This window comes from Anoxynatronum sibiricum (genome assembly GCF_039414295.1).
Taxonomy (GTDB): Bacteria; Bacillota; Clostridia; order Peptostreptococcales; family Tindalliaceae; genus Anoxynatronum; species Anoxynatronum sibiricum.
Genome location: NZ_JBCITM010000012.1, coordinates 1 through 57,671 on the forward strand (window position 1 = coordinate 1; position 57,671 = coordinate 57,671).

Genomic DNA, 57,671 nt, shown 5'->3' on the forward strand with positions numbered 1-57,671 from the left:
AGTGAGAAAAGCCATCAAAGAAGAAGATGCTGAACTGGTAAGCATAATGCATGACGTTGTGGAGAAGTTGGGATTTACTTTGGCAAATATATGTGTCTTGTTGGATATTGAGCAGATCATAATAGGTGGAAGAGTTGTGGATATCGGCTACGATATAAAAGGTCACTTGGAAGGAATGCTGGAATCGACAGTTCCGGTACAAACAAAAATAGCGTATGCTTCACTAAATAACGACGAAGTCATTTATGGTGGTTTTGCCCTCGCTGTTGACAGTCTTTTAAAAGATATTTCAATCTATGAGTAATTGACGAGTGATCAAGGCAAAAGAATGAATGAGACACTTAAAAACTCCCGTTTAATGGTGGGATGCTGCAGAAAAGAGGAACATGGAATGGAAATGAAGGTAGCGAGTCAAAAAGAATATGCCATTGGGGTGGATATTGGAGGAACAAAAATCCTGCTGATGGCTGCTGACAGACATGGCGTCGTCAGGCACAAGAAAAAAGTAAGTTCAACAGGAAATCTGGAGGAAATCTTCAGGCTGGTGGATATGTTTATTGAAGAAAGCAACCTTCAGCACCAAGACATTGCAGGCATGGGGATTGGCGTCCCTGGAGATATGAAAGGCACAGAGGGCATTGTAAGAGTATCTGTTCAGATGGGATGGAAAAACACTGACATTGGAGCGTTCATTAAAGGCAGGTATGCGTTTCCGGTGTTCATCAAGAATGACGTCAACTGCTCGGCCTTGGGAGAGCGCTGGTTCGGCAACGGTGATAACACAGATCATATGGTATACATATCCATTGGGACTGGGTTGGGAGGTGCCATCATTGCCAACGGCAGACTCGTGGAAGGCAACAATTATTCAGCAGGGGAGTTCGGATATATTGTGGACAAGGAAGACATTCGAGCAGGTGTTTTTAACAGTGCAGAAGGTTTTGGAAACCTGGAAAGGAAAATTGCTGGGCGCAGCCTAAGCCAAAAATCTGATGGGATCGGGTGCACTTCCAGGGAGCTGTTTAGAGAATACATCCAACAAAACAAGGCGGCTGTGGAAATTGTTGAACAGTATACCACAGATCTATCCATTCTAATTGCCAACCTGGTGAGCATCCTCAATCCGGAAATCGTGATCATCGGGGGCGGAGTCTCGGAATCAATGGGACTGATCAAAGGAATCATTACTGAGGCGGTCAACAAACTAACGATCTTCCCTGTAGACATCCGGTTATCAAAGCTGGGAGGGGAAGCAGGTGCTTATGGATGCATTTATTATGTTTTTTATGAAGGACTGCCCCAGTTGGAAAAAGTGCCGCAGGAAAAACAAAAGGCATGGCGTAAAGGCTTTGAAGCCATGTACCAGGATTGTCCGCAATAGTGGGCGAAACAGCCACTTAAGATAGCGGTGATGAGAAAAGGAGGAGGATTCAGCAATGAAAAAAATGTCAAAAAAGCTTGTATGGTTGCTCTTGTTAGTGATGGTGACAACCCTGTTTACCGCTTGTTCAGAACCAACAGCAACGTCAGCACCGGCGTCCAATGAGAGCACGGAAGTTGCAGCAGAAGTTGAAAAACCCATTAAAATTGGGATCTCGCTACCAACCCAGAGGGAAGAGAGATGGGTGTTAGACAAGGAGAATTTTGAAAGGGTTGCAGAAGAGCTGGGTGTTGAAGTGGCTGTTCAAATAGCTGATAATGATGCGGCAAGACAGCAGTCTCAGTGTGAAAACCTGATCTCACAGGGTGTGGACGTGTTGATCATCGCCCCCCATGATGGTGCGGCTGCAGCGAATATTGTGAATATGGCACATGAAGCGGGTATCAAAGTGATCTCCTATGACAGACTGATCATGAACTCGCCAGTCGATTTATACCTGACCTTTGACAGCCTCATTGTGGGAGAAATGCAGGCTGAGTGGGTTCTAAGTCAAGCACCCACAGGAAACATAGCACTTCTGGCAGGGGATCCTGGTGATTATGCAGCAGTGCTATACAGACAGGGTGCGCTGAATGTCCTTCAGCCCAAAATCGACAGTGGCGATATCACCTTGGTTTTGGATCAGGAATGCAAAGACTGGCAGCCTTCAGAAGCTCTCAGGCATATTGAGAATGTGCTGACGGTTCACAACAATGACATTCAGGGGATTGTAGCACCCAATGATGGTACTGCTGGTGCGGCTATTCAAGCCCTTGCAGCACAGGGGCTGGCAGGTAAGGTGCCTGTTTCAGGACAGGATGCAGAAGTGGATGCCATCAAAAGAATCATTGAGGGAACACAGGGAATCACCATCTTTAACGATATTCGAGATCTGGGAAGAGCAGCCATCGAATCTGCCATTAAATTTGCCAACAATGAACCAGTTGAAACAAAGAAATCTTACAACAATGGCACTCATGATATCCCCACCATCGAAGCCCCTCCTGCATTGGTGGATATCAATAACTACCTGGAGTTAGTCATTGAAAGTGGTTTTATGGACGAATCAGCACTGCAGTAAAACAGTTCAGTAATGGTGATTCAAGTCAACGGGAGATGAGAGTGGACTGGCATGGACGATCTCTGGGTCAGTCCACTCAAAAGGTGGGATCATAATGGGCCAACATATATTGGAAATGAAGCATATTACCAAAGAGTTCCCTGGGGTTCGAGCGCTGGACAATGTGAACTTTCAGGTAAAAAGAGGCGAAATACACTGTCTGGTTGGTGAAAATGGTGCAGGAAAGTCGACGCTGATGAAAATTTTGAGCGGTGTTTACCCCAGTGGAACATACGATGGGGAAATACGGATCGATGGAACATCTCAAGCGTTTCAACATGTGAAGGACAGCGAGAAAGCCGGTGTGGCCATTATTTATCAAGAACTGGCGCTGGTGAAGCAAATGAACATATGTGAAAACATTTATCTGGGCAATGAAATCACCAAAAGAGGCGTCATTGACTGGGAGCAAATGTATGTTGAAACAGAAAAAGTATTAAAGGAAGTCGGTTTAAGCATTAAACCGACTACAAAGGTACTCAGCCTGGGCATTGGAAAACAACAGTTGATAGAAATTGCTAAGGCGATTTCAAAAAAAGCGGAGTTACTGATCTTGGATGAACCCACTTCAGCATTGACTGAAAAAGAAGCAGAAAATTTATTACAACTCTTGATGGAACTGAAAAAAAAGGGTGTTACATGCATTTATATTTCTCATAAGCTTAATGAAATTTTTCAGATTGCAGACACGATAACAATCTTGAGAGACGGGCAGACCATCACCACTTGTGAGGCCCGTGAACTGGATGAAGAGAAGTTGATTGCGCTGATGGTGGGCAGAAAACTAACTCAGCGATTTCCAAAGCGAGAGCAAGTTTTGGGTGAAACGGTAATGGAAGTAAGAAACTGGACGGTTTATGATCCGGATATACCTGCAAAAAAGAAAATTAAGGATGTCAGTTTTTCTATTAAACAAGGGGAAATACTGGGATTTGCAGGGTTGATGGGCGCTGGAAGAACGGAGCTCTTTATGAGTATATTTGGGTGCTATGGTCATGCCATTACAGGTGAAATACTTGTCAACGGGAAAAAAACGAACATGACCAGTCCGCGCGATGTGATTCAGGAGGGTATCAGTTATCTCTCTGAAGACAGAAAAGGCAATGGGCTGGTGCTAACACAAAGTATCAGGGAAAATATAACAGCAGCCAGTCTCAGCGCTCTCTCAAAGTGGGGAGTTATTGATGGGAATCAAGAAGTGGTAGCGGTGGAAGGATACATAAAGGATCTTCGAATCAAAACGCCATCCATGGAGCAGAGGACAGGCAACCTTAGTGGCGGTAACCAGCAAAAAGTGGTTTTGGGAAAATGGCTGATGACAAAACCAAAGGTGCTGATATTGGATGAACCTACCAGGGGAATTGATATTGGAGCGAAATATGAAATATACAATATAATGAATGATTTAGTCAGTCAGGGAGTCTGTGTCATTATGATTTCTTCAGAACTGCCTGAAATTCTTGGAATGAGCGATCGGATCATTGTTATGTGTGAAGGCAGTATTGCAGGAGAGATTCCTGGAAAAGAAGCCGATCAAGAGAAAATCATCTATTATGCGACGGGAGGCGGTAGAAAATGAGCGAAAACATCGAGAACCTCTCTTTGCAAAAAGAGATGTCGGATAGAAAAGGCTATAAAGAAATAATGCTCACTTCAATCAGTCAGAATTTGAGGCAATATACCATGATTATTGCATTGTTCTCCATTTGGGTGATTTTTTCACTCTTGACAAACGGTATTTTTTTATCGTCCAGGAACTTGTCAAATCTGTTTCTCCAAATGGTGACCATTGGATTTCTGGCATGTGGCATGGTGTTGGTTATTGTGGCAACTCATATTGATCTCTCGGTTGGCTCGGTTGCGGGTACTTTAGGTGCGGTGGCAGCTGCGCTCATGTCAAGGCATGGCATGAATCCGTGGCTGGCGATTCTCATCACACTATGCTGCGGCATACTCGTAGGCAGCTGGCATGGCTACTGGATCTCCTACAAAGGGATCCCTGCATTTATTGTTACACTGGCCAGTATGACAGCATTCAAAGGATTAACCTTAGCCATTACGAAAGGTGCAACGATTGGTGAGTTTCCTGTGGCCTTTAAATCCATTGGTCAGGGGTACGTACCCACATTGTTTTTTGAAAACGCTGCCTATAATGACACGAGTATCATTCTAGGCATTATCTTTGTTGGTGCATTCATTTTAATAGATTTAAAGAAAAGAAACAATCGAACCAAGTATGGGTTGGAAGTGCTGCCAATGCCTTTACAAGTCATTCGAATGGTGGCATTATCTGTCACCATCATGGTTCCCTGCGTCATCATGAGCAGCTATCGCGGCATTCCCTATGCCATTCTCTTGCTAATAGCAGTCGTAGTAGTTCTGACCTTTGTCAGTCAGCACACTCGGTTTGGAAGATACATTTACGCGATTGGTGGCAATAAAGAAGCAGCAAAGCTCTCGGGCGTTAATATCAAACGAATCAACTTCTATATTTTTGTATTGATGGGACTGCTCACCGCAGTGGCATCCATTGTTTTCACGGGGAGATTAAATGCGGCCACCACTTCAGCAGGAACACTTTTTGAACTGGACGCCATTGCAGCGTGCTATATAGGGGGCACCAGCTCAACAGGCGGGGTGGGAACAATCTTTGGCGCAATCATTGGGGCATTGGTGATGGCAAGCATTGACAATGGAATGAGCTTGATGAATATACCTATTATGTACCAGTACATGATTAAGGGAGCGGTGCTGATCTTTGCAGTCTGGGTAGATTTCAGCACCAAGAAAAAAGTGGCATAGATGCCATGGATCATTGGTGGAGGACAAAAAAGCGCCACACGAGGTTGCGGAAGGGATTGCGATGATAAGTCGAACAGTGGGAAATATCAATTTGAAGATTGCGGATACTTATGAAGAAATGAGCCGGGAAGCAGCGAAGATTGTGATCACACAAGTGACCAACAAAGCGGATAGTGTATTGGGCTTAGCCACAGGCAGTACGCCCCTGGGTTTGTATGAGGAAATTGTTAAAACAAACAAGAAGAAGGAGATTGACTTTTCGAAAGTGAGAACCTTCAACTTAGATGAATATTATCCTATCCACCCCGAGGATCCTTATAGTTATGCCCATTACATGGATGTACACTTGTTTGATTATCTCAATCTTTCCCGCAAGCACATTCACCTTCCTGATGGTGCGACAACAAACGTTGAACAGGAATGCCGTGACTATGAAGCAAAAATCAAGTCGGTTGGAGGCATTGACTTACAAGTGTTGGGAATCGGAACCAATGGCCATATTGGCTTTAATGAGCCGAATCATTATTTCGAAAAGAGGACACACTTGGTCGACCTGAACCAGGAAACGATAGAGGCCAATGCACATTTTTTTGGATGCAGTTCAAAAGTGCCTTCACAAGCGATTAGTATGGGCATTGCCAGCATAATGGAAGCGAAACGAATCCTTTTATTGGCAAGTGGGAAGCAAAAGGCAGAGGTGATAGAAAAAGCGCTGTTTGGTAAAATTTCGCCCCAGTTGCCAGCATCTATCCTACAGCTTCATAAAGAAGTCTATTTGGTGTTGGATCAAGAAGCAGCAGCTAGTATTATCAATCAAGTCAAACCACCATCATGTTATTGGGGTAAAGTGCTCACGCAACAATCTTACTAAAGACACTTGTAATTCAGATACAAGACGCATCGCCTTGAATCAAGAGGCGCATGCGTCTTTCTTCGCTATTGAGAACACTGGCATACCATCGCAAATAAATGATTGGTTGACTTCAACGATCTATCAAGGTATAATTGCCTAATAAAGAATGGAGGGTCTCTAATGCAGGTTTTGAAAGAAGACGTGCGTGAAAAGATGCTGGCAGCGGCCAAAAAACTGTTTCTCAGCAAAGGGTTTGAAGGTGCCTCCATGAGTATGATTGCCAAAGAAGCAGGGGTCAGCAAAAGCAATCTGTATAACTACTTTCCTGCCAAAGAGTCCCTTTTTCAAGCTTTGGTGGGTGACGCTCTGGTTCAGATTATGGCGATGATGCACCGCATTTTTGACCATTCGCCAGAGGGGTTTGATCCCAAAGCTTTTTCCCAGCGAACTGCCAGCGCTCTGACCACCGTGCTGATGGCTTTTCGGGAAGAGATTCTGCTGCTGACAGATGCCTCTGTGGGAACCGCTTTTGAAAAAACAAAAGAAGGAATCATTCAACAAATCGAGGCTCACTCCCTCCAGGAGTTTCAGCATTTTCAAATTGAAACCAAGGGAGATCAGGCGTTCTTTATCCATTATGTGAATGCCAGCTTTGTGGAAGGGTTGCTGGAAGTGCTGCGCTGTTACAAAAGCGATGAATGGATGGCCCAAAACGTTGAAATGCTCACCGCTTACTATATCCATGGCTATTACTTTTTCTTTGCTGATGTGATCAGCTGATTTTTTTGGACTAATAAAGTCCGATCGGTCTTTATTGAACCAAATCCACTGTCAATAAGGAAGCGCCCGGTACAGTATCCAGCAATTGGCGGAAACAGCAGGCGCAGCAAGTGTGTAATCAGTTATTGCACGAAATCAAATAGTGACACGAAATCATTTATTGGAAGGAGTCAATGCAATGCAAACCAGAAAGTGTGCAATGCCCGCTGCCACAGGTAACCGGCTGGGAAGCGTGACATTCATGGTGCTGGCCGCTGCGCTGGCAATCAGTCTCATGGGGTGCCGCCTGACCGGAGCCGAAGAAATCACCGAAAGTCCCGGTATTCCTGTGGAAGTGATTCCCTTGGTCATCGCTGGGCAACAGATGGAAACACGCCATACAGGCATCATTGCGGCAGAGAAGGTGGTCACTCAGGGATTTACTTCCGGTGGAAAGGTGGAAACGCTTTTGGTTCAAGCCGGCGACCGGGTGAAAGCAGGAGATCCGCTGGCCAGCCTGGAACAGCAATCTTTTCAACATGCCCTGCATGCCGCCGAAGCACAGCTTTTGGCCGCGGAAGCCCAGTATCAGATGGCCTTGCAGGGAGGTCGGGAGGAAGCTGCTGCCATGACCCAGGCGGAGGTAACCATGGCAGAGGAGAAGCTGGCTTTTGTGAAGGAGCAAGCCCAGCGGGCAACAACCCTTTATCAGCAGGGTGCCCTTTCTCAGCAGGCATGGGAAGAAGCGGTTTTGCTGGAAATGCAGGCAGTACTTACCCTGGAACAGGCCCGTTGGAAACTGGTCATGACGCAACAGGGACTCCGGCCAGAGGAAGTTGAACAGCTGCGACAGCAGCATCTGGCAGCGGGTGCCGGCAAAGATGCACTGGCAAAGCAGTTGGAGGATGCCACGTTAACAGCTGGCTTTGACGGTTATGTGGCCAATGTGCATGTGGAGGCGGGAGAGGTGGCAGGAGCCGGTACTCCGGTGGTGACACTGGCCTCGGAAGCATTGCGGGGAATCGTTGGTCTTACCCGACAGGAGATGCAGCGAGTGAAGGTGGGGGATCTCGTGGCGGTGGAGGCAGACGGCAAGGTGTTTTCCGGCAGGGTGGAGGTGTTGCACCCCTTCCCCGACCCTCATACCCGCACCTATAAGGTGGAGATTTCCCCGGGTGAATTAACAGTTCCATCAACTTCTTCAATGGGTTCATCCACACCATCATTTGCGTGGCTGGCACCCGGTCAGGTGGTCACCGTGATTTTTCCCGGGGAAAGCCTCAGCGGCATTTGGGTGCCGGTGCAGTATGTGGCCAATGACGGCGAAGCCTATGTGTATCTGGTGGAAGACGGCCGGGCCCGGCGGCATGCTGTCACCATTGAGGTGATTCAGGAAGACCAGGTACTGATCACCGGCGTGACCCCAGGTGCACTGCTGATCACCGAAGGGGCCGCTGGCGTACGGGAAGGCGATGTTGTTGCCTGGTAAGAGCTTTAAAGTTCGAATTTCTCCCGGCAGATTTTTATTGATTCTCATAAATGTGAACGTAAATGGGTACAGGAGGCACAAAGATGCAACGATTGATAGAAACAGCGGTGAAACAGCGGCGGATCGTCTTGTTTCTGGCGGCGGCAGCGGCCCTCTTCGGGCTGTTCAGTTATCAAATGCTGCCCAAACAGGAAAATCCCATGATCAAAATCAACGCAGCCATGGTCACCACCCACTATCCGGGAGCCACCCCGGAAGAAGTGGAATCCCTGATTACCAGAGAAATAGAAGACGTTCTTTCAGAAATGGATGACTTAAAACAGCTTTTTTCTGACTCGGCGGCAGGCCTCTCAGTGGTGTTCGCCATTTATCAAGATGATGCAGATATCGACAAGGCCAATCAACAGGTGCGTGAAAAACTGGAAAATATGAAGGGCAGGCTTCCTGAGGGCAGCAGTCATCCGGCGATTGCCACCAATCTGGGAGAATCTGCCGGGTTTATGATCAGTTTATCCGGTGGCAGTTACAGCAATGAGCAGCTCACCGCATTTGGAGAAACAATGGAAGCCGCCCTGCGGGGAATCAACGGTCTTTACAAAACAACCCTGCTGGGAACTGTGGAAAAGCAAGTCGCAGTGGAAATTAAGCAGGCAGAACTGAACCAGGTGGGGCTCTCTCTCCGGGAACTCAATGAACTGCTCTGGGGGCAGCAACTGGAAATGCCGGCGGGCAGCCTTCCCTACGACGCAGGGCCCCTAACAGTGACCACCGAAACGGCCTATAGAACAGTGGCAGATGTGGCTGGTCAGGTAGTGGCAGTTTCCCCGGAGACGGGAAGCTTGTTGAAACTGAAAGACTTGGCCAGGGTGGAAATGGCATATGAGGAAGATGCGGCCAGCATCCTTCAGGGCGAGGCGCCGGCATTACTGCTGGCCGGCTATTTTCGGGAAGATCAAAATATGATTCCTGTGGGGAAAGAGGTGCGGCAACAACTGGCAGCAGTGGCAGAGCAGCTGCCGCCGGATCTGGTGATCACTGAAGTGACCTTTCAGCCCCGGGATGTGGAACGGAGCATGACCCACTTCATCGGAAGTCTGCTGATGGGCATGGGGCTGGTAGTAGTGATGATATTGATGGGCATGGGTTTGCGCAATGCCCTGGTGGTATCCGCAGGCATTCCCCTGGCGGTGCTGGGCACCTTTTCTCTTATGAGAGTTACAGCCATCACCTTTCAAAGCGTGTCCCTGGCAGGGTTGATGATTGCCCTGGGGATGATTGTGGATAACAACATTGTCATCAGCGATGCCATTCAGAACCGCTTTGATGAAGGGGTCGATAGAGAAACCGCCGCCATTGAAGCCGTTGGGGAGATTGCCATCCCCGTATTCACCTCCACCCTCACCACCATGGCAGCTTTCCTGCCTCTGATGTTCATCTCCGGCGATGTGGGCCAGTTCATGCACAGCCTGCCCCGGGTGGTGATGTTCGCGCTGATGGCATCTTTTCTCACCGCAATACTGGTAACGCCGGCATTCATGACCTTGACAATGACGCCCAGAAAGCAGCGTTTTAGTGATGAAGTGCTGGCAAAAGGCAGCCGCTTTTTTGTCCGGCTGCTGCAAAAATCCGCCCGGCAAAAAGGGTGGGTGCTGCTGGCCGTCGGCGGCTTCTTTCTTCTCACCATGGCAGGGGTGGTTCCCCGCCTGCCACTGGCCTTCTTTCCCAAAGCCGACAAAGAAGTGCTCTATGTGGAAACCTATGTGGAACGGGCGGGAGACATCGAGAAAACAGAAGTCATCGCCCGGCAGATCAATGCACTGCTGGAGGCAGAACCGGAAGTGGTGCAGGTAACCACCGGTGTGGGCACGCCTCTGCTGAAGTTCTACACCACCATGATGCCGGTGGCCCCACAGCCAGAACTAACCCGAGCCATTGTCACCTTTGATCTTGGCCGGAGTCAGCGGTTTACGACAAAAGACCAGTTGGCCATGCATCTGCAGGACCAGCTGGATGCCCAGGTGGCAGGTGCCAGGACAACGGTAAGGCTGTTGGAACTGTCTGATCCTGCCTCTCCGGTGACCATCCGCCTGAGGGGAGAAAGTTTAAACCAGTTGAAACACGTCGCCATGGAAGTGGAGCAGGCACTGAAAAACCTGCCGGGTACCATGAACGTGGCCAGTAATGCCAGTGACAGTGCCTACCAGTACCAGGTGACTGTGGCGGGAGATCAGGCGGCGCTGGCAGGGTTGATGCATGCCGATGTTCAACAGGAAGTGAGCCTGGCCCTCTTCGGCAGCCGTCGGGCGGTATTACGCCAGGAAGGCAAAGCCTATGGTATTCAGGTAAAAAGTGACATAGCCACCGTGGCAGATCTGGAGCAAATGGGCATCAAATCAAGCTTAACGGGAGAAAAAGTGCCTTTGGTACAGGTGGCTGAAGTGAAACTGGTGCCGCAAATAGAGCGCATCAGCCGCTTTAACCAGGAACGAAGCGTGGTCGTTACCAGTGATATCCGCCCTGGTTACAGCGCAGTGGCAGTGAGCAATGCCCTGGAAGAACAGATAAAAAACGGGTGGGATACCCAGGGCGTGACCGTCTCCTTTGAGGGAGAACGGGAAGATATCGATGACAACTTTTCCCATATGGGAATCTTGGGATTCTTTACCCTGTGCCTGATTTATGCTATTCTGCTCATGGAGTTCAAGTCCTTTCGAGATCCGCTGATGATCCTTTTCACAGTACCCCTTTCAATGACAGGTGCTCTGCTGGGTCTCTGGCTCTTCAGACAGCCCCTTTCTCTCACAGCGTTGCTGGGAATCATCAGCCTCATGGGAATCGTGGTGAACAACGCCATTCTGTTAGTGGACCATATCAAAGGGGGACGGCGCCAGGGAAAAACCGGCGAAAAAGCCTGCTATGATGCCGTGCAAATGCGATTTCGACCCATTGTTCTCAGCACTGTCACCACCATCATGGGTCTCATGCCCCTGGCCTTATCCACCAGTGAGCTGTTCAAACCTATGGCCATTGCCCTTATCTGCGGTTTGCTGTTGGCCACCTTACTGACACTGGTGATGATTCCCCTTCTGTACCAATGGATGGAAGAAGGGTTTACCGGAATGATGAAAGCCTCCGTTCATGAAACATTTGAGGAGTAATAACCGTCTAAGATAACGGAGGAGTTGTTACCATGAAAAAAACCATCCCCGTCAGCCTTTTACTGATGCTGATCATGGGAATACTGACAAGTCGTGCCCCAGCCCATGCAAACCCAATCCACTCAAACTCAGTAAATACAAACCCAGTCACAGCAGGCAGCCTCTGGGAAAACCAGGCCACTTTGCCGTTGACACCGGAAGAACAGAGGCGGTTGTTGTACGACATCCTTTACCATCTCCACGAACTGGAAGAAATGAGTGTTGGCATCATCCTGTCGCCGGAAATCATCATTCCCATTGATGAATGGCTTCCTCTGGAAAGTCAGGAAGAACGCTTACAAGCATTGGAAGGAAAGGAGATTCGTGTGATGCAACAACCCCCTGGCATTACCAAAAAACCGGAAAGAATCAACGTCATCGTGAACCAGGAACATCCCTTGCCGGCAGACTATGTGCCGGAGAACCTGGTCACGCCCAAGGTGCCTGTCATGTATTCCGGCGAAGCCAGTCTGTTGAGAAAAGAAGCCGCCGACGCACTGGAAACCATGGTGGCGGAAGCCCTTAGGGTAACGGGAGAAGAACTGATTCTGCGTTCAGGCTACCGCTCCTATGCCACCCAGCGCTACCTTTTTAATACCAGAGCCCAAGAGAGGGGCGAGGCTGTGGCCAACCGTTCCACCGCCCGGCCGGGCGAGAGCGAACATCAAACAGGGTTGGCCGCAGACATCACCTCTCCCGGTGTGAGGCGGCAGTTGACCACCCGCTTTGGCGAAACGCCTGAAGGCAAATGGCTCCAGGAAAACGCCCACCATTACGGCTTCATTCTCCGGTATCCGGCAGGCAAAGAAGCCATCACCGGGTACATCTATGAGCCCTGGCACTTTCGATATGTGGGTCCCGGCCTGGCTGCCCGTCTCTACGAGTCCGGCTTGACAATGGAAGAAGAGTTGGCTCTGTCACTTACCAACAACGAGATATAATAGACAACGACAATATATTAATTAAGCCTGAAACCCGCTGAAAAAAGTGGGGTTCAGGCTTTGTTGATGTGGTTGAAAATCGCGTGCTGTTCTCGGGTCTCTGCGCATACATCAACCTCGAGGCTGATGATTTCACTGCTTAATTCAAAGAGTCAGAATGAACAGGTAGGTGCAAAATAGACACAGGTGAAGCAGGCATTGCGAGAAGCACGTAAATATCATATACTATACTCAAAAAACGAACAACTGGTCGTACGCAAAGGAGAGATTTGGATGGACAAAAAGAATGAAATACTTCAAGCCATGTTTGTTCTTTTTTCGCAGAAGGGGTATCAGGCATCCATAGCTGACCTGGCCAAACAAGTTAATTTGAAGCCATCCTCAATTTATAGTCACTTTGGAAGTAAAGATGAAATCGTGTTCTTGACAGTCGAACAGGAAGTCAATGAGTTCTTCGGGTGTATGGAAACTGCCGGACAGAAAAGTGACAGTCCGGAAAAAACCTTGTACAATCTGCTGCAGGCAGTATTGGATTACTTTAAGGATCATAACAGACTTCGATTCTGGAAAAGCATTGTTTTGATTCAGCAAGTTGAATTGAGAAAGCAGTGTCAAATACTGATACGACAACGTGAACAAGCACATATTCATTTCGTGGAGGGCCTTTTCGAAACAATGATTTTGGAAGGCAACCTCAGTCAGAATTGCAAGAAAGGAGCGCTAAGCCTGTACCTTTGTTTGGGCAATGGTCTGTTGGATATCATGCTGGCAAATCAGGAAGAATCATTTGACTTTGAATCTTTTGCAGAAGACTCATGGCAGTTTTATCAGATGGCAATCCGCTAATGAAGTGGAGGAATGAGAGTTGAAACGATTCAAAGATAGTAGAGAGCAAACCCGCAAACGTCGAAGACGCCGTTATCAGGCGTTACCAGCTGAGAAGCTCATGACAGCGAAGGAAAATGCATTTCATGATGTGATGATGAAGATCCCTGCTTTGGCGGTGCAGGGCTATCGCATGGATGGCACAACTGTTTACTGGAATGAAGCCTCTGAAAAACTATACGGCTATACTCAGAAGGAAGCCCTGGGAAAGAGCCTGTTGAGTTTAATCATTCCACCCGAAATGCACAAACAAGTTAAAGAACACATCCGGGTCATGAGTCGAACCAAAATACCAGTACCGGCGGGAGAGTTAACCCTGAAGCATCGTGAGGGAACACCTGTGGAAGTGTTTTCCAGTCACAGTATCATCACTTTGAAAAATGGAGACACCTATTTGTATTGCTTTGACATTGACCTGTCAGAAAGAAATGCTATCCGGGAAACCATGAGAATGTCAGAAGAGAGGTACCGGTTGATCAATCAAGTATCCGGAACTGGTTCCTGGGAGTACAACGCTGAGACGAGGAAAGACTGGTACAGCCCTATGTATTTCAATATGCTGGGTTATGACGAAACAGAGTTCTTGTCACCAGAAGGTAGTGGCTTTGTGAATGCCTGGCAAATTCTCATTCATCCAGATGAACGGGTGAATGCTCAAGAACATCTTGATCGTTATCTTGCTGGAGGATCAAAAGGACTTTATGAAGCTACTTTTCGGATGAAACGGAAAGATGGCACATGGGCCTGGATCCTCTCCCGAGGAAAGACCCTGCAGGACGAAAATGGCCATCCAACCAGTCTGACGGTGGGAACGCATGTTGACATTACCCACAGTAAACAGATTCAACTTGAACTGGAAATCAAGAATCAGGAACTGACAGAAGCCAAGGCTGCTGCCGAAGTTGCCGATCGGGTCAAATCCCAGTTTTTGGCCAATATGAGCCATGAACTGCGCACCCCCTTAAATGGTCTCATGGGAATGACGCAGTTAATGCAACTGACCGAACTCACCGAAGAACAGGCAGAATACCTGAACTACACCATCCAGTCATGCAAATCCCTTGTGACAGTTGTCGAAGAGATCCTCAACTACACCAGCATGGAAATAATAATGCAAAAACGAAGAGAAGAGTCCTTTCATCTGGAAGATCTTCTAAAAGAAGTGGCAGAACTGCATCAACCCACTGCCATTAACAAAGGACTTGTTTTAAGCACCCATCGGGCACAAAGCCTGCCCAATGAACTGGTGGGGGACCGCTTTAAGCTGAAGCAGATATTGGGTAATCTGGTGGGGAACGCAGTGAAGTTTACAGAATCCGGCACTGTCCAACTGGTTGCAAGTCAAGAGGTCGGCAAAGCTGATCCGGGACGCATTCGAATCACTTTTCGGGTGAAAGACACAGGCATCGGTATTCCAAAAGAAAAACTGGACCACATCTTCCAACAGTTTAGCCAGGCAGATGAATCGGATACCCGAAAATATGGTGGACTGGGCCTGGGTCTGGCAGTGGCAAGGAAACTGGCGGCGATAATCGGATACTCCCTTACTGCAGAAAGCACACCGGGAAAAGGCAGTGTGTTTACCCTCACGGGTGAAATGCGCTGGGTGAGTAAAGCAGAGATGGAGGCCTTGAAATCGTTAAAAAAACACAAAAAGCAATAATGTCAATAAAAACATGTAAATCTTTAAAAGAAGTGATTATGGACCACAGAAATATGGTAATATAGTCATTAAAACAAGCGGAAGCGAAGTGCTCAGAAAGTTTTCTTGAAAGATAAAACGATGCAAATAATTAACGGACACGAAGAATCCAGGGTCTTATTTGGACGCTTTAACCCTGGAGGAGTGAGTAGCGTAACCGGCCGCTTTTTTAGTTTGGCCGGTTTTTGTGTGTGACAAAAGACAGTTCTTCGTATTGAAAGGATGAAAAAAATGGGAAAAGAGACCACGACAACGCTCTACCAAAAAATCCGGAAAATACTGGAATCTCATTTACCCGCCGGGGAACTGACTGTACAGGTTGTGGAGAAGTTGGTGGATGAAGTCAGCACGTATCATCAGGAACTGGAGCATCAAAATCAGCAGCTTGTGAAGCAGGAAGATAGTTTAAGAAAATTAATTGATGAATGCATAGAAGATGCCCATACTTTTCAAAACCTTTTTGAAGAAGCACCTGTTGCCTACATGGTACTGAATGAAACCTTCGAAATCAAACAAATTAACAGCCAAGGCCGCATGCTTGTGGAACTGCCTGATCAACCATTGAAAGGGCAGCAATTTCTGAGGTTGTTGACACAAGAAAGCCAAAATGAGTTGGAGCATTATCTCCGCGAGGTGGAGGATGGCCAAGAGCCCAGTCCCATTTTTGTGAAAATGCAGACGAAAACGGGTCGGCGGTGGATTCGTCTGGAAGCAGTCAAGACGAAAATTCATCATGAAGAACAATGGAGACTTGCCCTATTTGATGATACTGAGGAAGTTGAAAATAAAGAAAAGCTTAAACAAACACTGCATCAATACCAACATCAGATGAAGCTGTTGGCGGCGCTGGTGGAACACAGCGACAGTATCGCAGTTGTCAAAGACCTGAACCTTCGTGTAATGGCAACCAACACCGCATTTGCACAAATAGCCGGATATGAAAAACCGGAAGACTTGTTGGGAAAAACAGATGCAGAAATATTCGGCATTTCTCCAAATATCGAACCTATCCGAAGCTACATGGAAGATGAACAACAGGTACAACAGCTGAATCCGGGAGAGTATTTGATAAAAGAAGAACTGGTTTTCACAAATTCTGGCGAAAAAAAGACGGTGCTTACAAAGAAGTTCCCCATCTATGATGAAACAGGAAAACTACAGGGAACCGGCAATATCTCTCTGGATATCACAGACCGTAAACAACTGGAAGAAGATCTGGCCCAATATACCAGTATCTTGGAACAGAACAATGAAGCACTGAAGCTTGCCGCAAACAAAGCTGAAGCTGCAACCCAGGCCAAAAGCCAGTTTTTGGCCAACATGAGCCATGAAATCCGCACCCCAATGAACGGTATTTTAGGGTTTTTGCAGCTGTTGGAAGAAACACAACTGAGCCGACAGCAAATCCAGTACATCGCCTATATTAAAACATCCACAGAAACCCTTTTGACATTAATCAACGATATTTTAGACTTCAGCAAAATAGAATCCGGAAAAATGGAACTGGAAAACATCCCATTTGACCTCCGATCTGCCGTGGAAGATGCTGTTATGGGCCAAGCTCACCGAGGCCAGAGTAAAGGATTGGAAATGAATCTGCAGCTTCATCCGGGTTTGCCCCATCAGGTCAAAGGTGACCCTACCCGGTTTCGGCAGATCCTCACCAACCTCATCAGTAATGCTGTCAAGTTCACTGAAAAAGGTCATGTCACCATTGCCTGTCATGAAATTGAAAAAGCAGAAAACTACAGCACGGTTGAAATTGCAATCACCGACACTGGGATAGGGATCCCGCAAGAAGCTTTGGAAACCTTGTTCCAAACCTTCACCCAAGTTGACGCTTCCACAACCCGGGAATATGGCGGCAGTGGGCTGGGGCTGGCTATCACGCGGGATCTGGTAAAACTCATGGGCGGAAACATCAGCGTCAACAGCACCCTTGGTCAGGGCAGTACCTTTATCGTTACCCTGCCGCTGCCCATGGACGATACGCCGGTGCAAACCTTGACAGATCACCAGGTTCTAAAAGGAAAACACATCCACATTGTAGACGATGTGGCACTGAACCGGGAAATTTTGCGCAGTTACCTGGAAGAAGCCGGTTGTCAGGTCACAGAAAGCACTCGTGGAGTGGACGTCATCGACCGGTTGATCAAACAGGCTCGGCGGAATGAACCAGTCCACGCTGTTGTCATGGATCAACAGATGCCCGGCATGAGCGGAGATGACTTGGCTGCAGCCTTAAAGGTCATCTCTGATACCAAAGAGATACCCCTTTGCCTGGTCACTTCTGCGGGGCAATATGGAAAAGCTTCACATGCAACAAAGATGGGATTTGATGCATACCTGACAAAACCTATGCGGCGGCGGGACTTACTGGATACCATTGCCAGCCTGGTGATAAAGGACACGCAATTAGACGAAGCAGTGCCCCTCATTACCCGGCATACCCTGCGGGAAGCTCATCATCGGCAGAAGATCAGGGTATTGGTGGCAGAGGATCATGCCGTCAATCGCGACCTGATGGTTCAGCTGCTCCGAAATCGGGGCATGCGATGTGACGTGGTTCAAAATGGACAGGAAGCCCTGCAGGCATGCCAGCAGGAAATCTATGATCTCATCCTGATGGACGTCCAGATGCCAGTAATGGATGGACTGGAAGCCACCCGTCAAATTCGAAATCTCAAACTGGCACAACAGCCTAAAATTGTTGCAATGACTGCTCATGCCATGAAAGAAGACGAGGTTAGATGCCTAAAGGCCGGCATGGATGCATATATGTCTAAACCCATTAATATTGAGCAGGTAAACTCCCTTCTTCAGGAAGGCATCGTCCATTATGATGACCGATTGAAACAGGACTTGACAGAGACTGAAGGCATACAGATAAGCATGAGGACAGAAATGTTGAAGCAAATGGTGCAGCAAATAGGATTCGACGAAGAAACAGCGGAATCATTGCTGACAAAAGCCGTTGAGGATTGGCACAAGCTCATTGACGATACAGCCGCAGCCGCTGAGCAGGGTCGGTTTGAAGAGGCGACAAAATCCATGCACAAGCTGATCGGTTCTGCCGCTAACTTGCGGGCGAAAGCATTGGCCCAACTGGCAATCAAAGCAGAGGTTCAGACTGCTGCGGAAGACAAAGAAAGTCTGCGAAAAACACTGGCGAAAATCCAGACAATGCTGCAACAGATTGAATCAGACAAAAACTGAAAATAGAATGAACTGAAGCATCATAAATGAAGTGATTAAGCACTGAGTGGACGATCAATATAATAGGGCAACTGGAGGGGTCGATTGAGTGGAAAAATCCATTTTTGCTTCGGTTCATTCAATGGATCATGAGCAGCGGTAGTTTGATAAAATGAAACAAAGAACTAATAGTTTTAATTTTGAAAACGGCATAGCAACACGGTGGTGGACAATCAATTTTTCTGGTAAAATGAGAAAAAGGACCTATCTCAAGAGATTCATCCAAAGGGAAGGTCACCAGAAAAGTGGTTTCAAACGAGAGGGGAAAACCGGTGTGTCGCTATCCAGCCGACAGGCTCAGCACATGATACAGGAAGCACCCATAGCCATTGCGCACCACCGCTTGCTGGTGGATGACAATGGCTTGCCCTGCGATTATGAAATTTTGTCGGTCAACCAGGCTTTCGAAGAAATGATGAAACTGTCGGCAGGCAAAATAACGGGGCGCCGCATGAGCCAGTTGTTTCCGCAGATGGTCGGCAGTGCCTTTGATTGGATCGGCTTTGCTGGTGAGGTGGCCCTGAAGGGTGGCCGTCAGGTGACGGAGCAGCCCATGTTTTCCGATGAAATCTGGCACCGGGTGGTGGTGGAGTCCGTTGGTGACGGTTGTTTCACCTTCTATATATCTGAGATCACCATGGAAAAACGGCTGATTGCCATCTCTGAGAAGCTGCTGACAATGCCCCAGGGAGAGTTGGATGCCCAATGGGTGGCAGATGAGGTTCGTTTTATTTCTGGAGCCAAGTATGCCACCTTCGACCTTTACCGACCGGATGGCCGTTCTTCGGTGACGATGGCCGTAAGTGGTACCCATGGTCACGTGGAGAAGGCCTCTCGCATTCTCGGTTTTAATTTGGTGGGAAAAGTCTGGACCTACAACGAGTCCATGATTGAGCGAAGCAGGGGAGCCGTAGTGCGTGAAGGCCTGCGCATGAGAGATTTAATGGATGACAGCGTGCCTGCCGCTGTCATATACGTGATTGAAAAAACCTTTGGAATAGAAGAAATGGTGGCCGTCAGCATCGAAAAAGACGAGAAGCTCATCGGTGATTTTATATTGATCATGGCAAAGGGAAATAAACTGCAAAATCATAACCTGGTGGAAATTTTCGCCCGTCTGGCGGGCATGTCTCTGGAACGGAAACGGATTGAGCGGGTGCTGAAAGAAAGTGAAGAGAAGTTTCGTTCCTTCTTTGCCACGGCACCGGGGGGGCTGACCATTCGATCTGTGGAAACGGGTGAGCTGCTGGATGCCAACCCGGCAGCCCTGGCCATGAGCGGCTGTGATACGCTGGAAGAAATGAAGGCCATCAATGAATGGGCAGGCCCTCCCTATACCATGGAAAGAGGCGTTGAAATCTTTCGCCAGGCAGTGGAAGCGGGGGCACAGCGTTTTGAATGGCTTGCCCGGCGTGCCGACGGCACCACCTACTGGCAGGATGTGCTCCTCACCATTGTGGAGATTGACGGTGTGAAACGGGCACTGGCCAATTCGCTGGATATCACCCGCAACAAAGAAATGCAAAGGGAGATTGAATACCTGAGCTATCACGACCAGCTAACAGGAATGTACAACCGGCGCTATTATGAAGAAACTTTGAACCGGCTGGAAAAAGAGGGGATTCTTCCATTGTCGTTGGTAATGCTGGATGTGAATGGACTGAAAATGGCCAACGACGTGTATGGGCACCAAATCGGTGATGAGCTGCTGCGGCGGATGGCCCTGATACTGGAGAGTGTCTGCACCCAGAGTGAAATCTGTGCTCGCATCGGAGGCGATGAATTTATCATTCTGTTACCAGAAAAAGATGCTGCGGCTGCCAAAGTCCTGGAAGAAAAGGTCTTACAGGCAATGGCGATGGATGAAGAGTCGCCGATTCCCCTGTTGGCGGCAGTGGGATGTGCCACCAAAACCCATGAACGGCAGGATGTGCTGGAAGTGTTGCGACAGGCTGAAAAGCGGATGTATGAGCACAAGTTCAACCAGCGGCAGTTTATTTGAAGGGCAATCATTAAAAAAGGAAGCGGCCCTGAAAAAAGCCATCAATGAGAATGGCAGTCAGGGCCGTTTTCCTGTTGGGGAGACCAAGGAAATGCCATCACCGCAAAACCACTGAAGAGGCATTGCCTGTGGAGGACATGGACAGCACTTCGTCACTCATCCAGCGCACCACTTCGTGATCATGGGAGATAAATAAATAGGCCAGTTGCCGCTGCACCTGCAGATCTTTCAGCAGGTGCAGTATTTGTGCCTGCACCGATACATCCAGCATGGAGGTGGCTTCGTCGAGAATCAGCACCTGGGGCTGGGGCAGCAGGGCGCGGCACAGGGCCAGCCGCTGGAGCTCACCGCCGCTGAGTTGATGGGGATACCGGGCCAGCAGGGTGGGGCGCAGCTTCATGTGTTCCAGCAGGGGCTCCAGTGGCGGGTTCTGTCGTCGAAAAGTCGGGGAATCAGAGGTATCTCCCTGCATATCTCCCAGCAACCGAAGTGCTTCCAACAGGCTGTGTCTCATGGTGTATGCCGGGTTGAAGAAGGTGTGGGGGTGCTGGGACAAAAACTGGACCCGGCGGCGAAAAAACAGCAGGGATTTCCCGCTGAGGTGGGTGATCTCCCGACCATCAAACCAGAGACTTCCCTGATCAGGGGGAATCAGGCGCAGCAGTACCCGGGCCAGGGTGCTTTTCCCGCAGCCGCTGGGTCCAACCAGCCCCAGGGTTTTTCCCGGTACCAGATGCAGGCTCACATCGGAAAAGACGGGGGTGACAGAAGAACGCCAGAGGCCGGTGGCATAGCCTTTGGAAAGGGCGCGGGCTTCAAGCATAAAGAAAACACCTGACTTTCTGCCGGGGGGCGTCTTTGGGACGACTCTCCGGTGGTTTTTGTGTCTGGCATCTGGCCATGGCTGCGGGGCAACGGGATGAAAAGGCACAGCCGGTGAAGCGGGTGCCCAAAGCCGGGGGTTTTCCTGCCATGGGTTGAAAACCCTTCTCCGGCAAAGATGCCAGCAGCCCCCGGGTGTAGGGGTGACAGGGGGTGGTCAGGGTATGAGGCCCGGTTTCCAACATTTCACCGGCGTACATCACCGACACCTGGTCACAGAGAGCGGCGGCCATGGGCAGATCGTGGGTGATGACAATCAGTCCCCGGCGAGATTGGGCTGTCACGGTTTTCAGCAGCTGCACCGTCTGTTCTTTGGAGATCTGGTCCAGGCCCTTGGTGGGTTCATCTGCCAGAATCCAGGCCGGGTCTGCCGCCACTCCCATGGCTGCCAGTACCCGTTGCTGCATGCCGCCGCTCAACTGAAAGGCGTAAGCTTGCATGAGTGATGCCGGTGAAGAGAACCCCAGTTGATTCAAGAGTCGGCAGAGGAGGGATTGTTTTTCGCTGCGGGGAAGGGCATGATGCCAGAGAGCGTCCAGCAGCTGACGGCCCAGCGGCACCACAGGGTTGAGGGAATCCTGGGGCGACTGGGGGATGAGCCCGATAGATCGTCCCCGCAACCTTCTGAAATCTCTTTCGCGGCATTGCAGAAGATTTTGTCCGCGATAGTGGATACGCCCGGTGACGGCGGCGTAAGGGGGAAGCAGTCCCAGGAGGGAAAGCCCCAAAACTGATTTCCCGCACCCGCTTTCACCCACAATACCGTGAATGGTACCGTGATGAAAAGTAAGGCTGGCTCCGTTGACGGCTCGCACCGGGCCGGTGGCCAGGTGAAAATCCACTGCCAGTGCATCAAGGGTGAGGTGGGGGGGATCAGTAGCAGCTTCACCATGAGCATCAGTAGCCGCTTCAGGTGTCATCACAGGTTGAATCGGTTCTTTCGTATGAAAATGGGAACTTGCGGTCATTCTTTCCACACCTCCTGGCTGCGGCGGTCTGCCAGGTTTCGCAGGGCATCTCCCATCAGGTTGATGCTCAGCAGCAACATAAAAATGCAGACACCTGGCACGAGAATCAAATGGGGACTGCTGCGGTAATACATACGGGCATCGCTGATCATCACACTCCAGTCGGGTGCCGGCGGCTGAAGGCCCAATCCCAGAAAACTGAGAGCGGCGATGGCCTGCACGGTACGGCCCGCCCGGGTGGTGAAAAGCACCACAGTGTTGCCCAGTAGATGGGGAAGGATATGGCGAAATAAAATGTGGGCATGACTTGCCCCCAGGCAGCGTATTCCTTCGATGAAAGGTTCTTCTTTAAGATGCATTACCTCTGCCCGCACAATGCGGGTAAATCCCGCCCAGGAGGTGATCACCAGGCCCAATAGCAGGCTGTGAAACCCAGGGCCCATGATGCCGGCAATGGCCACCATGAAACTGGTACCGGGGAGTCCCTGAAAAATATTGGTGAGGGTGGTGATAAGCTGGTCCGGCCATCCGTTGAAATAACCGGCAAGGGAGCCCAGCACCAAGCCAAGGAGCATGGAAAGGAAGGTGGCGGCCAGGGCCAGCATCAAAGAAAGACGGCCGCCGTAGAGGGTTCGGCTGAAAAGATCCCGGCCCAGGGTATCGGTGCCCAGCCAGTGGGTGGCGGATGGTCCCTGCAGTCGTGCAGCCATGTGAATCTGGTTGGGGTCATAAGGGGCCAGCAGGGGTGCCGCCAGGCTGGCCAGCGCAATCCCCCCCAGCAGCAGGAGGGGCAGCACCAGGTCAGCGGGGGGCAGAGACGGTTGTTTATCCATGGGATGAAGCACCTCCCAACCGTACCCGGGGATTCAGCATTACAGACAACAAATCAACCAGCAGCATCACCAGTACATAAAAAGTGCCGGTGATGAGGACATAGCCCTGCAGGGCGGGGTAATCCCGGGTGAAAATGGCTTCGATGGCGTAGCTGCCAATGCCGGGCAGGGCAAAAATACTTTCAATAACCACAGAGCCTCCCAAAATACCTCCCAGGTAATTGCCCAGCAGGGCCATCACTGGTGGCAGGGCGTTGGGGAGGGCATTGGTGGCCACAAGGCGAAACCGGTGGAGGCCTTTGGCTCTGGCGGCCAGCATGTAGGGCTTGCCCATCTCCTGCAGCAGAGAAGCACGGGTGAGTCGAATGGCAATGGCTGAGGTGGCGGCAGAGAGGGTCAGGGTGGGCATGACAAAGTGAGCCAGGGTGCCGGTGCCGCTGGTGGGGAGCAGTGACCGGTTTTCTGCCAGCACTAAAATCAGCAGCAGCGCCAGCCAAAAACCGGGAAAGGATAACAACAGATTCACCATCAGATTGATGAGGCGGTCCGGCCATTCCCGGTGAAAGACTACGGCCAGGGTGCCAAAGAACAGGCCGCTGAAACAGGTGAGCATAAAAGCACTCCCTGCCAGCTGCAGGGTGAGGGGAAGGCGGCGCAGCAGTTCGCCGGCTACGGGACGACCATTGGTGTATGAGGTGCCCAGGTCGCCCCGCAGCAGATTTTGAAACCAGTGCCCGTACTGCACCACCAGGGGGCGGTCCAGGCCCAGTTCGCTGCGCACCTGGGCAATTTGCTCTGGCGTGGGGGTATAGAGACCGCTGCGGTTCAGGGCAATTTCTGCAGGGTCTCCCGGGGCCAGCACTCCCAGGGCAAAGGCGATGATGCTGATGCCCACCAAAACAGGCACAAGGGCCAGCAGTCGCCGCCATACATAAAGGCCCATGGTGTGTTTCATGGCTTATTCAGCCCAGCCGATGGCGGGCAGATCCAGGCCGTACACTTGGGCATCATAGTTGGCCAGCTTTTTATTGAACACCAGCAGGGTGACATCGTTAAAGAGGGGGATGATGGGCTGTTCTTCCGCTGAGATTTCCTGAATTTCCTGATAGATGGCATGGCGGCGGTCCAGGTTCAGTTCGCCATCGACGGCGGCCATGAGTTCATTCACCCGGGGATTATCGTAACCCAGGCGATAACCCACGTTCTGGTCACCGTCGGGAAGCATGAACCGGCGGAAGATGGTGGCGGCTTCGCTGTTGGACAAACCCTGTTGCGCCCGGGCCAAATGGTGGGTGCCTGCTTTCATTTCTTCCCGCACCGCGGTCCATTCCATCACCTGAATGGTGGCATCCAGACCGATTTCAGAAAACCAGACAGAAAGCAGTTCCGCCTCGGTTTTTTGAAGGGGTTCCCCGCCGTTGACATAGAAGGTGATGGGCACCCGCTGGTCTCCCAGTACTTCGGCAGCCAGGGTTTTGGCCTTTTCAGGGTCGTAGGTCACGGGGATGTCATGATAGAAAGGGGTGCTGTAGTTCAGAATGTTGGTGGTGGGGGTTCCAAAGCCGTGATGCAGTTCATTCACAAAAGTTTCCCGGTCGATGATCAGGCTGGCGGCCTGGCGCATGCGCACATCATCAAAGGGGAAGGTGGTGCCGTTGGGAATGAGAAAACGAATCATGGTGGATTTGGTGCTGGAAAGGCCAAACCGTTCATCTTTCACCAGCTCTTCCGCCAAAGCGGGTGTGATGGCACTTAAATCAAGTACGCCCATGATTTCTTCTGCCTTCATGGCGGCAAAGCGGGTGTCCACATCGGGAATCACTCGAATGCGAATGGTGTTGGCCACGGCTTTTTCGCCGTAATAATCTTCGTTTCGTTCCAGTACCAGGTATTCATCCAGCACATTTTCCACCAGGCGGAAAGGGCCGGTTCCCTGGGCAAGGCCGTTGAAATAACCATCTTCTGAGAAGTTGTGAGGGCTGTACATGGCACTGCCGAAGTTCACCATGTTGTAAAGCTGGGTGGGGGCAGGCTGGGAAAAGACCAGCTGAACCGTATGGTCATCCACTTTGAGCACTTCCTGCAGATTGGGGTAGTGGGTGTCGACATGAAGGGGATAGAAAGAAGACGTTTTGACTTCCCCGCCCATACGTTCAAAATTGGCCAGCACCGCATCGGCATCAAAGGGGGTGCCGTCATGGAAGGTAACACCCTGGCGCAGGTGGAAGGTCCACTGGTGGCCGTCTTCTGACATTTCCCAGTCTTCTGCCAGGCCGGGAATGGGAGAGGCGTTACTGTCCTGACTCACCAGGGGTTCCCAGACAAAGAGAATAGAGCTGCAGTAGTAGGCGTCCCGTTCGCCGGGGGCCAGGTTACGACGGCCGGCCAGTACAATTTCAGCGTCAGGGTCAACAGGGGTGTTGGCTTCTGCCACAGCGGGGGCGGTGCTTTCAGCTGCGGGGGTACCGGCGGGTTCGTTCGCTGCAGCGGGGGCAGCGGGGCTGCAACCAGTGATAAGAAGCATCATCGCCAACAGGAGGGTGAGCAGCAGTGTAAAAGGCTGTTTTCCATGAAAGACGTTGGTGGGGAGCTGATTCGTTTTGCGGAGAGGGACTAAAGATAACTGTTTCATTGATTGACCTTCTTTCAGGTGTGTTTTTTTCATGAAATCACAGACCGCTTGTGATGGACTCGTCGGTGGAAGAACCAGGCGACGCCTCCGAAAAGCACCCACATACCACCCACCACAGGCCATTTGTGAAGCCGGCGCTGGGTGGTGCCGACGATCCACTGGGCCCGGTGGCCCAAACCGTCATCCACCAGAATGGTGTGGGGGTTTTCCAGATGACCGAAAGCATAGATCCCTTCATCATCCAGCCGGCCTTCTTCCATCACGTGGCCGATGGGGTCCAGTACGGTGACCACCGTGCGGCGGGAAAAGCCGCCTCCGTCATAGGAAACCTGCACCCGGTCCCCTTCAAGGGGATCAATGTGCAGGGAGTGGGCCCAGACTGGCTGCCACAGGGCCATGAAGAGCATGGCGCTCATGATGACCATGGCTGAAATAGCAGGAAAAATCAGTCGATGGCGGCTGGAGAAAAACGGAAAAGACGGAAAAACCAGCATCAGGCAACCCCTCCTTCTTCAAGCCACTGGGGTTTGGCCCGGGCCATCAGCTGCAGGGCAAAGCCGGTGACGACGGCTTCGATGGCCACCAGGGGAAGGTGGCCGATGATCAGCAGGTTTACCACTGAGGCGGCACCCCGGGCAAAGAGGGGCTGGCTGGTTACCAGCAACAGCACCAGAATAGCCACGGTGAGCACGGTGGCCAGCGCGCCGGCGACCATTCCCTTCACTAAGGGACTCAGAGAGAGCCGCAGGTACACCTGGCGGGCGGTGAGGGCAGGAATGGCCAGCATGAGGGTGTTGGCCCCCAGACTGGTGAGACCGCCGTGCTGGAACAGGATGGCTTGCAGCAGCAAGCCGATGAAGAGGGCGACGGGTGCCCGGCGTCCCAGCATCACTCCCAGCAGCCCTGCAATGAGGGGATGAATGGAAGAGGGGCCCACGGGAATGCTGATGAGGGAGACGGCAAAAAAAGTGCCTGTCATCAGACTGATTTTAGGGATTTCTTCTTCCTGAATCTGTTTCAGACCATAGCCAACCAGGGCTGCGGTACCCGCATAGGTAATGGCGATGGTGGGGGCGTTCAACACACCGTCGGCTAAATGCATGGCTCATTGCCTCCTTTGATGGGTGTTCAAGAGTGGTTATCATCTCTTGGTGTACATTCGCTTAGTGGGTTATTTGATTTTCGGGGGTCAGGACTTCGCCGGTCTGGCCTAAAAACTGCAGGTTAAACTCTTCCGGCAGGTGTTCGGCAAAAAGCATGTACCGCCCCGCTTCTTCAATGGTAAAGTAAAAATGAGTACCCGCCGGGTTCAATTTCAGGGTGTATCCGTAATCCGGCAGGGCGGTGAAGGTGCCATCGGCGGCAATCACTTCTTTTTCTGCTTCCAGCACGTGTTGGCCGTGATGTTCCAGATCGGTGATGGAACCATCCATCAGTACAAAGGCCAGGTCCATGGATTCATCTTCACTTTCTTCAAAAGTGATTTCGTAAGTTCCGATTTCCAGATTCAGTTCGCCGCTCCATTCGTAGGGCAGGTCGCCATGCTCGTGGCCATGGTCATTTTCGGCAGTGCTGCCGGTACATCCATGGAACAGCAGGGCGGCCAGAAGCAGCAGGATGGTCAGGCTCAAAATGTTTTTTTTCATGATTGATTCCTCCCAAAAAGGTTGATGTGAACGTGGTGTATGTGAGCTGAATAGATGATCCTTTCAGGGAGGGACAGGACTGACAAAAAAAATCCCCTGGCCATTGGCCAAGGGTTTTTCCCATCAAAAATCCTCTGGTCGCCAAACAGGCATACATCCCATGCTTGCTGGCTGCTTTCAAGGCCGGTCTCCTGGCTCATGATTCCTCCGCCGCCCTTCCCTTCCCAGATCTTTTGATCCAGTGGTTTGACAGGGCATTGTCATCATCTACAGTGGTGGGTCCGCGCCGGCTTGCCCGGCTTCCCGATTCTCTTCTTTCGAAGCACCTTAAAAGGATTGTCCGATTCAGTTACCTTCAGTATAGGGGGAGAAAGCCTGTTTGTCAAATGTGTGTCATACGTCTGCAGGTCATACGTCTGTGGGTCATGCATCAGAAGTTGCTCGACCTCGATAGGCGTGACGCCACCTCGATCTTCTCTCAATAAGCGAATGAAGTTGAATCACTTTTGAGTTGAGGCTCAGTCCTTTATCAAGGCCAGGGCTTCTTCAACATTTCGGGGCTGACGGGGATGACCGGCAAAAAGCCGGGCCAGCAGGGGCATGGGGAGCTTGGCGGCTGTCAGCAAGGGAGCGTCGGTGAGCACCTCCAGAGGCGGGCCCTGGGCCAGCACTTCCCCTTCCCGCAGCAGAATGACTTCGTCTGCCCAGGCATAGGCCAGTTCCAGATCATGGGTGCTGAAAATCAGGGAACGTCCCTGGGCAATCCACTCATCCAATACCTGGCGAAACTGTTCCTGAGCATGGGGATCCAGGCCTGAAAAAGGTTCGTCACATACGATGAGTTGGGGGTCGGTGGCCAGCAGACCGGCAATGGCCGCCCGTTTTTTCTGCCCAAGGCTCAGCTGATAAGGCGGCTTTTCTCCCAGTGCGGCCAGGCCTACCTGATCAAGGGAACGGGTGACAGACTGGGCTGTTGCTGTCTTGGAGAATCCCAGATTCCGGGGGCCAAAGGCCACATCCCGGGCAACGGTGGTGGCAAAAAGCTGGTGGTCTGGGTAATCAAAGAGAAATCCCACCTGCCGCCGCAGCTGGGGGAGCGTCTGGCGGGTGACGGGAATGCCCAGCACTGTTACCTGGCCCTGCTGGGGCAGAAAAGTGCCGTTCAGGTGGTACAGCAACGTGGTTTTACCACTGCCATTGACGCCCAGCAGGGCGGTGCGTCGGCCGGGGGCAATTTGCAGGTGAATTTGCTTCAGGCCGGTGGTGCCGTCTCCATAGGTATAGAACAGGTTTTGGATGTGAACCATCATGGCAGCAACCCCCTTTCCAGAAAGATGAAACACAGAAATAACAGGATCAGCAGCAGGGTGACACCCTTCTCCACAAGCCCCATGGGGGGCGGTGTCTCTGAGGGAATGTGGCCATTGAAAGACCGGGCCTTCAGTGCCCGGTAAACCTGTTCGGAATGATCGGAAGCTTTCAGAAAAAAGCCGCCGATCCATTCTCCCCAGAAGGGAAGCTGCTCTCTAAGGGACAGTTTTTCCATGCCCCGGGACTGGAGGGCCCGGCGACCGCTGATGACATCCTGGCGCACCATGATGAAGTAGCGAAAGCTGAGGAGGAGAATGGTGGTCATCACCTCAGGCATTTTCAGAAGGGTGAGGCCTTCCAGCAATGCTTCGCGGCTGCGGCTGGTGCCCAGGTAGATCAGCACCAGGGTGGCGTTGAAGATCCGCAGGGCCAGGGTGGCGGCGATGAGACGGTTTTCATGGGGCGGCGGCCAGCCCTGGGCGATGAGCAGGGGCAGGGTGAGTACCAGCAGCATGGGCAGAACCATGAGAAGCCGCCACCAGGCGGCGGGAGTCATCCGGTTGCCGGTGAACAGAAAAAGCAACAGCACTGGCAGCAGCAGTGCCATTGTTTCCGGCCGCTCCAGCAGCACCATGCCCCACAGCACCACAAAGGCGTTGACAATGGCAAGGCCGGGGTGGGTCACCAGCAATGAGGTTGATCTCAGCATTGAAGCGTGGTTGGCTGCGGGCGGCGTGGGCATGAAGGCTTCCTGCTTTCTGATTCAGATTGATAGTCATCAGATTGATAGTCAATAGTCAAAAGATACTTCATACTGATGCGCTCATGGTTTCAATGCAAAAATCCCTGGCAGGCTGCGAGCCACCAGGGATTTTCCCATCTAAAATCCATGTCAAACCACCGCTGCGGCAGGCAGCAATGGTCATTGTTCAAGGCCGGTCTCCTGGCTCATGAGTCTTCCGCCGCCCTGCCTTCCCAGGGTCACCCAGTGGCCTGTCAGGGCATTGTCCTCATTCACAGTGGTGGGTCCGCGCCGGCATGTCCGGTCTTCCCGATTCTCTTTCCTGCGAAAGCACCTTAAACAAATCAATGTCATATAGTTTCTCAAGCTTCTTTAAGCTTCTTTTAATCTTCTCAAGTTTCTTAAGCTTCTTTAACCTTCTCAAGCTTCTTCACGTTCTTTAAGCCTCTTCAAGTTTCTTCTGACTTCAGTATAGGTGCTGGCGAAAGGCTTGTCAAATTGCAGTCGCCGGCAAAGGGAAAGTCGGCCTGCCGGGGAGGCAGCAATGCAAAAATCAAAAAGCCGGCGGTGTTAGGTGATGGATGCCATGTAAATATCCCGAATGGCATCTTTCAGCATGGCATTAAAGGCATTGTCTGTTTGCTGTGCGGTCAGCCCTTCCACCAGTGCGCGAGAGAAACTGGCGATGAGATGCGGGTTTCGGGACAGGCGTTCAACGGCTTCTTCCCGATTGTAACCGCCGGATAAAGCCACCACGCGCAGAACCCGGGGATGGGTGGTGAGATCCTGGTAAAAACCATCCCGATCTGGTATGGAGAGCTTCAGCATTACCAGTGCATCTTCAGGCAACTGGTCGAGATGGTTGAGAATTTCAATTTTCAACAGCCGTTCAGATTCGGCTTTGTCGGTGCTGTGAATATCCACTTCCGGCTCTAATATGGGAACCAGTCCGGCTGCAAGAATCTGCTTCCCGTAATCAAACTGCTGGTCGACAATTTTTCGAATCCCTTCGGGAACAGCGCTTTTGATCACAGAACGCATTTTTGTGCCAAATATGTGATGTTTTACAGCGCGCGCCAGCAGCTCATCCAAACCAGTCATGGGCTTCATCAGTTGGACGCCTTCTGAAACATCTGCCAGCCCCTGGTCAACTTTTAGGAAGGAAAGAATCCCTTTCTTTTCCCATAAGTAGGTTGCGGTGGGCATGCCGTCAACTAAACTGTCCATGGTTTGCTCGAACAGAATGACACCCAGGATATGACCAGAAGTGAAAGCGGGACTGGTCATGATTCGGGAGCGCATTTCATGGACGAGTTCAAACATTTTCTCCTTACCGGTGTACTGGTCTTCTGAGATGCCGTAGGCTGCCAATGCTTTGGGGGTGCTGCCGCCACTCTGGTCGAGTGCCGCAATGAAACCCTTGCCGTTGCCCATTTTTTTAAGCTGGTGCATGTTCATGCATTTACCCCATTTCCATATTTCGACAAGACGAGTCAACCTGCACATGCAGATCGATATACGGGTAAGCCTGTAACGTGATCCCGCAGTAAGATGATATCCGGATTCGATGGGTTTAAACGCTTCCCGGGAAAGGAATTATCAGGATTTGAAGGCCAGGGGTGAGAGTTGCTGGATAAAGCTAGTGAAAGTTGTTGAACGTTGTTGAACAAAAGGAGTATCTCATTTGAAGCAGCGAGGAGAAGTCGGTGTACGCATGGGTAATTTGGCTGACATCGATTGGCGGGGATAAGAAATATAAATATGGATTTAAAAATGTGGATAAAAAATGGATAAAAACAAAAAAAATGGGTAAAAATAATAAATTTGGGTGGATGCGATGAGTTTGGGTAGATATAAGATGATGGAATCAGAAAAATCTGAAAAGCAAACGACTTACCTGTACTTATTAAGTTAGGAGGCATCTTTTATGCCGGAAGAGAAAACAGAACACTCCTCAAAAAACCAGTTTCCCATTGTCGGTATTGGCGCTTCCGCAGGCGGCTTAGCAGCTTTCGAAGCTTTTTTTTCAGGAATGCCTGCTGACAAACAGCCTGACATGGCCTTTGTCCTGGTGCAGCATTTGGCACCCGATCATAAAAGCCTGCTGGCAGATTTGATCCGGCGGCTCACTGATATGCATATGAAAGTGTATGAAGTGGAGGATGGCATGGTTGTTTTACCCAACTGTGTGTACATTATTCCGCCTAACTATAACTTATCACTTTCGCAGGGTGCATTGCAACTTGAGAAACCGACGGCCCCCCGGGGGCAGCGGCTGCCCATTGATTTCTTTTTCCGTTCGCTGGCACAAGATCAGCATGAACGCGCCATCTGTATTGTGCTGTCTGGCACCGGCAGTGATGGCACCCTTGGCGTAAGAGCGGTAAAAGAAGAAGGCGGCATGGTCATGGCACAGGACCCGGATTCCTCTGATTATGACGGAATGCCAAGAAGTGTCATCGCGACAAACCTGGCGGACTACACGCTTTCTCCTGAAGAGATGCCGGCACAATTGATGGCTTATGCAGCCCACCATTATGGCAAATCGGTTCTGCCGGTTGAAGCGACGCAGGTCACTGAAGATGTGCAGAAGAAAATATTTTCGCTGCTGAGAAACCAGACAGGGCATGATTTTTCCCAATACAAGCCCAGTACCATTAACCGCCGCATTGAAAGACGCATGGCGGTGCATCAAACAGATACCCTTGAAGAATATGTGAAATACATGCAGCAGACTCCCCAGGAGGTGGAGGCACTTTTTCGCGATCTCCTCATTGGGGTTACCAGCTTTTTTCGAGACCCAGAAGCCTTTGAAGCCCTGGAAAAACATGTTGAAACCCTTTTTGCAAACAGACCCCCAGAGATCCCCCTGCGCATCTGGGTGCCTGGCTGTTCCACCGGTGAAGAAGCCTATTCCCTTGCCATTCTGATTTCCGAATATCAGGAGAAGATGAAACGAAATGACCAAATTCACATTTTTGCCACTGATATTGATCAGAGAGCCATTGCGACAGCGCGCGCCGGTATTTATCCTGCCGGTATCGCCACCGATATTTCAGAAGAGCGACTGGCCCGGCATTTTACACCTGAACCAAATGAGGCCCACGGTACCAATCGCACCAATGGCAGTCCGGGTTTTTATCGGGTGAGAAAAAACATTCGTGATCTGTTGATTTTTTCAGAGCAGAGCGTGGTGAAAGACCCGCCTTTTTCAAGGATTGATCTCATTAGCTGCCGAAACCTGCTGATCTATATGGGCAGTGACATGCAGAAAAAACTGATACCCCTGTTTCACTACGCATTAAACACAGGTGGAATTCTATTTTTAGGCACTTCAGAATCTGTGGGGGAGTTCAGCGAAATGTTTTCGCACATGGATCGCAAACACAAGATCTACCAGCGCAAAGAAAACAACCCGCTGACCAATAGAGACATCGTCAGGCAATACCTGCCCCCGGCGGCGGTCGCCGATGAGCGGACTTCTCATCCATCAAAGGGAAAAAGGGCCAACACCACAGAACCCACCTTGCGCTATCTGACCGATCAAGGGCTGTTGCAGCACATGAATTTGGCAGGGGCACTGGTCAATGAGAAAGGCGATTTGCTCTATCTCCATGGTCAAAGCGGCAAGTACCTGGAGCCGGCGCCGGGTGAATTTGACAGAAACATCATCAGAATGGCCAGAGAAGGATTAAAACGCCCCCTGACAACGGCGCTTCACAAGGTGGCGGCCTCCAAAGAAACCGCCCGGCATCAGGGGTTGAAGGTGAAGATCAATGGCGATTTCACCATGGTAAACATGACCATTCGATCCGTTTTCACCAAGACACTATCTTCAGAGAAAGAGTCCCTGTACCTCATCATTCTGGAAGAAGCTCCTGAGCCAATGCCTGTCATCGATCAGTGTACCGTGAAGGAAATGGCGCATGATCCTGAAAATGACCTGCGCAATGCACGTCTCAAACAGGAACTCCAAGAGATGGAAGAATACCTTCAGGCGACCAACGAAGAACTGGAAACTTCCAATGAAGAGCTTAAGTCATCCAATGAAGAAATGCAATCTGTGAACGAAGAGCTTCAGTCAACCAATGAAGAGCTGGAAACATCGAAGGAAGAATTGCAATCAATGGTTGAAGAATTGGCAACGGTGAATGCAGAGCTGCAGAATAAGGTGACCGACCTGTCAAGGGTCAACAGCGACATGAACAACTTGCTGGCAGGTACAGGGATCGCCACCGTGTTTGTGGATCATCAGCTGCGCATCATGCGGTTTACGCCCACCGCCACACAGATCATTAATCTGATTCTGAGTGATGTGGGGCGCCCGGTGGGGCATATCGTCAACAACCTGATGGGCTATGACAGCCTGGTAGAGGATACCCGGGCGGTCTTGGACACCCTTGTTCCAAAAGAGGTGGAAGTGCAGTCGATTGAAGGCAACCAGTACACCATGTACATTCAGCCCTATCGTACCCTCGAAAATGTGATCGAAGGAGCCGTACTGACCTTTGTGAACCGGAAATAATGGCGTGATATCACCTCCTTTAGCAATTGAGAAAGGAAGGAACCTGCATGACAACCGAAAACCAGAAAACAAATGAGAAAGACAAGGGTGTTGACCAGCGACTGCGGGAACAGGCTGAAGAGCTGATCAGAGGCAGACCGGTGGGGGTGGCTGCGGAGGATGCGTCACCACTTCCCAGGGAGATCAGCGAAACACTTCATGAGTTGCAGGTTCATCAAATTGAACTGGAAATTCAGAATGAAGAGCTGAGAACGATGCAGGCAGAGTTAATCACTTCCCGGGAGCGATATTTTGATCTGTACGATTTGGCACCGGTGGGGTACTGTACGTTAAGCGAAGAAGGACTGATACTTGAGACAAACCTCACGGCGGCTAATTTACTGGGAGCCTCGCGAAAAGAAATGGTCCAGCGACCATTCACCAGCTTCATTCTCAAAGAAGACCAGGATGTCTATTACTTTCATCGAAAAGAAGTGCTTGAGACCAACCAGTCTCAGGAATGTGAACTGAGACTGGTGTGTTCGGGAGAGTCACCTTTCTGGGCCCATCTGACCACGGCTGTTGCAGCTGATGTCGATGGGGTAACAGTTTGGCGGGTCATATTGGAAGAAATTACGGTGCGCAAGAAGGCTGAAATGGAAATGATCAAAGCGAAGGAAGAAGCTGAAGCTGCCAATGCAGTAAAAAGCCAGTTTCTTGTCAATATGTCCCATGAAATCAGAACGCCGCTGAATGGACTGACGGGCATGCTGCAGCTGCTTGAAATGACGCCCCTTTCAGATGAACAGAAGGAGTATGTCAAAATATCAAGAACCACGTCTGATGTGCTGATAAAAGTCATTACAGACATTCTTGATTATTCTCAAATAGAAGCCGGGAAAATCGAGCTGGAAACCATCGATTTCGAATTGAAAAGGGTGGTGCAGGAAGCGGCAGACGTCTTTCGGGTAGCTGCGGCGAAAAAGGATTTGCAGATTCATCTTCATGACGGGGGTGAACTGCCGCTTCTGAGAGGCGACCCTTTCCGAATCAGACAGGTGTTATCCAATCTCATTGGGAATGCCGTTAAATTTACACATGCCGGAACCATCACGGTGAGGGTGAAACCAATTGACATAAAGAACACACGCCAGATCAAACTTGAATTTGCTGTGAAAGATACAGGTATAGGAATTTCAAGCCATCAAAGACATGTTTTGTTCCAAAGCTTTAGCCAGGCCGATTTATCGACGACCCGTCAATATGGGGGGAGTGGGCTGGGGCTGTCCATCTGCCAGGGACTGGTGGAAAAAATGGGAGGTGCCATATGGTTTGAGAGTCAGGAAGGCGTCGGCAGCAGTTTCTATTTCACATGTATTCTGGAAAAATCAATGACAGACACTCTCCAATGCCCATCATTGCGCTGACGGCAGATGTGCTTGCCGATTCCAGGGAAAAGTGCCTCGAGGCCGGCGTGGATGAATGCCTGGCAAAGCCCTTTGGAGATACGAAACTGGAAATCTTGATTCATCAGTTGATGGGAAAAACAAACGAACGTTGACCCGCATCTTCAAAGGAGTGCTATCGATGAAAAAGAGTCAAAAGGTACAGGATATGATGGAGCGAATGACATCTGCCGGCTGCTTTATAAAGGATTATCAAACCAATCAGATCACCTGGTCCCATGAAATGTATTCTATTTTCGGAGTAACACCCGAGGCGTTTTCCCATACACATGAAGGATTCCTCGAAAGCGTTCATCCAGATGACCTGACAAGGGTGAGTCAAATGGTCGTGGATGAACAACACCAGGGGGGTGAATATGAACGGGAATATCGCATTATCCGAAAAAATGACGGTGCCGTTCGCTGTATCCTTGAAATAGGAGAGGTGGAAGTGGATGCTTCTGGTCGGATTCTCTGCGCCACGGGAGTTCTAAAGGATAACACGGAGCAAAAAGAAAAAGAAACAGGATTGGGCGACAGTGAAAATCGGTTTCGCAGGTTGGTTGACGGGATGCCAGCCCAGTTTAAGGAATTTTTGCCGGACAGCACCCTGACCTATGTGAACCAATATTACTGCAACGATTATGGAATGACGGAAGCGGAATTGATTGGCCGTCGCTTTTTAGAGCTTCTGCCAGAAGAAAAACGTGAAAGTGTGGCAAAAAGCTACCTGTCACTGACCCCAGAAAAACCTTTCTGCATTGGTACCTTCAGCCGGGTGAAAAAGGGGGAAACCAGATGGCGTCAATGGCGATACCGGGCCATTTTCGATGAAGCGGGAGTGGCGCTGCGCTATCAGGCCATGGGAATTGATGTGACCGAAAACAGGCAAACAAATGCGGCCCTGAGAAAAGCCAATGCGGAAATGAAAAAAGCCGTCAAAATTTCCGATGAGGCCCTGCAGGAAAAAAGCAGGTTTCTGGCCAGCATGAGCCATGAGATACGCACCCCCCTTAACGGTCTGGTGGGGATGATTCACTTAATGCAGCTGACCGAACTGACGGAAGAGCAGCAGGAACTGGCCATTCTTGCCCATACATCTTCTGATTTGCTGCTGAACCTGATTAATAATATTCTTGACTATGCAAAAATGGAAGACAGCGGCCACCAGATGGACAATCATGAGTTTGTGCTGGACGAAGTGCTGCACGCTGTTGAAATGGTTTTTGCTCCCATGATTAAAATGAAAGGGTTGGCGTTTAGAATCCACCGGGACAAAGAAATTCCCCACCTTTTGAAAAGTGATTCCATGAGGCTGAAACAGGTACTGATAAATTTGCTTGGTAACGCACTTAAATTCACCAAGGAAGGGAGCATTCAGTTATCTGTCGAGATGGTGAAGCGTCAGGACCAGCAGATGATGTTGCAATGGACGGTGAAGGATACCGGTGTAGGAATTCCCCTGGAAGATCAGGAAAGAATTTTCAACAGATTTGCTCAGGTGAAAAATGGCGCAAAGCAAGCATATGATGGTACGGGTCTTGGACTGGCCATCTGCAAGTCCATCGTTGGGATGATGAAGGGGCACCTATGGGTGGAAAGTCAGGAGGGGAAGGGCAGCCGTTTTTTCTTTACCACAGAGGTATCAGTGCCTGCTGCACAGACGGAATCACTGGAAGAAGAAAAGAAAGCTGACAGTGCAGGAACAGAGAACCTCATTCAGCTATTGGTGGCGGATGATGATGAAAACATGCGGTTTGTCATCGATCGAATTGGAGAAAAAAGAGGCTGGCAGGTGACTCAGGCTGAAAATGGACGGGTGGCCATTGCACTATGCCAGGAGAAACGATTTGACATGATTTTAATGGACATGCACATGCCCGTGCTGGATGGATCTGAGGCAACCCAAAAAGTGCGGAAAATGGATGAAAGAAAAGGGATTCATACACCCATTATCGCAGTGACAGCAAAAGCACTGCCGGGTGACCGGGAAGCGTGTCTGGCGGCAGGAGTGGATGAATACCTGGCAAAGCCTTTTCAAGCAGAAAACCTGATCGAAATGGTGGAAGTTCAGGTGCGCTCACAACGAGCCAAACAAAGAGATTCACAAAATGATTCTTGAAATCATGCCAGTCAAAAACCGCCTGTCTCTCAGTCAATCTGAGAGGCAGGCGGTTTTGTTCGACACTACTTCACCAGCATCAGTGAAAGCTGGGGCACAAAGGTGATAATCATCAGGTTGATAATCAGCACGGCTATAAAGGGCAGGGTTCCCCGCACCACATTGGGTATGGAGAGGCCTGAGATGCCCGAGGCCACAAAGAGGTTCAGGCCGAAGGGGGGCGTCAGCATGCCGATGGCCAGGTTGACAATCATAATCACCCCAAAGTGGATGGGATCAACCCCCAGATCCATGACAATGGGGAGAAACAGAGGTGTCAGAATCAGCACCGCCGCGCTGGAGTCCATGATCATGCCCACAAACAGGAGAATCACGTTGATGGCCAGTAAAATAACAATGGGATTGCTTTCCAGGCTCAGCACGCTTTCGGCCACTTTGCCGGGAATCTGCTGGAAGGTGAGGAACCAGCTAAAAATTTTTGAATTGGCAATGACAAACATGATCATAGCCGAGGTGATAACCGACTTTCGGGCGATGCCCATCACGTCAGCAGGTTTGATCTCCCGGTAAATCAGCAGAGAAATCACCAGGCTGTAGATGATGGCCACTGCCGCTGCTTCGGTGGGAGTGGCGAAGCCCAGGTAAATGCCTCCCAGAATGATCACCGGCATCATAATGCTGAAAAAAGCACTTTTGAAGGCGGTGAGCACTTCGCGAAAGGTGGGCACCGCTGATTTTTCGTGCTTCATGATGCGGGCGTAGATATAGCTGTACAGCACCAGGGTCATGCCAATAAAAATTCCGGGAACAATGGCCGCCATGAAAAGCCGGCTGATGGACTGCTCAGAAACCACGCCGTAGGTCATCATGGTAATGCTGGGAGGGATAATGATTCCCAGGGAACCGGCGGCGCACATGAGGCCCACGCTGAACTTCTTTGGATACTTTTTTTCCACCAGGTTGGGAATCATCACGCCTCCCACACCGGCTACGGTGGCCGGGCTGGACCCTGAAAGAGCAGCAAAAAACATGGATGAAATGACGGCAGTGATGGGCAGGCCGCCGGTGATCCATCCGAACAGTTTGTTGGCAAAATCAATGAGGCGTTTGGAGGCCCCGCCTTTCAGCATGATATCCCCTGAGAATATAAAGAAGGGAATGGCCATGAGGCTGAAAGAGTCAACGCCGGAAAACATGCGCTGTACCGCTGTGGTCAGGGCGATGCCCTGGTCCATCATGGCCAGAATGGTGGATAGTCCGGTGGTAATGGCAATGGGCACTCCCAGTAAAAGGAGCACAATAAATGAAATTAAGAGGACCATTAAGAGGCTCCTTTCTCGTCGGCAGCATCGGGTTCACCAGCGGCCAGCAGAATGATTTTGTCTTTCAGTTTAAAGAGGTAGCGAATCAGCATGAGGGCGACGCCCACGGGCACAGAAGCATAAAAGATCCACAGGGGAAGATCGATGGAGGTGGCGGTGGAATTGATGGCCATGGCTGCTTTGACCATGTTGATGCCGGCAAAAACCACAAGGGCACAAAAAGCGATGTTAATCAGATCGATGAGAATGCCAACCGCTATTTTGGCTTTACCCTTCAGCAGAATGAAGGCAGCATCCATGTTCACATGGGCGTTCTCCTTCACCGCCATGCTGGCACCCAAAAAGATGAACCAGGCAATCATCAGGCGGGCCAGCTCCTCTGACCAGGCCAGGGAATAGTTGAACTGATACCGGAGCACCACCTGAACAAACACCAGCACAGAGGTGAGAATCAGCAGGCTGGAGGCAATCACTTCTTCGGTTTTATTCAGTAGATTAACAATGTTTTTCATAAAGCACATCCTATCGGTTTTGAAATCCAACACAGAACAGGTACAGGGGATCAAAAAAAGAACTATCAACGGTATTCAACGGTCTTCAAAGTCATGCAACGTCATTCAATATCATATCGGATCACAGGGGCCAAATCAACAGAGGCCGGTCAACAGGATATTAAAAACGGAGCGGGAACAGCTGGTGTTCCTGCTCCGTTGCATGATCCTTCCAGGGTCTTCATTTTTCAGGAGCTTCACTACCGGGTGTATTGCTCCACCAGGTCCAGCAGTTCCTGGCCATTTTCCTTGGCGGCAAACTCGTCGTACACAACAGCTGTGGCAGCCCGGTAGGCTTCTTTTTCAGCAGGGCCGAACTCATCAACGATCATACCGGCATCAATGATTTCCTGCAGGTATTCGGAATCCATGGCGGCGGTTTGCTCCCACTGCCATGCAGCCACTTCATTGGAGACTTCCTGCAGCAAAGCCTGAAGGTCTGCAGGCATGGCGTCGTACTTGGCTTTGCTCATAATCAGGGCATACCCCATGAAACCGTGGTCGCTGATGGTCATGTAGTCCTGCACTTCGTAGAACTTACGGCTGGCAATGTTGGAGAAGGGGTTTTCCTGGCCGTCAACGGTGCCGGTTTGCAGGGCAGAGTACAGCTCGCTGAAAGGAACAGAAATACCGCCGGCGTTGATGGCACGGAACTGGGAAACCAGCAGCGGGCTTTGGCTCACGCGGATTTTCAGACCGTCCAGGTCTTCAACACTTTTAACGGGACGCACGTTGTTGGTCAACTGCTTAAAGCCGCCACTCCAGTAACCCAGGCCCACCAGGCCCTTTTCCTGCAGGTATTCGTTGAACTTGTCGCCCACTTCACCGTGTAGAGCGTTGAAGATTTGCTCTTCGCTGGTGAACAGGTAAGGCAGGTCAAAAAGCTCAAACTCAGAAACAAAAGAGGTGACGGTGGAGAAGAAGGGGGCGTTGATATCCAGGGTGCCGGTGAGGATTTGCTCGTTGATTTCCTGGTCGGTACCCATTTGGGAATCAGGGAAAACCGTGACGGTGATACGGCCGTTGCTGCGCTCTTCCAGCAGACGCTTGAACTCATCTGCGGCAGCACCCTTGGGGGTGGTGGGGCGCACCACGTGGGCAAATTTCAGTTCAAACACTTCATCGCTGGCAGGTGCTTCGGCAGGAGCCTCAGAGGCCGCCGGTGTTTCAGAAGCCGCTGGTGCCGGCTCGTTGCTTGAACCGCCGCAGGCAGTCAGGGTGATCAACATCAGGCCAATCAATAAGAAAGCCAAACCTTTGTGTAAGTGCATTTTTTTCATTCTTTTCATCCTCTCTTCTCATCAAATATTTTTTGTTCCCGAAAATCCGCCCATACGTTTTCAAACCAGGTGGTGTATTCGGGGATGGGGCGTGCCTTCACCCATTGGTGTGTCACCTTCACCGGAGCCGGAGCTGTCGCATTAGGTGCGTCAGAGCTGCTGGCTTCTGGGTCAAGTTTGACAAAGGTCTCACAAACCTGGTCCCGGAAATCCCGGTCCAGGGAGAAGGCAAAGTGCATTCCCTGGTGGCTGATGCGGTGGGTGCCTTCCTCATGGTCAATGAGGTAAGATCCCCGGCTGTCGCCCTGCCTTTCATCATAGGCCACCATGGCACTGAGGCAGGCGATTTGGGCGATGAGCATGTCATACACCCGGAAAACTGAAGGGAGTTCTTTCAGATGGCAAATGTGAATCTGGTCCGGAAATCGGGCCAGCTCATTCTGAAAACGGTACAGGGTCTCAGTCAGGGACTGCCGGGACCGGATAAAAGCGCCGGACCGAGACATCTGCCGCTGGAGCTCCTGTTGAAAAGCCAGTACATTGGAGGGCCGTGCCGGGTCTATCACCAGTTTTTTCAGCAGCTTCAGGCGGTGCTGTACCAAGCCTTCTGCCTGGGTCAAAAAAGTGTCGGTGGCTGCCGGCGGCTGGGTGTAGCGGTGGCAGATATATTCTGCCGCCCGGTAACTGCCCACCTGGGTGGCATTGAGGGCGGAACCGCCGGGGCGGTAAATGCCCAGGGTGCCATTGGCTTCACCCACGGGGAAGAAGTGCTTCACATTACTCTCCCACCAATGGTTGCCGGCCAGCCCGCCGTTTTGGTGCTGGGCACAGACATCGATTTCCAGGTATTCCTGTTCCAGATCGATGCCGTGGGTGCGGTACAGGTCGATGGCCAGGGGATTCATTTTCTTCAGCCGTTCAATGGGGGTGGGCAGCAGTGCCTGCGAGTTGGCCAGGTACTGGCGTGCCGTCTCGCCCAGCAGGTCGAAGTTTAGAGTGCCCTGTTCATCGGCACACCGGGGGTTGCGGCGAAAATCCATAAACACCCGCCGGCCTTTCACCTGGGTTTCAATGTAAATCAGCAGATCCACCAGGGAGGAACCGTTTTCCAGCAGCTTTCTGGAATCAAAGGGCCACTGGTAGCCTTTTAAGAAAATGGCGTCCAGCAGGGGTGTTGGCTCCTGGAAAAAATCTTCCAGAAACTCCGTCTCGTCGCCGCCATCGGCGTTGGTGGACACATACCGGGGAATTACCTGTTGGTAAGTGCCCGACAGGTTCCACCGGAATTTGGTGGAGGCGATGCCGTACTGCCACTCTGTCAGGTTGTGAGCCTTGGCCCCGGCTTCCAGGGCGATGCCTGTGGCGCCTGCCTGGCTTTTGGGAAACACGGAGCGATGGTAAATGGAGGCGGGGCCTCCGGTGCCATAAATGATGTTGCGGCAGTTAAAAAGGGTCAGGCCGTAGCCGGTGTCATCAATGGCCTCCATGTTAAGGGTGAGCAGGCCGGTGGCTGTTGGGTCACCGTTTTCCCCGGGGGTGGTGATTATGCCAATGACCAGATGGCGGTCAAAGATGGGGGTGCCATTGCGGCGCACCTGGGCTTCCAGCTTTTCGGTCATATACCGGGAGGTTAAGGGACCCACCGAGCTGGCCCGGCTGTTTTCATCGTGGTCTGTTTGGTAGCCCACGTACTGGCCATAGGTGTCATGGGGGAACGGCACGCCAATGCCCACCAGGTTATAGAAGCTTTTCAGTGACAGAGCCGCTTCCACCAGAGCGACGTCGCCGTGCATGGCACCGCCGTTAAACAGGGTGCGGGCCATTTTAAGGGGACTGTCGGCATCGGTGAAAGAGGTGGACTGCTTGTAATAGGTCTGTTTGTCAGAGCCGGTGTTCCGGGAGGTGCCCCGGTTCATGCCGTCGGTCACCAGGGCGATGTCGGTCTGCCCCATGCGGTGAAGGGTGTCGGCGGCGTTGAGACTGGCCGCTCCTGACCCCACCACCACCGTATGACAGGTGTGTACCGTAAGGGGATGCTGGTGCAGGGTGACCGTCTGTGGGCTGTGTGACGTTTCTTGCTTCAGATTCACCGTTGCTAAAGCCTCCTTAAATGGAACCCGCCGTCCACGTTGATGACATCGCCAGTGGAGTAGGTCATTTTGGGTGAGCACAGAAGACTCGCGGCGGCGGCAATGTCTTCGGGTGTTCCCCACCGCCGGATGGGCAGCAGGCCGTCATTGATGAGACGGTCATATTTTTCGCTCACCTTGGCGGTCATGTCGGTTTTAATGATGCCTGGGCGAATCTCGTAGACCAGAATCCCCTGTTCTGCCAGCCGGTCTGCGAAAAGGGTGGTGACCATGCTGATGCCGGCTTTTGAAATACAGTATTCTCCCCGGTTCACGGAAGAGGTGTAGGAGGACAGGGAAGCAATGTTGATGATTTTGGGGGGGACTGGCCGGTCCTGCTGCTGAAGCATCAGGTTGGCCGCCTTCTGGGTCATGAAGAAAGTGCCCTTCAGGTTGGTGTTCACCACAAAATCAAAGCTTTCCGGGGTGGTTTCCAGCAGATCCAGGCGTTCTTTGGGGGCGACGCCGGCGTTGTTCACCAGCACATCGATGCGGCCGAAAACAGCCATGACTTCATCCAGAGATGCCTGGATTTTTTCTGTTGAACCCAGATCTGAGGCAACAAAGCGAACGTTTCCCTGAGAGGATGCCACCAGTTGGGCGGCGGTTTCGTTGAGGGTGCGTCCCAGACAGGCCACCTGGTAGCCATCGGCATAGAGCTCCTTCACAATGCCAAAGCCGATGCCCCGGGTGCCGCCTGTGACGACTGCCACTTTTTTCAGTTTAACGCACCTCCTTAGAAGCTGTTTGACTGCCTGTGACTGGCTGTGCCGCGGTTTCGACGGCCTGGTCAGCTGCTTCCTTAGACTTCAGGTTCTTGTACATCGGCAGGTAAACGTCTGCATCCCGCACCACACAGCCACAGGTGCCTATTTTTGATTTAAGTTCACTGCATTTGCTGCAGGAAATACAGACCAGGCTGCGGTTCAGAGCTTCGTGGGTCAGTATATCCCGGGCAAAATCCGGGTAAGCAATGGCTTCCCGGCCAAAGCCCGCCATGCGGCACAACCCCTGTTTGGCGCTGCCGGCAGCCACCTGGGCGGCAAACTGACGAAACCAGCTGTAGCCAACGCCCACCACCACAGCCTGGGGGAAATCCTGCTGAATGGAACCGATTTCCCGAATGAGTCTTTCACAACTCTCGATGGCCATTTCATCAGGCACGTAAGCACCCATGTCATAAGGTTTGTTGATGTGGGGAATGAAATAGGGGTTCCCCATGGTGAGACCGAAAACTTCCACGCCCCGGTCCAGAAGCAGCTGCATCAGCAGCTTGGGCTCTGTCAGATCAATGTTGCTGCCACTGGCTTCCGACACGCCCCAGCCCTGGGGATACGGCTGGGCATCATAGATATTCATGCGGGTGGCCAGGATCAGCCCCTCACATTGGGCATCTTTTTTCACGGCGTCCACCACTTCCAGCATCATGCGGGTGCGGTTTTCAAAACTGCCGCCGTAGCGGCCTTCCCGCTCAAAGGCTGAAAGAAGCTCGCAGAGCAGGTAGCCGTGACAGGCCTTAATATCCACCCCGTCAAAACCGGCTTTGCGGCTGAGGCGGGCGGCACTTAAAAAAGTGGCCTGCAGCTCATCCAGGTAATCATCGGTCACCAGGGGATAGGTGTCGTCAATGCCCAGGCGGTCATCCAGCCGCTGCTTGTGGGTGGCGATCACCGGGCTGGGTTTTCCATTCACTTTGTGATAGCGGCCAGAGTGGTTCAGCTGAATGATGGTGATGGGATTGAAGTCAGGCCCGTAGGCTTCCCGGGCGGTTTTTTTAATCAGGTCGTTCAGGGCTTTGAAATCTTCCCAGTTATCTTCCTTTATCCAGAGCTGCTTGTCATTGGAGCGGCCGTCTTTCGTGACGCTGACAGCTTCAACCCAGATGAGACCGGCGCCGCCCCGTGCCATTTTTTCATACTTTCGAAGGGTCATTTCGGTGGGGCTTCCATTGGCGTCGGCATCGCCGCCTTCCATGGGAAGGGTTGCCAGGGAATTAGGGATCACGTGGTTTTTCAACGAAACCGGACGGCCCAGTACCGAGAGATCTTCTGAAACTTGAATGGACAGGTTCAGTTCCTGCACATCTGCTTTCAGTTGTTCCAGATCTTTATATTGAAATTTTCCAAGACTTGTTTGATTGAAATTTGCCAAGACATAACCTCCTGCCACTCCCGCTGCAGCCGGTTGAGTGATTTTCACAGATCAAGTCAGATCACGAATCATCTGGTTGATCTTTATGGTCAACTTCATTATAGTGAAGGGGATGGCAGGTTCATACTGATAAGTTGCTCAAAAATTGATGAAAGTTGCTGTGGACAAAAGGAGGCACTATGGAACATAACCGGATTGATATGAACTATCGCACTCTAACCGCTCAAAATCAAGGGTTGTCGGATCATTTTCATATTGGGTATGAGATGATTTTGGTGACAGAGGGCGAATCGGTTTTCACCATAAATGATCAAATTCGCCATTTCAACACCCATAGCCTGATTTTCATTAACAACCTGGAGAAGCATCGCATGCAAACCTACAAAACCCCTTACTCCCGGTACATTATTATCATTGAAGCCGATTATTTTGACAGTGTGATGAAAGACCCTGCCTTGCTGTCCATTTTTAAAATTCGTCCCAAAGATTTTAAGAACGGGTTTCAGCTGCGCACCGAAGATGTGCAGCCCATCCAGCAGCTTTTCGAAGCCCTCGGTGGTATTCATCAGAAGAAGGAGGAGTTCTGGCAGATTGAGTTCACTGGCCTTTTGTCACAGCTGATGGTGCTTCTGTTCAGAGGTTACCGGCAATACTTTCCCATTCAGAACATCGACAAGGCTGAAAGGCGCATTTTTGAAATTCAGGCTTTCATCGATGAGCATTTCAAAAAGCCCATTTCTCTGGAGTTTCTGGCGGAGGAATTTTATGTGAACAAATATTACCTGGCTCATTCCTTTAAAGAAGTTACCGGGTTTACCATTAAGCAATATATTCTACTTAAAAAAATTGCCTTTGCCAAGAACGAGCTTTATTTCACTGAAAAAAGTATTACCGAAGTGGGCATGGACAGTGGTTTTAACAGCCAGAGTCACTTTATTCGCATGTTTCAGCAAAAAGAAAACAAAACCCCCCTTCAGTTTCGTAAGCACTATCGGAAAAAAAGCGGTGTGTCAGGAGAACGTTAACTGACTGAATGAATCATTGGTTTTTTGTGAGGTGGCAGACTTTTTTGATGGGACTCGCGTCAATGATGGAAGAAGATCAACTGGAAGCTGATAAACCACCGATGAAACAGAGAACGGTGATTGACGCCCATTGGAAAGAAACTGAAAGGAATGAAACGACAAATGTTGTGGACAAGAGCGGAACTGAAAAGCAATGCCAAGGATTTTTTGCGCAAGCACTACTGGAAGTCTTTTCTCATCGCCCTGGTGATCGCCATCACCGGAGGTAATGAGTACATGATGCAAAACGGCGGCGGTGGCGGCCGAGGAGGCAACCGTGGAGGCTCAGGGATAGGAGTGGAGCTGGGAGAGGTTTTTTCCGGTGGCGGCAGCCCTGTTCCCACCAACTGGCTTTTTGAAAAGATTGGGATCTCCACCATTGTCTTTATCTCATTGGGTATGTTTATTGGCGGCATTGCTGTTTTCATGGCTTTCCGCATATTGGTGGGAGCGCCCCTTGATGTGGGCGGTCGTACCTTCTTTCTGCGGGGTCTGAGTGAAGAACCTGACGTGGGAGACTTGGCCTGGGTGTTTCGATCAAAGCATTATCTGAATGTGGTGAAAGTGATGTTTCTCCGGGGACTGTACAATTTTCTCTGGACACTGCTGCTGATCATACCAGGAGTCATCAAGCATTATGAATACCGGATGGTACCCTATATTCTGGCAGAAGACCCGACGCTGAATGCAGATGCCGCCATTAAACAAAGCATGGTGTTAACCGAAGGGCACAAATGGGCCATGTTTGTGCTGGACCTGTCATTCTTAGGGTGGTACATTTTGGGAGGGTTGATGCTGGGTATCGGCGTGTTCTTCGTGCACCCCTATTACGAAGCTACTTATGTACAACTTTACGACACCCTGCGGGGTGGTTCGCCGGAAGAAGTGGAACTGGTGGAGGAAGCTGCCTGGTAGTATAGCCGGTAGTTCAAGGAAAAGCCCACACCGTTCTGGTACGGGCTTCAGACTGCAAACAAAATATGATGAAGACAAGGGATTTGGTAAAGGGCAGCCTTGGAAATCTTGCAAAAACACACAAGATTGGAATCAGCTGTTCTGGCCAAATCCCTTTGTCTTCAGGTCAATAATCCACCAGGGTTGCAAAGCCGCCAAAGGCCATGCGCTTATAGTCAAAGGGCTCTGAACCTTCAGCAGGCATGAGGGCTTCCATGCGGGGACCAGCCATCACCGCTTCATTTACCCGTTCCCTGAACCGTGTGGAGATTCGGTGTGCCACCGGCAACCACAAGAGCCGGGCCATTCCCCAACAGTTGAGATTTGTCGCAGAAGGTGTTTTGAGAGAAGCAGAATGGCTTTATGACCATTATGTGGATCATGTGGTGTATGCCATGCTGGCCAGTGAATGGAAATCAGAAAAAGGAGGCGGTCGTCGTGAAATACCAAGTGATCAAAAGCCATGAACCTGAAACGGATAAGCCCATTCAACTAAAGCAGGGGGAACGGGTGATTCCTGGTGAACAGGCAACCTACTGGCAAAACTGGACTCACTGCACCACGCCTGGGGGAGAGCAGGCTGGCTGGGTGCCGGCACAAATCCTGAAGGAAACTGCAGAAGGCACCTTCGTGACAGAAGACTACGATGCCTTTGAGCTGACGGTGGAGATGGGACAGATGCTGGAGCTGGTAAAAGAGCTGAATGAGTGGGGCTGGTGTCGAACAACGACGGGCGCTGCCGGCTGGGTGCCCATGGAAAACCTGGTGCCTGAAAGCAAGTAAATGCCAGCAGCATTGAAGCTATCGAAGCAGTTGAAGTTGTTTAAGTTGTTGAGATTTTGTTTAGAAACACTGTGATAGAATGGGCTTCGCGGGGCCAGTTGTTGTCAAAACAGCAGCCCAACTGAAGCTGTAGCAGCACTTATGAATGGGACATCAATCGAGCAGACCAACAGGCAACCGCAACGGGGTTGTCTGTTTTTTGTGGCTAAGGAAATAGTATGCGCAAAAAGGCTGTGGATAAAGTTTTTTAAGGTTTTGCTTTTCTATCCACTATTCCTTATTACCTATCCACTGAAAACCCGCCGGAAAGGAGGCAAACCAATGGCAGACCAACAAATAACGGCACTGCAAAGACGGCTGATCAAGCTGGAACTCATGGTGGCGCATATGCAGGATGTGATGATAGAACTGGACAGGCAGGGCTGCTATCGGTATTTGTCTCCTTCCTATGAACGCTGCTTTGGCAAAACCGATGGCCTTCTGGGAACCAACTGTTTTCATTCCATCCATCCCGATGACCGGGAGCGGGTGAAGGCTGTTTTCCAGCGGGGATTCAACGCCATGGGAGATGAACAGGTGACCTACCGCAACTATCATCCTGAAAAAGGCTATCAATGGCTGGAAGCCCGTGGAACCACTTTCTATAACGATGAAGGAGAGCCCCGGGCATTGGTCACTGTCAGAGACATCACCCGGCGGAAGCAGGAAGAAGAGGCGTTGAAAAGGAGTGAAGAAAAGTACCGGCGTATTTTTGAGCATGCCCCTCTGGGAATTTACCATGTCAATGTGGAGGGCTACATCACCCATTGCAACGAGCTGTTAATTCGCATGATTGGCTCCAGCAGAGAGGCCATTGTGGGACTGAATGCATTAAACCTTAAAGATCAGGCATACACCAAGGCGCTGAGAAGAGCCCTGGGGGGAGAGGATGCCTTCTATGAGGGGGGTTATGCATCGGAAACAGCTAAAAAAGTGACGCCGCTGAGAGTTTTCTTCGCACCCGTTAAAGATTCGGTGGGTGAAGTCACGGATGTCATCGTCATTGTGGAGGATGCCACTGAAAAGAAGTTGACAGAAGAACGACTGCGGCGCATTGAAGAACGTTGGCAGTTTGCCGTGGAAAACAGCGGCGACGGCGTCTGGGACTGGAATATCATGACGGGTGAAAATCAAATCTCCGACCGGTGGGCCCAAATGCTGGGCTATCATCCCGGTGACATTCGGGTGGATGTGGAGGACTTTTTCAACCTGCTTCACGCGGAAGACAGGGAGCAGGTGCGGTCATGGCTGGGAGACTATGCCCGGGGAGAAGATTCCCGGTATTGGAATGAATTTCGGATGCGCTGTGATGATGGCAGCTACAAGTGGATTTTATCCATCGGAAAAATTGTGGAGTGGACAGCATCGGGAAAACCGCTGCGGGCCATTGGCACCCACCGGGATATCACCCGGCAGAAGGAAGCGATGGAAGCCCTGAAAGAAAGCGAACGGAGCAAGGCGGTGCTGCTGTCCAACCTGCCCGGCGTGGCATACCGGTGTGAACGGCGGGAAGACGGGTGGCATATGGTGTATGTCTCACAACAGTGTCACGAACTGGTGGGATATCACCCGGAAGAGTTGATCAGAAAAGAGGCTAACTTGAAAGAGATGCTGGTGCCGGAAAAACTGGTTGCACCGGCGTACCAGAACCTTCTATGGCAAAAATGGCAGGAATGCCTGGCGCAGAAAGAAACCTTTTGCAGTGAATATCAGGTAAACACAAGGCAGGGAGAAATGCTGTGGGCTTGGGAGCAGGGGAGGCTCTTTGAAAACAGCCTGGGGGAAGTGACGGCTATTGAAGGATTCATCACCGACATAACAGAGCGCAAAGAAGCGGAAGAGAAAAACCGGCAGCTGGACCGGCTGAAAGACGAATTCTTAGCCAACACCTCCCACGAGCTGCGCACCCCTCTTAACGGGATTATCTCACTGGTGGATGGTCTGCTAAAAGGCATTGGCGGACCACTGGCACCCAACCAGCGGAAAAATCTAAAGCTGGTGCTAGTCAGTGCCCGGAGGCTTTCCAGCCTTGTGAACGACATATTGGACTTTTCCCGGATCAAAAACAGAGATATCCGTCTGCATCTGAAAAACACAGATATTTCAAGCATTCTGGCCATGGTGGTGGAACTGTTCCGACACCAAATTGATCATAAAGAGATCTGCCTGGTGAACCAGGTTCCCCGGGAAATGGACATGATCTGGGCAGATGAGAACCGGATGAGTCAGATTCTCTTCAACCTTATTGGCAATGCCGTCAAGTATACCGAAAAAGGAACCATCACCATCAGTGCTGAAATCATCAACGGAATGATGCGACTGGCAGTGGAAGACACAGGCATCGGTATTCCGGAGGACCGATTGGATCAGGTTTTTGAAGCTTTTAAGCAAAGTGGCTATTCTCCTGAAAAAGAAGGCGGAGGCACCGGTCTGGGGCTGTCCATCACCCGGCAGCTGGTGGAACTCCACGGGGGAACCATAGCGGTGACTTCTACACTGGGAAAAGGAACCACCTTCACCTTCACCATGCCCCTGGCATCCGGCGACAACCGCCTGCCATGCCGGGATTATGGAAAAAACACCGGTGAAACGGAGCCATTCCCACAGCAGGTCACAGCCCATGAATCCCACTCCTTTTATGTTCAGCCGGTAACCGAAATTCACTTGCCTGCGGTGGAAAAAAGCGAGTTCACCATTATGCTGGTGGATGACGAACCGGTGAACATTCAATCCCTGGTCAATGTGCTGTCACTGAAGGGGTACCGCACCATTCATGCACTGACAGGGCAGCAGGCACTGGAAATGCTGGCAGCTGGAAATGAGCCGGACCTATGCATTGTGGACGTGATGATGCCCCGGATGAACGGTTTTGAGGTGTGCCGGGAAATCAGAAAGCAGTACACCAGCTTTCAGCTGCCGGTGATCTTTCTCACGGCCCGCTATGGTGAGCAGGATCTGGCGCTGGGCTTTGACGCCGGCGGCAATGATTTTCTTCATAAACCCTTTGAAGAGACAGAGCTGATTGCCCGGGTGGCCACCCTGCTTCAGCTCAAAAAATCAGTTGCTGCCGCCATGGCGGCAGAAGTGGCATTTTTACAGGCTCAGATCAAACCCCACTTTCTGTATAATGCCCTGAATACCATCGCCGCCCATTGTGAAAATGGCAGTCAGGAGGCAGGGCATCTAATTCTTTCTCTGGCCCGTTACCTGCGGGGCAGTCTGTGCTTTGAGAATTTACATGAAACGGTGACGCTTGAAAAAGAACTGGCCCTGACAGATGCCTATGTCGCCATCGAAAAAGCTCGGTTCCCTGATATTCAGGTACTTTTTCAGATTGAAGCACCGTCAGATTGTCTGTTGCCCCCTGTTACCCTGCAGCCACTGGTGGAAAACGCCATTCGTCACGGGATCCGTCAGAAGGAAGGCGGCGGAACCGTTCTGGTGCGCGTGATAGAGCAAGATGAAAAGCTGTCTGTGGAAGTGGTGGACGATGGGAAAGGGATGACAGACCATCAGGCAGCTCAGGTGCTTTCCATAACCGGTGAATCGGGCAGTGTGGGCTTGCGGAACATTCACACCCGGCTGCAGCGTCTTTACGGCACCGGACTCATCATTGAAAGCCAGCTTTGGGAGGGGAGCAAGGTCAGTTTCTCTCTGCCATGCAGGTATGAAAGTACCTGTGCCGATCCGGCCACAAGAAAGGAGATGTTCCATGTACCCCTCTGAAACCCCGCGGGAGCAAATGCACGCTGCAATGGAGAACCAACAGCCCGCCGATCAACTGACGACTAAAGTGGAAGAAGCCCACCGCAACCTGAAAGGCATGATTCGCATCCTGGAAAAAATGGTGGAACTAAAAGATCCTTATACTGCCGGACACCAGCAAAATGTGGCAGCTATGGCGGTTGCCATTGGCCGGAAAATGGGGCTGACGGCGGATCGGCTTGAAAGCATCGAACTGGCCGGGGCGATTCATGATATTGGCAAGATCGGCATTCCCACCGACATTCTCTGCAAACCGGGGAGGCTCAGTAACATTGAGATGATGCTGGTGCAAGAACATGCTGCCCACGGATTTTTGCTGTTGCAGGGGGTTTCATTCACCTGGCCGCTGGCGGAAATTGTCCATCAGCATCATGAGCGGGTCAATGGTTCGGGCTATCCCCGGGGGCTCGCAGGAAAAGAGATGATGGTGGAGTCAAAAATTGTGGCAGTGGCCGATGTGTTTGATGCCATGGCATCCCACCGGCCCTATCGCCCGGCACTGGGTGAGAAAGCGGCACTGGAGGAACTCAGAAAAAACAAAGGCGTTCTCTATGACACACAAGTGGTCAATGCGTTGGAAGCCGTGCTGGGGGAAGCGCAGCTCGTGGAAAGCAAGCAAACAGAAAAAAACACAGGGTTGTTTAGATTTTGTTTAGAAAGCATCTGATACAATGGTGCATGTGATCGGATCGATTAACAGATAAAGGGAGAAAGGAGGTGCCGCGAAATGATGAATCGAAACATGAAACACCTGATGATGGCAACAACAGCTGTTACCATGATGACCGTGGGGTTGGGCGTTTGGATGATGAACACCCAGGCTGGAAAAAGCGCGGCGTCTCGACTGACTTCCATATCTGTCGAATTCCTTGTGAATGTGATCCATGTGATGGTGGGCGCGTGCAAGGGGTTCGTGGCGTAACCTTCGGTACGATTGCTTGAACGTAATTTTGCGGGCAACAGGCATCTGCTTCGTATGGGGTGTCTGTTTTTGTGTGTCTTAAACTGAAATCGCACACTTTGAATATTAATAACGAATTGTGAAAATGAATGGAGCTGATCTTGTGAATCACCACTTGAAACCAAATACTTTTAAAAAACCCGTTACTATCCAGGAAATGATTTTCAACATTATAAAAGGCGGCTTTTCTCTGTTGGGATTGCTGATGATTACAGCCATTGCCGGAGGAATCTTCTCTCAGATGAAAGCCCATCATCCGGTGATCCTGACGGCAGGCCTGTTGGTGTTTGCAGCGGCCCTGTACCTGGGATCTCAAAAAAGAAGAGATGCCCTGCTGCATGTGATTCATCAGGTTTTTCGAATGGAACGTCTGATGATGCTGGAAGAAACAGAAGCCTTGATGCTGGAAGAAAGAGATCGAGTTGCCGGTGAAACCAAATCGCTGGATGACTGGCGCTAATGCCCATCAAAAACCTTTATCTGCGAGCCGATCACACCGGGTAATCGCCAATCACCGCCTGTCGAAGAAACAATCGGCAGGCGGTTTTGCTTGTGGCTATTGAAACGGCCTTCGTAAAGAAGCTGTTGATAAAGTGCTAGCATGGGGATTAGGTTTGTCTTTTGTATTCATTGTTCCTTATTGCCTGTTCACTGCAAAGCCGCCAGAGGTGGCTTTGACTCTTTGTCATGATATAATATGCGATATGAAACCATAACGGGAGGCGAGAGGATGCAGAAAATCACCGTTATCACCATGGGAGTTCCCACAGGGGAAGCCATTCAAAGTCAATTGACGGCACTGCTGAAAGGTAAGGTAACGGTTGAAACCCGGCTGGCCTCGGAGGTGGAGCGGCCGATTCTACATGCAGACCTGCTGCTGTTCAGCAGCGAGGCGCTGGCGAAGGTGATTCTGAAAAGTGGTGAACCATCCATCCCCTGGATGGTGGCCCGGCGGGTGATCAATCACCGCAATATAGGCGATGTCATTAGCCTGCCCCGGGGAAGTCGGGTGCTGCTGGTCAACGACTTTGCCAACACGGCCCGGGAAGCCCGGGATCAGCTGGTGGAAATTGGTCTGGATCACATTGAATACCTGCTCTATTCGCCGGGAAGTCCGCTTCCTTTCAAAGCAGAGGTGGTCATCACCCCGGGAGAGGTGGACTTGGTGCCGTACCCGCCCCGACGGCTCATCAACATTGGCAGCCGCATTCTTGATGTTCAGAGCATTCACGGAATCGTGCAACAGCTGGGGCTGGAAGACGTGTTCACCAAAAGCGTTGTCACCGGGTATTTAAAGGACATTGTGACCATCACCCATCTCATTGAAGAAAAGCGCAGAACAGCTCTGGCTTCAGAAAAACAACTTGAAGCGGTGTTCAACAGCGTGGATACCGGTCTGATTCACGTGGATGAAGAGGGGCGGGTGGTGAATCTGAACCAGCGGGGCGCTTCCCTCATGGGAAAAAAGCGGAAGGATTTACTCTATCAGCCCCTGGATTCATGGCTCCCACTGGGAAGTAATCCATTAACAGACGGCCATTCCTGGATTTCAGATCTGGAGGGAAGGGAATGTCTTTTTGAAGTGCGCAAAATCAGTTTTGATGACCGGCTGGGGTATCTGATCACTGTGGGTGACGGCGATCAGATATCCAAATGGGACCACACCATTCGCCGCAGCAGGCAAAAGAGCATGCAGCGAAAGCGCCATGATTTTCAGGACTACCTCACCCTTCACCCGGCAATGAAGCTGGTGCTGAAACGGGCCAGGCAGTTTGCCCGCACCGACGCCACCATTCTGATTCAGGGAGAAAACGGCACAGGCAAGGAAATATTGGCCCAGGCCATTCACCAGCATTCGCTGCGAAAAAGAGAAGCCTTTGTGCCGGTCAATATTGCAGCAGTATCTCCCAGTTTGCTGGAGAGTGAGCTTTTTGGCTATGAAGAAGGTTCTTTCACCGGAGCTCTGAAAGGCGGCAAACGGGGACTCTTTGAAATTGCCAGCGGCGGCACTATTTTCATTGATGAAATCGGAGAAGCGCCCCTGTCCTTTCAGGTGAAACTGCTGCGGGTGCTGGAGGAAAAACGGATCAGGCGGGTGGGCGCGTTGGAGGAGATTCCCGTGGATGTGCGGGTGATTGCCGCCACCAACCGAAATCTGATGCAAATGGTGGATCAGGGAGCTTTTCGGGAAGACTTGTTTTTTCGCCTGAACATTCTGCCGCTGAAAACCATTCCCCTGCGCCACCGTCGGGAAGACATTCCTTACCTCCTCCAACACTTTTGCCGTATCAGCTTTGGAAGGCATCACCACATGGACCTGACAGACCTGTTTGAGGCAGAGGCCCTTGCCTTTTTAGAGCAGCACCGCTGGCGGGGCAATGTGCGTGAATTGATGAACCTGGTGGAATACCTTTCTCTGATTTATGAAGGTGAGCGCATCGGTATGGAAGCGCTTTACGGATATCTTCCCACCGACAAACAGGTGCCGGAGCTCCCGCTGCTGAACCGGGACGAATATTGGGTGTTAAACCAAATTGACAGTTGCGGCGGTACTGGTGTGGGGCGAAAAATGCTGGCTAATCTGGCGGAGGAACAGGCGTATCCCCTGGGAGAAGGAAAAATCAGACGGTTGTTGATGGAACTGACAGAAAAGGAGCTGCTGGCATCGGCGGGGTCGCACCAGGGATGTCATCTTACCCGAAAGGGTGCGGCACTTCTTCAGAAGTGGAGAAATGTTGGGGCTGGCATGGATGAAAGCAACCAATAGATGGATAAAATTATCCAATGCCGGGGGTGTCCGCCATTTCCAATAATCGATAATCCTTGAAAAATCATTCTTCCCATGACTGGCATGCTTCTTGCTTTGATGGATGAATAGAACGGAATCATCCATCATCCATATCAGAAAGGAAGAGTGACGATGAACAACAAGCAACTGGAAAGAAAAGCCCCCACTTTCGGACAGTCCATCGCCCCCATTGTTTTCATGGTGCTGGCGCTGACCATTGGCGTGGGGTACCTGAAGTTTCGGACGGAGCCCATGCTGATCCTGTCTGCCTTTTTCGCCGGTGCCATTGCCTGGCGGTTGGGGTTATCGTGGCAGGAAATGCAGGAAGGCATCATCGAAAAAATCTCCAAAGCTCTGCCGGCCACGCTGATTCTGTGGAGCGTGGGGTTCCTTATTGGGGCCTTCATGTTTGCCGGCACCGTTCCCATGATCATTTATTATGGGGTTGAAATTGTGAATCCCCGCTTTCTGTTGGTAACGGCGTTTCTGATTTCTGCCATTCTCTCCACGGTGACAGGCACCTCCTGGGGATCAGCCGGCACCATCGGGGTGGCCCTCATGGGCATTGCCGGCGGCTTGGGGGTTTCACTCCCCGCCACGGCAGGTGCAGTGGTGGCTGGAGCTTACTTTGGCGATAAAATCTCCCCCCTCTCCGATACCACCAACCTGGCGCCCATTGCGGCGGGCAGTGAGCTGTACGAGCACATTAAACACATGATGTATACCACAGTGCCTGCGGCTCTGGTGTCCATTGTGGTGTATCTTATTGTCGGACTTCGGGCATCTGGTGATGTCTCCACCCCTGAAATGGTGATTACCCTTCAGGACCAACTAAGCAGCATGTTCAGCTGGAGCCCCCTTCTCCTGTTGCCGGTGGTGCTGATCATTCTTGGTTCACTGAAAAAATGGCCCACCATTCCCACCATGCTGGGCACCTCTCTGGTGACCCTTGTCGTCGGTGTGGCGGTACAGGGTTTCACTTTCCTGAATGGCTTTGCTTCTCTCATCAATGGATTCAATGTTTCCATGACGGGCTTTGAAGGCGAAGTGATCAATGAAGTGACCCGGCTTATTAACCGGGGCGGGGTGGCTTCTGTCACAGGCACCACGGTGCTGATTTTCAGTGCCATGGGTTTTGCCGGGATCATCAGCAAAGCCGGTATGCTGGATGTGGTGTTGAATGCCTTGCTGTCACGGGTGAAAACCAACGCCGGCGTCATTTTGTCCACCATCGCCTCATGTTTCACCGTGGCCTTCGTTACCGGCAGCTCCTACCTGTCCATCCTCATTCCCGGTGAGCTGTTTAGAGATGGCTACGTAAAACGCAACCTGCATCCCAAGAACCTGTCCCGCACCCTGGAAGATTCGGGAACCGTGCTGGTACCCCTCATTCCCTGGTCGGCGGCGGGCGCTTATATGACCGCCACCCTGGGGGTGCCCACCATCCAGTACCTGCCCTGGGCCATTTTGAACTACATGGGAATTGTGTTTGCCATCATTCTCGCCTTCACCGGCATTGGCATTGCCCCATTGAATTCGGACGAAACGAAAGATGCCGCTAAGAAAGCATCAACGTCAAAGGCACCGGTAGCTGACGCAGCAGCAGCTGCCGAATAGTCCATGAGCAACAAGGGTATGAAGAGGTAAGGGAATCAAACACCTCATTCCCCGATGAACAACGGCTTTCCCCAAGGAAAGACTTTGGTGTTAAAGGAGTCATAGCCATGATCTTAATCAAACAAGCATCCATCTACGCACCAGCCTTCCAGGGAGTGCAGGACGTGCTTCTGGGCGGCGAAACCATTCTCTTGATGGGCGAAGCCATTGAACTGAACCACCCGGATGTGATGGTGATTGACGGTGCCGGCAAACGACTGATGCCGGGGCTCATCGACCAGCACGTCCACATCACCGGTGGCGGTGGTGAAGGCAGCTTTAAAACCCGGGTGCCTGAAATCACCCTTTCCAGGCTGGTGGAGGCGGGCATCACCACTGTGGTGGGCCTGCTGGGAACCGACGCTTCCACCCGCAGCGTGGAAAATCTGGTGGCCAAGGCCAAAGCCTTGAAGGAAGAGGGCGTCACCGCTTATGCCCACACCGGTTCTTATGAATATCCCAGTGTCACCCTCACTGGGTCTGTTCGGAAAGATATTGTTTTTATCGACGAAATCATCGGTGGCAAGGTGGCTCTTTCAGACCACCGTTCTTCCAGCCTCACACCGGCAGAGCTGGCCCGCCTGGCGTCTGATGTGCGCACCGCCGGCATGCTTTCCGGCAAAGCGGGAGCCCTCATCGCCCACATGGGAAGCGGTCGCAGGGGAATGGGAATGATCAGAGAGGTGTTGGAAACCACCGATATTCCCATTACCACCAT

General features: G+C 51.1%; 48 protein-coding genes and 3 riboswitches (1 of these 51 running past the window's edge). Of the genes, 30 read left to right on the plus strand and 18 right to left on the minus strand.

What is annotated here, in order from left to right; translation table 11 throughout:
* The 14 genes from AAIG11_RS11640 to AAIG11_RS11705 all read left to right on the plus strand — a co-directional run.
* On the plus strand, positions 1–304 hold a 304-nt coding region (locus tag AAIG11_RS11640), incomplete at its 5' end, for an ROK family protein (RefSeq protein ID WP_343186425.1).
* A gap of 87 nt (positions 305–391) precedes the next feature.
* A complete protein-coding gene (locus AAIG11_RS11645) occupies positions 392–1,381 on the plus strand; it encodes an ROK family protein (RefSeq protein WP_343186426.1) in 990 nt (329 codons plus the stop codon).
* Positions 1,382–1,436: 55 nt separating this feature from the next.
* Positions 1,437–2,501, plus strand: a complete 1,065-nt coding sequence (locus tag AAIG11_RS11650; protein ID WP_343186427.1) for a sugar ABC transporter substrate-binding protein — start codon at positions 1,437–1,439, stop codon at positions 2,499–2,501.
* Positions 2,502–2,595: 94 nt separating this feature from the next.
* The gene (locus AAIG11_RS11655) at positions 2,596–4,119 is read left to right on the plus strand and encodes a xylose ABC transporter ATP-binding protein (RefSeq protein ID WP_343186428.1); all 1,524 of its coding nucleotides are present in this window, start codon (positions 2,596–2,598) and stop codon (positions 4,117–4,119) included.
* On the plus strand, positions 4,116–5,342 hold the full coding sequence (locus tag AAIG11_RS11660) for a sugar ABC transporter permease (RefSeq protein WP_343186429.1): 1,227 nt from the start codon (positions 4,116–4,118) through the stop codon (positions 5,340–5,342). The genes AAIG11_RS11655 and AAIG11_RS11660 overlap by 4 nt, the downstream gene beginning before the upstream one ends.
* Before the next feature lie 85 nt (positions 5,343–5,427).
* On the plus strand, positions 5,428–6,213 hold the full coding sequence (nagB, locus tag AAIG11_RS11665) for a glucosamine-6-phosphate deaminase (RefSeq protein ID WP_425499421.1): 786 nt from the start codon (positions 5,428–5,430) through the stop codon (positions 6,211–6,213).
* Positions 6,214–6,375: 162 nt separating this feature from the next.
* Positions 6,376–6,975, plus strand: coding sequence for a TetR/AcrR family transcriptional regulator (locus tag AAIG11_RS11670; protein ID WP_343186430.1), 600 nt, complete (start codon positions 6,376–6,378; stop codon positions 6,973–6,975).
* A 178-nt stretch (positions 6,976–7,153) separates the two neighbouring features.
* On the plus strand, positions 7,154–8,443 hold the full coding sequence (locus AAIG11_RS11675) for an efflux RND transporter periplasmic adaptor subunit (protein WP_343186431.1): 1,290 nt from the start codon (positions 7,154–7,156) through the stop codon (positions 8,441–8,443).
* 83 nt (positions 8,444–8,526) lie between these two features.
* Entirely contained in the window at positions 8,527–11,601 is a 3,075-nt protein-coding gene (locus AAIG11_RS11680) for an efflux RND transporter permease subunit (protein WP_343186432.1), read from the plus strand.
* A gap of 32 nt (positions 11,602–11,633) precedes the next feature.
* Positions 11,634–12,581: a M15 family metallopeptidase gene (locus AAIG11_RS11685; RefSeq protein WP_343186433.1), complete on the plus strand. Its 948-nt coding sequence runs from the start codon at positions 11,634–11,636 to the stop codon at positions 12,579–12,581.
* Positions 12,582–12,854: 273 nt separating this feature from the next.
* Positions 12,855–13,427, plus strand: a complete 573-nt coding sequence (locus tag AAIG11_RS11690; RefSeq protein ID WP_343186434.1) for a TetR/AcrR family transcriptional regulator — start codon at positions 12,855–12,857, stop codon at positions 13,425–13,427.
* 19 nt (positions 13,428–13,446) lie between these two features.
* On the plus strand, positions 13,447–15,129 hold the full coding sequence (locus tag AAIG11_RS11695; RefSeq protein ID WP_343186435.1) for a PAS domain-containing sensor histidine kinase: 1,683 nt from the start codon (positions 13,447–13,449) through the stop codon (positions 15,127–15,129).
* 127 nt (positions 15,130–15,256) lie between these two features.
* Positions 15,257–15,340, plus strand: a riboswitch (cyclic di-GMP riboswitch).
* 59 nt (positions 15,341–15,399) lie between these two features.
* Positions 15,400–18,384, plus strand: coding sequence for a response regulator (locus AAIG11_RS11700; protein WP_343186436.1), 2,985 nt, complete (start codon positions 15,400–15,402; stop codon positions 18,382–18,384).
* Between the two features lie 313 nt (positions 18,385–18,697).
* Positions 18,698–20,425, plus strand: coding sequence for a diguanylate cyclase domain-containing protein (locus AAIG11_RS11705; RefSeq protein ID WP_343186437.1), 1,728 nt, complete (start codon positions 18,698–18,700; stop codon positions 20,423–20,425).
* Between the two features lie 97 nt (positions 20,426–20,522).
* Here the strand turns inward: AAIG11_RS11705 and AAIG11_RS11710 are convergent, their stop codons facing one another.
* From AAIG11_RS11710 to AAIG11_RS11760, 11 genes are all read right to left on the minus strand, one after another.
* A complete protein-coding gene (locus AAIG11_RS11710; RefSeq protein ID WP_343186438.1) occupies positions 20,523–21,248 on the minus strand; it encodes an ABC transporter ATP-binding protein in 726 nt (241 codons plus the stop codon).
* The gene (locus tag AAIG11_RS11715; protein ID WP_283408733.1) at positions 21,241–22,275 is read right to left on the minus strand and encodes an ABC transporter ATP-binding protein; all 1,035 of its coding nucleotides are present in this window, start codon (positions 22,273–22,275) and stop codon (positions 21,241–21,243) included. The genes AAIG11_RS11710 and AAIG11_RS11715 overlap by 8 nt, the downstream gene beginning before the upstream one ends.
* Positions 22,272–23,108, minus strand: a complete 837-nt coding sequence (locus AAIG11_RS11720; RefSeq protein WP_343186439.1) for an ABC transporter permease — start codon at positions 23,106–23,108, stop codon at positions 22,272–22,274. The genes AAIG11_RS11715 and AAIG11_RS11720 overlap by 4 nt, the downstream gene beginning before the upstream one ends.
* On the minus strand, positions 23,101–24,063 hold the full coding sequence (locus AAIG11_RS11725; protein WP_283408735.1) for an ABC transporter permease: 963 nt from the start codon (positions 24,061–24,063) through the stop codon (positions 23,101–23,103). Before AAIG11_RS11725 ends, AAIG11_RS11720 begins: the two co-directional genes overlap by 8 nt.
* Before the next feature lie 3 nt (positions 24,064–24,066).
* The gene (locus AAIG11_RS11730; protein WP_343186440.1) at positions 24,067–25,740 is read right to left on the minus strand and encodes an ABC transporter substrate-binding protein; all 1,674 of its coding nucleotides are present in this window, start codon (positions 25,738–25,740) and stop codon (positions 24,067–24,069) included.
* 29 nt (positions 25,741–25,769) lie between these two features.
* Complete coding sequence (locus tag AAIG11_RS11735; RefSeq protein ID WP_283408737.1) at positions 25,770–26,234, minus strand: hypothetical protein; 465 nt, start codon at positions 26,232–26,234, stop codon at positions 25,770–25,772.
* A complete protein-coding gene (locus AAIG11_RS11740; protein ID WP_283408738.1) occupies positions 26,234–26,842 on the minus strand; it encodes a CbiM family transporter in 609 nt (202 codons plus the stop codon). Before AAIG11_RS11740 ends, AAIG11_RS11735 begins: the two co-directional genes overlap by 1 nt.
* 61 nt (positions 26,843–26,903) lie before the next feature.
* Positions 26,904–27,386 carry a hypothetical protein gene (locus AAIG11_RS11745; RefSeq protein WP_283408739.1) on the minus strand — a complete coding sequence of 161 codons (483 nt, stop codon included), beginning with the start codon at positions 27,384–27,386 and terminating at the stop codon, positions 26,904–26,906.
* Between the two features lie 164 nt (positions 27,387–27,550).
* A riboswitch (cobalamin riboswitch) is annotated at positions 27,551–27,731 on the minus strand.
* Positions 27,732–27,904: 173 nt separating this feature from the next.
* Positions 27,905–28,696: an energy-coupling factor ABC transporter ATP-binding protein gene (locus AAIG11_RS11750; RefSeq protein WP_283408740.1), complete on the minus strand. Its 792-nt coding sequence runs from the start codon at positions 28,694–28,696 to the stop codon at positions 27,905–27,907.
* Entirely contained in the window at positions 28,693–29,406 is a 714-nt protein-coding gene (locus AAIG11_RS11755) for a CbiQ family ECF transporter T component (protein ID WP_343186441.1), read from the minus strand. The genes AAIG11_RS11750 and AAIG11_RS11755 overlap by 4 nt, the downstream gene beginning before the upstream one ends.
* A 207-nt stretch (positions 29,407–29,613) precedes the next feature.
* Positions 29,614–29,792, minus strand: a riboswitch (cobalamin riboswitch).
* Between the two features lie 217 nt (positions 29,793–30,009).
* Positions 30,010–30,897, minus strand: a complete 888-nt coding sequence (locus tag AAIG11_RS11760) for a fructose bisphosphate aldolase (RefSeq protein ID WP_283408742.1) — start codon at positions 30,895–30,897, stop codon at positions 30,010–30,012.
* A 248-nt stretch (positions 30,898–31,145) separates the two neighbouring features.
* Here AAIG11_RS11760 and AAIG11_RS11765 point away from each other — a divergent pair, with 248 nt between their 5' ends.
* The 5 genes from AAIG11_RS11765 (at position 31,146) to AAIG11_RS11785 (ending at position 37,510) form a co-directional block, all read left to right on the plus strand.
* Positions 31,146–31,280: a hypothetical protein gene (locus AAIG11_RS11765; RefSeq protein ID WP_343186442.1), complete on the plus strand. Its 135-nt coding sequence runs from the start codon at positions 31,146–31,148 to the stop codon at positions 31,278–31,280.
* Between the two features lie 86 nt (positions 31,281–31,366).
* Positions 31,367–33,964, plus strand: a complete 2,598-nt coding sequence (locus AAIG11_RS11770) for a chemotaxis protein CheB (RefSeq protein WP_343186443.1) — start codon at positions 31,367–31,369, stop codon at positions 33,962–33,964.
* Positions 33,965–34,011: 47 nt separating this feature from the next.
* A complete protein-coding gene (locus tag AAIG11_RS11775) occupies positions 34,012–35,370 on the plus strand; it encodes an ATP-binding response regulator (protein ID WP_343186444.1) in 1,359 nt (452 codons plus the stop codon).
* The gene (locus tag AAIG11_RS11780) at positions 35,352–35,504 is read left to right on the plus strand and encodes a response regulator (protein ID WP_283408745.1); all 153 of its coding nucleotides are present in this window, start codon (positions 35,352–35,354) and stop codon (positions 35,502–35,504) included. Before AAIG11_RS11775 ends, AAIG11_RS11780 begins: the two co-directional genes overlap by 19 nt.
* A gap of 26 nt (positions 35,505–35,530) precedes the next feature.
* On the plus strand, positions 35,531–37,510 hold the full coding sequence (locus AAIG11_RS11785) for an ATP-binding protein (RefSeq protein WP_343186445.1): 1,980 nt from the start codon (positions 35,531–35,533) through the stop codon (positions 37,508–37,510).
* 65 nt (positions 37,511–37,575) lie between these two features.
* Here the strand turns inward: AAIG11_RS11785 and AAIG11_RS11790 are convergent, their stop codons facing one another.
* From AAIG11_RS11790 to AAIG11_RS11815, 6 genes are all read right to left on the minus strand, one after another.
* Positions 37,576–38,832, minus strand: a complete 1,257-nt coding sequence (locus AAIG11_RS11790) for a TRAP transporter large permease (RefSeq protein WP_283408747.1) — start codon at positions 38,830–38,832, stop codon at positions 37,576–37,578.
* The gene (locus tag AAIG11_RS11795) at positions 38,832–39,344 is read right to left on the minus strand and encodes a TRAP transporter small permease (protein ID WP_283408748.1); all 513 of its coding nucleotides are present in this window, start codon (positions 39,342–39,344) and stop codon (positions 38,832–38,834) included. The genes AAIG11_RS11790 and AAIG11_RS11795 overlap by 1 nt, the downstream gene beginning before the upstream one ends.
* Positions 39,345–39,583: 239 nt before the next feature.
* Positions 39,584–40,663 carry a TRAP transporter substrate-binding protein gene (locus AAIG11_RS11800; RefSeq protein WP_343186446.1) on the minus strand — a complete coding sequence of 360 codons (1,080 nt, stop codon included), beginning with the start codon at positions 40,661–40,663 and terminating at the stop codon, positions 39,584–39,586.
* A 5-nt stretch (positions 40,664–40,668) separates the two neighbouring features.
* The gene (locus tag AAIG11_RS11805; protein WP_343186447.1) at positions 40,669–42,753 is read right to left on the minus strand and encodes an FAD-binding protein; all 2,085 of its coding nucleotides are present in this window, start codon (positions 42,751–42,753) and stop codon (positions 40,669–40,671) included.
* 5 nt (positions 42,754–42,758) lie between these two features.
* Positions 42,759–43,505: a 3-ketoacyl-ACP reductase gene (locus AAIG11_RS11810; protein ID WP_343186448.1), complete on the minus strand. Its 747-nt coding sequence runs from the start codon at positions 43,503–43,505 to the stop codon at positions 42,759–42,761.
* A gap of 10 nt (positions 43,506–43,515) precedes the next feature.
* The gene (locus AAIG11_RS11815) at positions 43,516–44,943 is read right to left on the minus strand and encodes an oxidoreductase (RefSeq protein WP_343186449.1); all 1,428 of its coding nucleotides are present in this window, start codon (positions 44,941–44,943) and stop codon (positions 43,516–43,518) included.
* 179 nt (positions 44,944–45,122) lie between these two features.
* Here AAIG11_RS11815 and AAIG11_RS11820 point away from each other — a divergent pair, with 179 nt between their 5' ends.
* The 8 genes from AAIG11_RS11820 to AAIG11_RS11855 all read left to right on the plus strand — a co-directional run bounded on the left by AAIG11_RS11820 (position 45,123) and on the right by AAIG11_RS11855 (position 52,969).
* The gene (locus AAIG11_RS11820; protein ID WP_343186450.1) at positions 45,123–45,968 is read left to right on the plus strand and encodes a helix-turn-helix domain-containing protein; all 846 of its coding nucleotides are present in this window, start codon (positions 45,123–45,125) and stop codon (positions 45,966–45,968) included.
* 150 nt (positions 45,969–46,118) lie between these two features.
* Positions 46,119–46,922: a DUF975 family protein gene (locus AAIG11_RS11825; RefSeq protein WP_343186451.1), complete on the plus strand. Its 804-nt coding sequence runs from the start codon at positions 46,119–46,121 to the stop codon at positions 46,920–46,922.
* A 254-nt stretch (positions 46,923–47,176) separates the two neighbouring features.
* Positions 47,177–47,428 carry a GNAT family N-acetyltransferase gene (locus AAIG11_RS11830; RefSeq protein WP_343186452.1) on the plus strand — a complete coding sequence of 84 codons (252 nt, stop codon included), beginning with the start codon at positions 47,177–47,179 and terminating at the stop codon, positions 47,426–47,428.
* Positions 47,400–47,744, plus strand: coding sequence for an SH3 domain-containing protein (locus AAIG11_RS11835; RefSeq protein WP_343186453.1), 345 nt, complete (start codon positions 47,400–47,402; stop codon positions 47,742–47,744). The genes AAIG11_RS11830 and AAIG11_RS11835 overlap by 29 nt, the downstream gene beginning before the upstream one ends.
* 321 nt (positions 47,745–48,065) lie before the next feature.
* Positions 48,066–51,509: a PAS domain S-box protein gene (locus tag AAIG11_RS11840; RefSeq protein ID WP_343186454.1), complete on the plus strand. Its 3,444-nt coding sequence runs from the start codon at positions 48,066–48,068 to the stop codon at positions 51,507–51,509.
* The gene (locus AAIG11_RS11845) at positions 51,496–52,215 is read left to right on the plus strand and encodes an HD-GYP domain-containing protein (protein WP_343186455.1); all 720 of its coding nucleotides are present in this window, start codon (positions 51,496–51,498) and stop codon (positions 52,213–52,215) included. Before AAIG11_RS11840 ends, AAIG11_RS11845 begins: the two co-directional genes overlap by 14 nt.
* A 60-nt stretch (positions 52,216–52,275) precedes the next feature.
* On the plus strand, positions 52,276–52,470 hold the full coding sequence (locus AAIG11_RS11850; protein ID WP_343186456.1) for a hypothetical protein: 195 nt from the start codon (positions 52,276–52,278) through the stop codon (positions 52,468–52,470).
* A 154-nt stretch (positions 52,471–52,624) separates the two neighbouring features.
* Positions 52,625–52,969: a hypothetical protein gene (locus tag AAIG11_RS11855; RefSeq protein ID WP_343186457.1), complete on the plus strand. Its 345-nt coding sequence runs from the start codon at positions 52,625–52,627 to the stop codon at positions 52,967–52,969.
* Here AAIG11_RS11855 and AAIG11_RS11860 read toward each other — a convergent pair.
* Positions 52,966–53,112, minus strand: coding sequence for a hypothetical protein (locus tag AAIG11_RS11860; RefSeq protein ID WP_343186458.1), 147 nt, complete (start codon positions 53,110–53,112; stop codon positions 52,966–52,968). The two genes, AAIG11_RS11855 and AAIG11_RS11860, sit on opposite strands and share 4 nt — an antisense overlap.
* Positions 53,113–53,239: 127 nt before the next feature.
* On the opposite strand from AAIG11_RS11860, the gene AAIG11_RS11865 reads away from it, so the two are divergent.
* From AAIG11_RS11865 to iadA, 3 genes are all read left to right on the plus strand, one after another.
* A complete protein-coding gene (locus tag AAIG11_RS11865) occupies positions 53,240–55,276 on the plus strand; it encodes a sigma-54 interaction domain-containing protein (RefSeq protein WP_343186459.1) in 2,037 nt (678 codons plus the stop codon).
* 153 nt (positions 55,277–55,429) lie between these two features.
* Positions 55,430–56,914 carry a Na+/H+ antiporter NhaC gene (gene nhaC, locus AAIG11_RS11870; protein ID WP_343186460.1) on the plus strand — a complete coding sequence of 495 codons (1,485 nt, stop codon included), beginning with the start codon at positions 55,430–55,432 and terminating at the stop codon, positions 56,912–56,914.
* A gap of 107 nt (positions 56,915–57,021) precedes the next feature.
* A protein-coding gene (iadA, locus tag AAIG11_RS11875) for a beta-aspartyl-peptidase (protein ID WP_343186461.1) crosses the window boundary here: on the plus strand, positions 57,022–57,671 show its 5' portion. 493 nt of this gene lie beyond the right edge of the window; 650 of the gene's 1,143 nt are visible here — the first part of the coding sequence; its start codon is at positions 57,022–57,024; the stop codon falls past the right edge of the window.

What these genes read in the sequence shown, in the direction of transcription:
- AAIG11_RS11645 (WP_343186426.1), top strand. Translation starts at nt 392, where the DNA reads ATGGAAATGAAGGTAGCGAGTCAAAAAGAATATGCCATTGGGGTGGAT.
- AAIG11_RS11650 (WP_343186427.1), top strand. Translation starts at nt 1,437, where the DNA reads ATGAAAAAAATGTCAAAAAAGCTTGTATGGTTGCTCTTGTTAGTGATG.
- AAIG11_RS11655 (WP_343186428.1), top strand. Translation starts at nt 2,596, where the DNA reads ATGGGCCAACATATATTGGAAATGAAGCATATTACCAAAGAGTTCCCT.
- AAIG11_RS11660 (WP_343186429.1), top strand. Translation starts at nt 4,116, where the DNA reads ATGAGCGAAAACATCGAGAACCTCTCTTTGCAAAAAGAGATGTCGGAT.
- AAIG11_RS11670 (WP_343186430.1), top strand. Translation starts at nt 6,376, where the DNA reads ATGCAGGTTTTGAAAGAAGACGTGCGTGAAAAGATGCTGGCAGCGGCC.
- AAIG11_RS11675 (WP_343186431.1), top strand. Translation starts at nt 7,154, where the DNA reads ATGCAAACCAGAAAGTGTGCAATGCCCGCTGCCACAGGTAACCGGCTG.
- AAIG11_RS11680 (WP_343186432.1), top strand. Translation starts at nt 8,527, where the DNA reads ATGCAACGATTGATAGAAACAGCGGTGAAACAGCGGCGGATCGTCTTG.
- AAIG11_RS11685 (WP_343186433.1), top strand. Translation starts at nt 11,634, where the DNA reads ATGAAAAAAACCATCCCCGTCAGCCTTTTACTGATGCTGATCATGGGA.
- AAIG11_RS11690 (WP_343186434.1), top strand. Translation starts at nt 12,855, where the DNA reads ATGGACAAAAAGAATGAAATACTTCAAGCCATGTTTGTTCTTTTTTCG.
- AAIG11_RS11700 (WP_343186436.1), top strand. Translation starts at nt 15,400, where the DNA reads ATGGGAAAAGAGACCACGACAACGCTCTACCAAAAAATCCGGAAAATA.
- AAIG11_RS11710 (WP_343186438.1), bottom strand. Translation starts at nt 21,248, where the DNA reads ATGCTTGAAGCCCGCGCCCTTTCCAAAGGCTATGCCACCGGCCTCTGG.
- AAIG11_RS11715 (WP_283408733.1), bottom strand. Translation starts at nt 22,275, where the DNA reads ATGACCGCAAGTTCCCATTTTCATACGAAAGAACCGATTCAACCTGTG.
- AAIG11_RS11720 (WP_343186439.1), bottom strand. Translation starts at nt 23,108, where the DNA reads ATGGATAAACAACCGTCTCTGCCCCCCGCTGACCTGGTGCTGCCCCTC.
- AAIG11_RS11725 (WP_283408735.1), bottom strand. Translation starts at nt 24,063, where the DNA reads ATGAAACACACCATGGGCCTTTATGTATGGCGGCGACTGCTGGCCCTT.
- AAIG11_RS11730 (WP_343186440.1), bottom strand. Translation starts at nt 25,740, where the DNA reads ATGAAACAGTTATCTTTAGTCCCTCTCCGCAAAACGAATCAGCTCCCC.
- AAIG11_RS11735 (WP_283408737.1), bottom strand. Translation starts at nt 26,234, where the DNA reads ATGCTGGTTTTTCCGTCTTTTCCGTTTTTCTCCAGCCGCCATCGACTG.
- AAIG11_RS11740 (WP_283408738.1), bottom strand. Translation starts at nt 26,842, where the DNA reads ATGCATTTAGCCGACGGTGTGTTGAACGCCCCCACCATCGCCATTACC.
- AAIG11_RS11745 (WP_283408739.1), bottom strand. Translation starts at nt 27,386, where the DNA reads ATGAAAAAAAACATTTTGAGCCTGACCATCCTGCTGCTTCTGGCCGCC.
- AAIG11_RS11750 (WP_283408740.1), bottom strand. Translation starts at nt 28,696, where the DNA reads ATGATGGTTCACATCCAAAACCTGTTCTATACCTATGGAGACGGCACC.
- AAIG11_RS11755 (WP_343186441.1), bottom strand. Translation starts at nt 29,406, where the DNA reads ATGCTGAGATCAACCTCATTGCTGGTGACCCACCCCGGCCTTGCCATT.
- AAIG11_RS11760 (WP_283408742.1), bottom strand. Translation starts at nt 30,897, where the DNA reads ATGAACATGCACCAGCTTAAAAAAATGGGCAACGGCAAGGGTTTCATT.
- AAIG11_RS11770 (WP_343186443.1), top strand. Translation starts at nt 31,367, where the DNA reads ATGCCGGAAGAGAAAACAGAACACTCCTCAAAAAACCAGTTTCCCATT.
- AAIG11_RS11775 (WP_343186444.1), top strand. Translation starts at nt 34,012, where the DNA reads ATGACAACCGAAAACCAGAAAACAAATGAGAAAGACAAGGGTGTTGAC.
- AAIG11_RS11780 (WP_283408745.1), top strand. Translation starts at nt 35,352, where the DNA reads ATGCCCATCATTGCGCTGACGGCAGATGTGCTTGCCGATTCCAGGGAA.
- AAIG11_RS11785 (WP_343186445.1), top strand. Translation starts at nt 35,531, where the DNA reads ATGAAAAAGAGTCAAAAGGTACAGGATATGATGGAGCGAATGACATCT.
- AAIG11_RS11790 (WP_283408747.1), bottom strand. Translation starts at nt 38,832, where the DNA reads ATGGTCCTCTTAATTTCATTTATTGTGCTCCTTTTACTGGGAGTGCCC.
- AAIG11_RS11795 (WP_283408748.1), bottom strand. Translation starts at nt 39,344, where the DNA reads ATGAAAAACATTGTTAATCTACTGAATAAAACCGAAGAAGTGATTGCC.
- AAIG11_RS11800 (WP_343186446.1), bottom strand. Translation starts at nt 40,663, where the DNA reads ATGAAAAAAATGCACTTACACAAAGGTTTGGCTTTCTTATTGATTGGC.
- AAIG11_RS11820 (WP_343186450.1), top strand. Translation starts at nt 45,123, where the DNA reads ATGGAACATAACCGGATTGATATGAACTATCGCACTCTAACCGCTCAA.
- AAIG11_RS11825 (WP_343186451.1), top strand. Translation starts at nt 46,119, where the DNA reads ATGAAACGACAAATGTTGTGGACAAGAGCGGAACTGAAAAGCAATGCC.
- AAIG11_RS11830 (WP_343186452.1), top strand. Translation starts at nt 47,177, where the DNA reads ATGCGGGGACCAGCCATCACCGCTTCATTTACCCGTTCCCTGAACCGT.
- AAIG11_RS11840 (WP_343186454.1), top strand. Translation starts at nt 48,066, where the DNA reads ATGGCAGACCAACAAATAACGGCACTGCAAAGACGGCTGATCAAGCTG.
- AAIG11_RS11845 (WP_343186455.1), top strand. Translation starts at nt 51,496, where the DNA reads ATGTACCCCTCTGAAACCCCGCGGGAGCAAATGCACGCTGCAATGGAG.
- AAIG11_RS11850 (WP_343186456.1), top strand. Translation starts at nt 52,276, where the DNA reads ATGATGAATCGAAACATGAAACACCTGATGATGGCAACAACAGCTGTT.
- AAIG11_RS11860 (WP_343186458.1), bottom strand. Translation starts at nt 53,112, where the DNA reads ATGCTAGCACTTTATCAACAGCTTCTTTACGAAGGCCGTTTCAATAGC.
- AAIG11_RS11865 (WP_343186459.1), top strand. Translation starts at nt 53,240, where the DNA reads ATGCAGAAAATCACCGTTATCACCATGGGAGTTCCCACAGGGGAAGCC.
- nhaC (WP_343186460.1), top strand. Translation starts at nt 55,430, where the DNA reads ATGAACAACAAGCAACTGGAAAGAAAAGCCCCCACTTTCGGACAGTCC.